This window comes from Rummeliibacillus sp. NPDC094406 (assembly GCF_044763875.1).
In the GTDB taxonomy this organism is placed as follows: domain Bacteria; phylum Bacillota; class Bacilli; order Bacillales_A; family Planococcaceae; genus Rummeliibacillus.
In genome coordinates, this window is record NZ_JBIWGZ010000003.1 from 57,487 (window position 1) to 115,157 (window position 57,671).

The window sequence follows — 57,671 nt, forward strand, 5'->3', positions numbered from 1 at the left end:
TGAAACAATTGAATGCAAAAATCGATTAATTTTGTGTTCTCCGACTGACAGATGCATTGACTACCAACTCTTTTCCATTTGGTCTGGTTGAATTTGTGGTATTGGCTGTTCAATAAACACCGATTGTGATTTTAACTCCTCTAAAGAAACAGGTTTAAATAACGGCATCTTCTTAAATTTCAACCAGCAAAAAGCATACAGACAAATGAAGAACATAAAGCCACCTGAAATATAATAAACAATTCTTTTAGTTTCTGGATTAGGATGAATGGTCAAGATCATATATAAACACACGGAAATTCCAATTATCTGAATAAAAGGAGTAAATGGGGCTTTAAACGGTCGTTTTATATGACTATAGCGCTTACGAATAATCAATAAATCTACCTGTGTTATGATATAAGAAATTAACCAAGTGACACTCGCAGACATTAACATAGTTGTCATAATATTAACATTCACCTTTAAGACCAGTAACGGTAACGCAAACATTAAATATACTAAGATAATACTAAACCAAGGCGTACGAAATGTTGGATGAATATATCCGAATATTCGTGGCAATAACCCCTGTCTCGCTAATCCATAAAACATTCGAGGGATTGCAGCTAAATTCGAATTAATTGTACTAGCTCCTGCTAACAGTGTGAGAAGAGCCATAATAATAGCACCAGTATGACCATACATAGATTTTGCCCCCAGAATTTGAGGTATATCCGCACTGGAAAGCTTGGTTAAATCGATATGACGAGTTAAAGCTATTCCAAATAACATATCTACGACAAAGATTGTCGATAATCCGAAAATCATTGCTTTTGGAATTATCTTTTCGGGATTTTTGACTTCTTCTCCTAATGGTATGACATATTCTATCCCGATAAATAACCAAAGTCCAAGAGCTAAAGATTGAAAGACCGTAGACCACCCATGTGGGTTAAATGTGGATGGTACTGACTTATTAACTGTAAATAGGTCAAATAATCCAAATAGTCCCATCCCCGCTGTCATGACCATAAGAATTACAACAAGACTTAATTGAATCGAACCAAAAATTTCTACACCGAGAAGATTAATAATTAGAAATACTGTTAAAATGCAAAAAGCAATAACTACCGGATTAAAACCTGGAAAGATATAGTGTACTGCCATACTGGTCGTCATGGTTTCCATTGGACCAACTGCAGCTGTAAGAACTAAGTATCCACCAAGTAAAGCTACAATTGCCATAAATCTCCCCATCGAAACGGCCGTATAATCTCCTACCATCCCAGATCCCGGCATAATTGAAGATAACTCTGCATATGACATTGCAATCATAATGCTTACAAGCATGGCAATGAATGCAGAAACGATAAAAGCAGGGCCAATTGTTCCAAAACTATTTCCCAATGAAACCATTGTTGACCCTGCAACTACAAGTCCAGTAGCGGTAGCATATGCTTGCCAAAAACCTAATCTTCTTTTTAATTCTGGCATTCTTACCGACTCCAATCTTTTTAGCCTAAAGTGAAATCAAGAAACTTTTATTTGAATATTCAAAGTTACCCTTGCTTTTATAAGCAAGGGTAAAAATTAATGGTTACAATGTGAATTTGATTTTGCTTTGCAACTTGATCCCTTTGATGGTCGTGGTACATCAAGAGCGGGATTACCATCAAAAAATCCTACAGGTTTTAATTGGAAATTAATATACGCTGTTGGCATAACAGGCCAATCTTCAGGACGCGTAATATGATGATGTCCCATTGTATACCATACAACTATATCTTCATCATCAATTGCACGGTTGGCTTGTACATATTTTGGTAATCCATCTCCACCTTTATGTTGGTTTGGATACTTACCAGTAGCGTACATCTCTTCTGGGTTATACTTTGTTACATATAAATGGTTTTTAATAAATCCTGCACGCTTAATAACGCTAGCACTATCATGTGCAAATGGTAGACAATTTTCACCTGGCATTATTTTATAGCCAACAGGCTGATTGACAAAATTCAGGGAGTTTTTATTAACAATTTTCCAAGTTCTTTGGGTAGGCATATCTAATATACGAACTGCTTCTTGTTCAGTTTGGAAAGTTCTTGATACAGGATAAAATGCATTAGAATGTGGATTATTTGGGCCTTCTGGTTCAGCAACGGTCTCTGTTTCAACTACAGAATTTTTCATCCCATCCAATGTTGTATCCAAACGGAAGTTAAAGAAATGTTGATGATGCACTGCGTTTAATCCAGGTGCAATTTCTGTACCATATTTAGATTTTCCAGATTCGTCAAATGTTCCAGTATTCAACATTCCAGTTAATTTCACTTCAACTTCAAGCGTTCCATCTTGATAGAAGCTCCAATAAAATCCGTAATCATAGTTTCCTACCGTACAGAAGAAAGAAATGACAAGACGTCGAGAACGACGAACTTCTACATGATTCGTACGCCAATCCGTATGTTTCCAGCCAATTCCATAATCTTCTTCGTGTAAACAAATAGCATTTTTAATTGTACGTGGTACGCCATTTGAATCTCCTAAAACAGCATCAAAATATTGAATTTCTCCTAAGCAATCGCATCCAAGTTCTAATGAGTTTGCTAATTGTCCCATACCATATTCACCTGCATCGAAGGCATTTTGGGTATTATGCGCAAATGATGCTTCCCCATATGGTACAACCATTTCAGATAATGCTGCACGGTATAAAATTGGACGAACTTTTCCTTTATCTTCATAACCAATTGTATAAAGTACAAGACCTTCACGAGGGGTGAAGCCATATCGGAAACTCCATTTTTGCCATTTTATTAAATTTCCTTCTATAGTGAAACTAGGACCTTCTGGCTGTATAATTTCAAGAGGTTTTAAATCATTACGGAAAGTAATTGCTTCATTCGTCTCTGGATAATAGTTAGCATCATGGGTAGGTATCTTACGCACACCATAATCTTCAACACGTTCTACTTCCATTTTATTCAGATCAACATACGCGACAATCCCTGTTAGAGGATACGCATATCCATTATCATTTTCGAATTTTTTCTCCCAACAGATTGCTCTTGCAATACGTTTCCCTTCATGTTCTGGTATGTTAAAGTAACCAGCCGACCATGGATCTACCATGATTAGATCCGAATTCTCTATTCCTCTTTTTTTTAGTGCTGCGATAAATTCAGGACTATTTTTAACTACTTTTTCACATGCTTCAAATTCTTCTAACATTATATTTGGCTGAACATCTGGAATTTCTTCATATCGTAGGACATTACTTTTTGTAATAGAAATAACTGCTTCATACGTTTTGATAGTTTTGGTATCCAACAAAACCATAGCTACTTCTCTATCAATTGGATCGTCTTTTTTAAAATTTAAAACGACTTCTTTTTTTTGTTCTTTTAATGTGATAGAAGCAAATCGAACACTTGGGTCTAATCCTTTTTCTTTTCGAATAATATCTACAGATAATTTTACTTCACTTTCAGTTAACGGAGATAACGGATGATCTACTACATTATTATGTTTAATAATTGATATCATTTTACCAGCCCCTCTCTTATATGGATATTATAGAAAACGCTTTCACTATTTACATTGTAAAAAACGGAATTTTCCAAATTTTCTATCGATTTTAGTTTAAATAATTTAATAGAATGTTATAATTTTTAACATAAAACGATTAACTGAATAATAGTGGAAACCTAATAATGGAGGGAATTGAAGATGAACAACCAAATTGCATTTTACCCGATTCAACCAGAATGGCAGAATGTGTTTTCATACTATCGACAGATCAATTTACCCTTTCCAGCAAGTCAGCATATTGCTTATATGTATGAATTCAAGATCAACTCTCTCTTCGATGTTTCCATTCCAGGCATTCCAGATGCTTGCACAGATCTTATTTTTTGCTCCAATGGAAAAATAGAAAGTAATCTTGTTGTGGCAAGCCCGCCTTATAGAATATTCAGAACGTTCGAATCTAACGTTATATATACAGGGATCCGATTGTTACCTCAACAAAGAATTTTCAGCTTTCAAATACCTTTAAAACATCTCTTCCAAAATTTCACCTTACCACTATTCGATGTCATCGATTTTCCATTTGATTTATATGAACAATTGATTTCAACACCAAGTCTTAAAGAAAAGGCAGAGTTATTTAGCTCTTATTTTCAAAAATGTAATGATCAACATGTTTCAAAACTTGACATTGTACAAGCATGTATGCAAAAAATCACATGTAATCAAGGGGCCATAAAATTAAAAGAGCTAGAACAATACACTGGTTTTTCCGAAAGATATTTACGTAACTTATTTAGCGAATATGTCGGTCTATCTCCTAAACAATTTTTACAACTTTATCGTTTTCAAATAACCGTACAAAAAATGGCAACTCATAATTTACTTGATATCAATCAATTTTTAATGAAAGGATTATTTTATGATGAATCTCATTTTTATAAAGAATTTAAAAGGTACGCCAAAATGACACCAAAGGAATATGCAACCCTTTTGAATAAAACAATTCTCCATAAATAATTTCTTATATGAATCAATTTCATAAATCCATTTTCTGTTATTAAATGCAGACATTTGAATACATCAACTTATTTAATATTCAGATTTGGATGTTCCGCTCCAGACGGCGCTTTCCACGGGCTTGGCTTCAATCTCCTCGGGCCAACACGATGTTGGTCACGAAGCCGTTGCCACAGGACGTGGCGTTCTTAGGCTTTGTTCCTTAAAACCGTTCCTGCGGGGCTTTCAGCTCAAGCTTTTCCCGTAGGAGTCACCGTCTTCCGCTCCACAATTAAGAAAATAGGATACAACTAAATGTTCGTATATTTTATATTAATTTTGCATAATGAAATTGATTCATATAAAACAATAATAAAGTTTATTATCCTATTTCTCCTAAAAAAGGCACAAAAAAGAGAGATTCTCATATGAAATGTAAGTTTTTAAACAAACTTTTCAAAATGAGGACTCTCTTTTGATAGACGTGACACATTTAAAGTTTTTCTCTGGGTATACAAATGATTCAATATAAAAAAGTATTTTTAAACTTGATGAATGAAAAAAGAGCACTTTTTTCTAGAGGGCACTGAATACAATTTTGGCCATGATTTTTATAGTGCAAATCTGCTATAACATGAAGTGGAATCAGCTTCGCTTTCCGCGGGTGAACCGACGAGCCTCCTCGCTTCGCTGTGGGGTCTCTCTGGCTCACTTTCCCGCAGGAGTCTTCGCTGATTCCACTTCAACAAAAATCGCATCACAAAATTTTATTATTAAAATTTATACATTTTGATTTTTCAGTGGGCACCCTTTTCTATTTAATCTTTCTTTGCCCCATAATTCCTAAAATAATTGGAATTCCAGTTGCAATAAAGATGATCGGTAATAACCACATACCAAAATCATATCCCCAACCTAATGATAAGGAAATGGATTCGAATATGATGCAGGAAAAAATGATTAGGCAAATATTTTTTATTTTATTCATTAGCTTTCGACTGTGTAAATAAAACTGTTGAGCATTTGATTCATTTAATCGACTAGGATAATTATGGGCCTCAGGATGTTTTTCTAATACCTGCATAAAAACGAGTAAAAAAATACCTATACACGGTAAGATAATAAGTTCCCATTTTGATCCATATCGATCTACTTCACCAAGAGCATTATAATGTGCGGGCACCTTTTCAGGAAGTACTGACCAATTAAAGATCAATAATAGTATTGAGCTTACGTAAATAATATAGCCAATGATATCCCAAACCCATTCACTTTTGGTTTTTGAAATAGTTATTTTTGGTCTCTTCCAATAATCTGACATTGCTCATCCCCCTTTACTCCAGTCTCTTCTAATCCATGATCACATAATATCTTCGTCAATTTTTCTTTTGCTTCGTCTGTAGTAACGATACATCTTATAGTTGAAAATTTTTCTTGCATTATCATTTCATAGCCGTCATTGACCTCTTTTGAATATCCATAATATCTATGATTTAGATTAATAGGTACAAATTGAAATGATTTTATTTTTTTCCAACGGACAAAACGACTTCCACTTAACACTCCATCATTTATTATTGCAAATAAATTCAAGAGATTATGTGAATAGTATAAAGGAAAAAGTACTAGTAAATAAAAGGAAGCATCAAATTTTTTATAAACTACATCTATTATGTACATACCTATTACGAATAATAATATAAAGACATAAAGGAAGATTTCAATTTTTTGTTTTGAAATAGTTGGTAAGCCCACAACTTTCTGGGGATATGTTCTTATTCCGATTAAGTCCGCATTCGTAATTGGAAAGATCTTATCTTTTTTCAATTTTGTTAAAAGCCGAATAAACTTACAACAGAAGTACACGATTACAATTATATACACTATATTTAAGAATACTATCAATTCTATTCCTCCAATAAGTTAGTATTCATACTCCTTCTCTAGCAAGTATGAAGCCTCTTAAGAACAGTATTCGATCCTTTAAGTCGAATACGCTTCTTGTTTCTTTCTTGAAATAAATAATTACATTAAGTACTCTATTTTGCATATTCTTGATTAAAGAAACGAAGGTTAGAAATCTTCCATTCGCCATCTTCATCTACCACATAAAAACGTACTTCATCGGTATATGATGTCTTTTTACCATCTATTATTTCATTTAATTCTACTTCGTAGGTATACTCCAAATGGTCTTCTTTTTCAGCAAAAGTCAATTGCTTTAACGACTGTAATTCATAATCAGCTTTTTTCACGATAGCAAGTTGTGGCAAAAAACTAAATATTCTATTTCTTAATAATATATCAAATTCTTTTTTTGTGAAATATGATTCAAAGGATTTCGGATAAATTTCTCCAAATTTTGGAGTATCGATCGTGATTATTGTTTCTTCACCTTTTCCCTCAAGTTGTTTGTTCAATTCTTCATACAATTTATTCATTATTTGATTACTTTCTTCGTATGAGACACTGTAATATGCAGTTAAGAATGATTCGATTTCTTCTGTACCATTTTGTTCTGAGCAGCCTACACTTATCAATAGCAAAACAATCATCAAAGAAAAAATTTTTAAATATTTCATTCATCATCCCTCCCATTATGTTTCTACGATAAAAAAGGAAAATAGTTTCAATTTTTTATTTTATTCAACTTACTTTAATCTTCTACACTATCTTCTTCATCGCAAAAAAAAGTCCCCAAAATGGGAACTAAATTTACAAATCATTTTGTAGGAATTTATTTTTCTTTTAATCTTAATAAATTGATCACAAATAACAATATACCGAGAACTACCATTAAAGATCCAATAATTGTTACGATTGTAAATGCTTCATTTCCCGACAGAATCATGATAAATAAGGCACCTTGCATGATTGGCAAACCAATATTATGGAGCCAAAAATGTGTTTTAGCTAACTTTGTTTCAGCTGCAGTTGGGAAAAGTAGATAAATAATACCAAAAATAGCCATTGAAACCCACCCAAGTAAATTTAGGTGTGCATGAACAGATGCAAATGCAAAGTTGTGGATGATTCCCATCACCAGACCAAGACAAACGGCAATGATAAAATAGACAGCTGCAATCTTTAGAAAACGCATACCCATAATTTCTTCACCACCTTCTTTATTCATCACCTCCTTAATTGGAGGGGCATATAAATATATTGCCTAGGAAATGAAGATATTCCCTTCTTTGTGCTCAACAAAAAATAAAACGGACGAAAGATAATGTATCTTAAGTCCGTTTTAAAGTTTAAATCTATTTCAATAAATATACCGATTCTTATAGAATCGATTACTTAGAGTTATTCTCTTTTGAAGGTCGTACTTTAAAACGAAAATTTCTTAACCATATTGGAAATCTTAATACGATACTTAATAAAAGTGTGATTAATACCAACAAAGCAGATGCTTTTTGAGCAATCTCCGGTGCATCCTCTACAAGTGCTTCTGATTGAACATACCATAACTGCACAGGTAGTGTTCCTCCTTGAGAGAGCGGATTCCAATCCCACATTTCACCTGAGGTTCCGGTTCCTCCTACTAACAGGATCAACGCAGATTCTCCAAACGCACGACATGTAGCTAGACTTATACCACTAATAATTCCACTCATAGCTGCAGGAATTACAGTTCTCAAAATAGTTTGAGATTTAGTCGCACCCATCGCTAAGGAAGCTTCTCTTAATTCATCATTTACAGCTCCTATTGCTTCCTCCGTAACAGAAGTAATCACTGGTAAATTGAGAAGTGACAGAGTTATTCCAGCCCCTAAAATAGTTAATCCCACATCGAATATATCTACAAATAACATGTAACCAAATAGACCAAAGACAATGGAAGGAACTGATGCTAAGCTTTCTACACAAGTTCTGATAAATTCTGTAAATCGATTGACAGGCGCATACTCAGCTAAATATATACCTGATCCAATCCCAATCGGAATTGAAATGACGAGCGAAATAAGTAATACATAAAAAGAGTTAAATAGGAATGGCCCTACCCCTCCACCTTTTTCAATTTCATCTGGTAAATCGATTAAAAAGCTAGGTGTAATCTTCGGTAATCCTTTAGATAAAATATAAAGAAGTAACCCTATAATTAGGATGAAAATTAAGGAAGCAATCGTCCATATTGCAATTGTGAATACTTTATCTTTTAATCTATTACCATTCTTATATAAATTTTCAGGTAAACTTTTATTCATTTCTTATACTCCTTTGGTACGAAGCTTTCTAATAATAATAATCAGCACATTTGAAAGGATCAGTAATAAGAATGCCATCATATATAAAGCATAATTCCAGGTAGAATCGAATTCGACATCAATAATTTGATTTACGATATTACTAGTTAGAACTGCCGTCGGTGTCAATAAATCATGTGCTAGTTGAGGGGTATTTCCAATCACCATGACAACAGCCATTGTTTCACCAATCGCACGAGCCATTCCTAGAATAATAGCAGTTAACAGACCCGAACTTGCATGTGGGATGACTACTCTAAAAATGGTTTGCATCCTACTTGCTCCAAGAGCATAACTTGCTTCCCTTAAATCAGAAGATACTGCAGAGATTGCATCATCACTTATTCTAGAAATCGTTGGTAAAACCATGATCACTAATACTATAGCTGCGGCTAATAGACCATCACCCATCATAGTTCCTGTCACTTTTCTTAAAAAAGGAATGAGTATAGTTAATCCTAAGTAGCCATATACAATAGAAGGAATGCCTACTAATAAATCTAAAATTGGACGAAGAATTCGTTTAAGCCAGTCAGGTGCTATTTCAGCGGTAAAGATTGCCACAGCAATCGATATAGGTGCGGCAATTAAAAGGGTTAAACCTGTCAGTTCTAAAGTACCTAAAATAAATGTTGCTGCTCCATATTTTTCTTCAAAAGGTTCCCATGTAGTTGAAAAGAAGAATTCTTTAAATGAAACGTCTTTAAACACTAATAATCCAGTACGACCAATAAATACAATGATTGAAAGAAGGACAAGCCCTAGAAACAAGACACTTAGCAAACAAAAAAGCTTAAACAATCGATTTTGTACATACACCTTTCTCTTTACTACGTTGTCTCTATTGATTAGAAGTTTAGGTTCTTGTAGCTCATATTCTATTTTTGCCATAATATCCTCCACTACTAACATAATGCCAGCCTTATTAAAGGCTGGCATCATTTCATATTTTAGAAAAGTAGAAATTATTTCATTTTGCTAACTGGGATGAATTTTAGTTTCTTTAAAGAACCATTTTGGAATTTGCTGCTTTGAATATATTTAATGTATTGTGCATTAGCGCCAGTAGGATTTCCTTTTGTTACAAGGTAACCATAGCTCCATACTTTGTACTTACCGTTGATTACGTTAGAAGTTGTAGCTGCTACACCATTGAAATTTACAGCTTTAATATCACCTTTTACGTATGCTAAGTCTACATAACCAATTGCATTTGGATTCGTTGCTACAGAAGTAACCATTTCTCCACTTTTACCTACTTCTTTGTAGTTACCTTTTGTCATAAAGCTTTTTCCGTTTAAGGCTTTCATTTGATAGTTAACGCGTGTACCAGAACCAAATTTACGGTTTACTACAACGATATCTGCATTTTTTCCGCCTACTTGTTTCCAGTTCGTAATTTTACCAGAGAAAATACCTTGTAGTTGTGCAGATGTTAAGTTTTTAACAGGGTTCGATTTGTTAACGATTGTTGCAAAAGGAATAACTGCAATTTTATGTGCTTTTAATCCGTTAAATGCGTTGAAACCAGGTACTGATTTTGTAGCATCCCAGTCCACTGCTCCAATTGTTGCAGAACCTTTTTGTACAGATTGTGGACCAGCAACAGAAGATGAACCTGAAACAGAGATAGATACTTTCGGATTAGAACGTTTAAATTCCTTTGCAGCTTGTTGTGTGACTGGAAGTAATGCAGTTGAGCCTGCTACAACAATCTTATTTGATGAAGCTGCTGAAGTTGATGAAATACTACCAAATGTGAATCCTACTGCCGCGACTGTAGATAAAGCTGCAATTGTTATACGTTTAAACATTTTCATAATTAATTTACCCCTTTATTTTTTATTTTGTTAGGAAATCAAAAGATCCTTTTTTCAATACAACCACTTTTTCACCATTTTTGTCTGAAGTGGTACCAGCAATTAACTTGTCATTTGAAGCACTAAATGAAGACAGCTTTAATTTCGTAGAAACTAACTTCGTTAATTTTTTTGTAGCAGTATTGACTTTATAAATTGTAGAAGAACCATTGCTTTCTGCTACCAAAATCATTAATTCACCTTTAGGTGTTACTAAAGAATAAACAATATCTTTAGTAGAACTAAGTGTAGTTATTTTGTTGTTTTCATCAATCATTTTCAACTTAGGAAGTTGATCGTCTTCTGGATCTGTGCTTAAGTACACGATGTTCCCATTTGATACAAAGCCAGGGAAAACCTTATTGTCAGTTGTAGTTGTGACTGCAACTGCAGCTGGTGTAGCTTCAGTTAGGTTTAAGGCATAGATTTGCGGTTCTGTTCCAGTAGTATCGATGTTCTCTACTTCTGGATCATCGCCATCAGTAAATGAAGTACTACCTTCTTTACCTACTGTATATAGAAGTTTATTACCATCTACTGATAGATGTAGATCTGCTTTATAATTCAAACTATCAGCAAAAATAGTGGTAACTGCTCCATCTGAAATATTGATTGAACCAATTTTTTCACTCTTATCACCTTGAATGAAATACACTTTTTCACAGTCATGTGACCATACAAATTCAGTTTTAACTGAATCATCTTCTGCATTTAGTTTCTTTGTCTGTTTAGACATTAAATCTACTAGATAAACAAAGCCATTTTCATCTGAATAAATAGCTTGTTTACCATTTGGAGAAACTACTAAGCCTGTACCATTTACTGTATGTACTACTTTTTTAGTAGTAGTATTTAGTAGAAGTGTTCTACTATCTTGAATATCCTCATTTGAAACAAGAATAGTCGAATTATTTACCCATTGTGGTTCAAATGCATCTCCACTTACTAATCCAGTAGTTGATAAAAAGTTTCCATCAAAATCTCCACCAAAAGCTTTAACTAATGCGCCAGCTTCAATATATAATTTTTTTCCAATCAATTTAGGTGCCACATTGACTTTCGTTTTCTTACCATTAATAACAGCAGTTTTAACATTAGCTTTATAAGAAACCTTTACTTGCTTTTTGTTTACTTGTTTTGATAGTTCATATGTTTTTGTTTTGCTATTGTATTTATACTTAGCAGTTATTAATTTTGAGAATTGTTCAGCTGAATAAAGTTTTTGTTTGTTTGATTTTGAAAAAGAAATTGATTTAGCTTTACCATCCACAATAATTGATCCTTTTTCTACCTTTTGCTGCTGAACAGTTTTTGCGCTTACTTCATTTAAAGCAATTGGAGTAAAAGCTGTTGTAGCTAGAACTGTTGATGCAATTAATAAACTTGAAATTTGATGTTTCATTCTACATCCTCCATATAGTCGCTATATTTTTCAGTATTGCGAAAAATCCTCCTTTCAAATGTGCATAATTTCTTATCCACAATTGTTATTATAAGGAATATTTATTAACCTAATTTACTAAATTTGTAAGCTTATTATAGATTATTTGTAAATAAGTGTGATTCTATTGTTCTAGCACATCTAATGCAAAAGTATTATTTTTCAATAAAGCAGATATGGATATAATGCCTTTTATCCGATACCAAAGAAAAAAAACCTAGATTTATAAATAATCTAGGTTTTTACTATTTAGTATTTATATTAATAGTCCATTTACATTTGATGACGCCATCATCAACTTCGATTAATAAATAGACTAGATTTGTAGCAATAAGACTGGTTGTTTTATTTTAATTATGAAACGCTGAAACGGGTATCTATATGTTTTTAGAGCTACATTTTTTTAATTATCAATCATGTAAACATTTCGACTTATATGCATATCTTATTCTTTTCATCATATACATTACAGAATGGAAAATATTTTGGAAGGAGAATGTTTTGGAGATACATATTGTTAGTAGAGGCGAAACACTTTGGCAAATTGCAAATCATTACAATGTAGACATCAATTCCATAATTCAGTTAAATCAATTGCCCAATCCAAATAACCTGGTAATTGGCCAATCACTAGTGATCCCAACGCATGGCATAACCCATACAGTCCGTCCTGGAGATACATTATGGCAAATTGCTAATCGTTATGGCACAACAGTGCAAGCAATTGTGAGTGAAAATCATCTTTCAAATGCATCCAGATTATACGTTGGTATGAATTTAGTTATTCCAAAATCAAAACCTACCATTGAAGTAAATGCATATACGTATCAATCTCCTACAGAAGGTGCACAATCTATTAAAGATGTTGGAAATCTGCTTACTTATATGAGCCCGTTCGCTTATAAAGTAAAAGAGGATGCCTCATTAGAGCCATTTCCAGATGAATTAATGATTTCTGCAGCACAATCAAAAAATGTGGTACCGCTGATGTCCATTACAAATTTCACAGCAACCCAAACGGGATCGAATTTAGCTCATACTATATTATCTAGTAAAGTTTTACAGGAAAAAGTAATCAATAACGTACTTAAAATCATGGATAATAAAGGCTATAAAGGCTTAAACATTGATTTTGAAAGTGTGCAACCTTCAGATCGCGAGAATTATAATGCATTTCTCCAACTCGCTGTTGATCGACTACATCCAAAAGGCTATTTTGTTTCAACAGCACTTGCTCCAAAAACGTCTGCTACTCAAGGTGGTCTGTTATATGAAGCTCATGATTATGAAGCTCATGGAAGAATTGCTGATTTCGTAATTTTGATGACATATGAATGGGGCTATCGCCTCGGGCCGCCACAATCTATCTCTCCAATTAACCAGATGAAAAAAGTCGTGGAATATGCCCTATCTGTTATGCCAGCAAACAAAATATTTTTAGGCTTCCAAATTTACGCAAGAGATTGGAAATTACCACATGTTAAAGGACAAGAAGCTGAGACCTTTAGCCCTCAGGAAGCCATACGACGAGCAGCAAAATATGGCACGATTATTCAATATGATACAGCTACTCAATCTCCCTTCTTCCGTTATGTAGATGAAAACGGTCAACAACACGAAGTTTGGTTTGAAGATGCAAGAAGTGCTCAAGCTAAATTTGATTTAATTAAGAGATTCAAACTTCGAGGTGTCAGTTACTGGGCATTAGGATTCCCTTTCCCACAGAATTGGGCATTACTCCTTGATAATTTTAATATAAAAAAGCTAACTTAATCTTTTTCTAACCTTAATCATTTCGAATCAATTTCTTACTTTTCTAGTTAAAAAATACGAAGATTTTATAAATAAACAACTCAATAATTCGGATAATAATTCACTTCCAGTATTTACTTAGTATGCCTCTCCAGATGGCGCTTTCCGTGGGCGAGCGTTGATCCTACTCGCTGTGCTGCGGGGTCTCACCTATCTCACTTTCCCGCAGGAGTCGCCATCTTCCGCTTCATAGACAATCTTCTAATAGATATGGCAAATAACAATGTCTCATTTATCGTTCGTGTTTTTATCCATTATGAAATTAATTCTCTTATCAAAATAAATTCAAAAAGCTGTTTCAAAGGTACATTAATAAACCTTGAAACAGCTTTTTATCTTTTCATTATTTGATCTTATTGAAAAAGGTTTAGCACAAATGCTTCCCATTATAAACTTTGTTCAATACAGTGAATTAGGTGTTTTTCAATCGATCCAGCAATTTCTTTCCCTTAGCCTCGAATTTTTCATTTATATTAAAGATCAATTGAACACCAAATTGTTCTTTTTTAAATTCTCCTTTAACCTTTCAATTGTATCTTCCATATTTCCGGAAGATACTACAGCATGATGAAACATAAGTCAGTTCGGCTCCTTAGTAATTTCAACTAGTAAAGATTGTAATTTATTCACTTGTAAGCATCATTTTAAATAAAACAATCCTCCATTAATAATTTCAATTTTTATTTTAGCACCGTACCGATCTTCTAATGCTTTCTTCTCTATTTCGTAGGATTCTGGCTTTTCCTCCACCTCTTCATAAAAATAATCTAATACCCTTTGATCCTTTTGCCATCTTTTTTTTGCCTTTTCTGCCCATGTGTGATCATCCTGTTGAATGATATTTTCAATAAAATCATCTAATCGTTTTAATGCACGAATCGGCTTAATAATATATTGCAATGGAAATGCATTATCTGGCATTTCTGAAACTAAATCAACTTCAGCTAAAATCACTTGAAAATCTTCATTAATATTACCTGTCATTAAGTTTATTCCAAGAGAATAAAGCATCTCTTTCGTTTGATCACAAAAATACGATACTTTGTAATTCACGCATAAGAAAGGAGTCAGTATGGTTTGAGATTCATGCGTATCTATGCTCTCAAACATCTGTACATATGCACCCATTTCTTTAGTAGCTTGAAACAATTGATTAAGGCGATATGAACCAAAGTGTACAATTTCACCTTTTACATTTTCATTAAGTATATTTTGATTCGTAATGAGTGTAAGTTGTGCAGGACACGGAACAACATCTGTACTTTCAATGTATTTCCAATAGAAAGGACGGTTCATGATCCTTTTGTCCATTTCAATCGTTAATTGTACGGTCATATAATGTCCTTCATCCTCAATAATTGGACAATCTGTTTGTTGAAAAAAATTACGTAAATAGCCGTGAACTTGTTGCGGGAGCATAACCATCCTCCTTATCCTTAATACAATTTTCTTACATCGTTCTTTTGATAGCCAAAATATCGTCTAATTCACCCACGACTTTTTCAAATACTTCAATTTTAGTTTGAAGCAAGTCCAGTATGTTTTGTTCGATTGTATCAGCAATAGCTAGATTGTAGATATGGACATCATGTTCTTGTCCTAATCTGTGGACACGCCCGATTCTTTGCTCTAATTTCATGGGGTTCCATGGTAGATCATAGTTGATAACATGATGACAAAACTGTAGGTTAATTCCTTCTCCTCCAGCTTCGGTTGCGATTAGTACTTGAGCTTGTTCCTGAAAAAGTTTCTTCATATAATCTCTTTTGTTTTTATTGAATTTTCCATTGAAAAGGACACTTTTAATTCCTTTCGTATGCAAATACCACTGGAGATAAATTTGACTCGCACGGTACTCAGTAAATAAAATAACTTTATCCTTTGCCTGATGTATAATTTCGTAAGCCTTTTCTGCTTTTGAATTCGTTTGAAGGGCCATCAATTTGGTAATAAGTTCCTCTATAAATTTAACCTCTTCTAGCTCATTACAATTTTGGAGTAAATTTTCTAAAGTCAAGCATGTAGCTTCCTTACTACTACACATTTCCTTTTGAAGAGTAATCATAGAGAAAGAACCAGAGAAAACTGGCGAAACATCCTTCAGTTCTAAAATCATGTCATAGACTTCTCTTTCCTCTTTTGTAAACTCTACTGGGATATTTTGTACACAACGATTTGTCCATTCTACTCCAGTGTCTTGTCTTCTATTTCTTACCATCACTTGATTTACCAATTCTTTTAAAAATTCATCATTCTCTAAATCATGTTTACTCGCTGAAAAAGCGGATTGGAATACATCAAAATTTCCTAAGTGTCCTGGTTTAAGTAAGGAAATAAGATAAAAAAGTTCAAAAACATTATTTTGAATTGGCGTTGCAGTTAACAACAAACAAAACTTTTTCTTTAAACTTTGTACAAACTCATAGATTTTGGTTTTGTGGTTTTTTAGTTTGTGAGCTTCATCAATGATGATCATGTCATAGTCTTGATCATAAATGAGCTCTTTATGAGGGCTTTTTTTTGCAGTATCCATACTCATGACGACAATATCGATATGCTCTAATGAGGATTTCTTTGTGTAAGGAATAGCGGGTATATAAAATTTATTGTTCAATTCTTCAATCCATTGATTTATGAGAGAAGCTGGAGCTAATATTAATGCTTTTTTCACAAGGCCTCTGATTAGATATTCTTTCAGGATTAGACCTGCTTCAATCGTTTTACCAAGTCCCACTTCATCTGCTAAAATTGCTTTTCCATTCATCCTTTCTATAACTTTTTCTGCGACTTCTAATTGATGGGCAAGAGGAGTTAGATTGGGTAAATTTTTAGGAGATTGAAGACCCGTAAATTCTGTAATGAGGTTAGCTTTTACAACTTCGTAACTCATATTGTAAAGCTTCCAATTATCCCATTCACTCTGATTTTCTAATCTATTTAGAAAACCTTCTTCCCAATCAGGCGACCTTTCAATAATCAAGATTATCACCTCTGCAAATTTTCTTTTACTTAAGTTGTCCCAAAATATTATTACTATGATAAATTTATCGAAATAAAATAGTGACTTTCAAAAAGTATTCTTTTAATAAGGCTTGAATCCAAGCATTAGACTCGAATTTGCGTACTATACAGGTATTCCATTCCTTTAGGAGGTGATTATTCTGAAAGAAAAAAATTGGAATCAGCATAATTCAGCTGACAAATGTTCTTCATCTAGTTCATCTTGTAGCTTCTCAAGTTCATCAGATGAATCTTCTTCATCTAGTTCATCTTGTAGCTTCTCAAGTTCATCAGACGAATGTTCTTCATCTAGTTCATCTTGTAGCTTCTCAAGTTCATCAGACGAATGTTCTTCATCTAGTTCATCTTGTAGCTTCTCAAGTTCATCCGAGGAATCTTCTTCATCTAGTTCATCTTGTAGCTTCTCAAGTTCATCCGACGAATCTTCTTCATCTAGTTCATCTTGTGGATTCTCAAGTTCATCCGACGAATCTTCTTCATCTAGTTCATCTTGTGGATTCTCAAGTTCATCCGACGAATCTTCTTCTAGTTCATCTTGTAGCTTCTCAAGTTCATCCGACGAATCTTCTTCATTTAGTTCATCTTGTAGCTGCTCGTGTTCATCCGAGGAATCTTCTTCATCTAGTTCATCTTGTAGCTTCTCAAGTTCATCCGAGGAATCTTCTTCATCTAGTTCATCTTGTGGATTCTCAAGTTCATCCGACGAATCTTCTTCTTCTAGTTCATCTTGTGGATTCTCAAGTTCATCCGACGAATCTTCTTCATTCAGTTCATCTTGTCGTTGTTTGAGTACATCCGACGAATGTTCTTCATCTAGTTCATCTTGTAGCTTCTCAAGTTCATCCGACGAATCTTCTTCATCTAGTTCATCTTGTAGCTTCTCAAGTTCATCCGACGAATCTTCTTCATCTAGTTCATCTTGTGGATTCTCAAGTTCATCCGACGAATCTTCTTCTTCTAGTTCATCTTGTGGATTCTCAAGTTCATCCGACGAATCTTCTTCATTCAGTTCATCTTGTCGTTGTTTGAGTACATCCGACGAATGTTCTTCATCTAGTTCATCTTGTAGCTTCTCAAGTTCATCCGACGAATCTTCTTCATCTAGTTCATCTTGTAGCTTCTCAAGTTCATCCGACGAATCTTCTTCATCTAGTTCATCTTGTGGATTCTCAAGTTCATCCGACGAATCTTCTTCATCTAGTTCATCTTGTAGCTTCTCAAGTTCATCCGACGAATCTTCTTCATCTAGTTCATCTTGTCGTTGTTTGAGTACATCCGACGAATGTTCTTCATCTAGTTCATCTTGTAGCTTCTCAAGTTCATCCGACGAATCTTCTTCATCTAGTTCATCTTGTAACTGCTCAAGTTCATCCGAGGAATCTTCTTCATCTAGTTCATCTTGTAGCTTCTCAAGTTCGTCCGACGAATCTTCTTCATCATCTTGTAGCTGCTCGTGTTCATCCGAGGAATCTTCTTCATCTTCAAATCATAGCTCATTTAAATAAGAGCGAAAGAGACACAATTCAATGTACTTGATCAAATTATCATACACAGCAATTTCTTTAAGTACAGAAGGAGGTGAATATGTGTCAAATAAAATACCTTCATATTTCTTAATAATTGAAGAAGAGCTCTTAAATCTACTGAGGAAAAACTTATTGAATGATCAATCTGTTCCAGCACAAGTGCAAATTGAAGATATAAACTACAAAATTCAAATCGCATATCGGGGAGCATATACTCGTAAATTCAGAAAAAGATCTTATTTAATTGATTTTGGTAACTCAAAAAATGCTTTAGGTGTTCGTAAAATTCATCTCAATGCTGAATACAAAGATCCCTCACTTTTTCGCAATAAGCTTTCCCTTGACTTTTTTCAAGATTTAGGAGTGCTTGCACCAGATTGTCAACATATTAAATTCTATAGAAATGACATATTTAAAGGTGTTTATCTACAATTAGAATCTGTAGATGATTTATTTTTGAAAAAAAGAGGACTCCCTCCTGGTCCCATTTACTATGCTACAAACAATGATGCTAACTTTTCCTTTGAGAGAGATGGCAAAAGAAAGCGGTCACTTCTATCTGGCTTTCTCCAAGCAAATGGTTCTCCATCTGATAATCACTACCTTCTTGAACTAATTACAATCATTAATACAACTCCACTTAACAAATTCGATAATGTAATAACAAATTTTATTAATATCGATAAATATTTTAGTTGGCTGGCAGGCGCAGTTTGTACGATGAATAATGATGGGTTCAACCATAATTTTTCATTATATCGAAATAGCGAAACCGGTTTATTCGAAATAATGCCCTGGGATTATGATGCTACTTGGGGAAGGAAAATCAGTGGCGGAATAATGGATCATAAATATGTTCCAATTGAAGGAAAACCCGGTAACAAGTTGAGAGAGCTACTATTGAAAATTCCAGATTTCCGTAAACTGTACAAACGGAAATTAGAGGATATTCTTGATTCGAAGTTTACAGTTGATTATATGAAAAAAAAAGTATTAACACTTCATCATAATCTTCGGCCACACTTTCTTCTTGACCCATATATTAATAATAATATCGATATATTTGATTATGAACCTGAAATGATTTTTCAATTCATTCAAGATCGTAACAATTATTTAAAAATGCAGCTAAAAAGTCTAAATTAATAATGAATGAAATAAGAGAATAAATTTTATCTTCCTTAATTCCATTGTTTATTGCTATTAAAAAAATACCGTTCTTTTAGGTATTAGACTAAACCAAAAAGATTGTTCTGCGTATTATAAAATTAATTATGCACTAAGGAGGTCCTTTAATGAAAGAGGAAAACGCTTTAAATACAACGTCTTCTAGTTCGTCTACTGGTAGTTCATCTCATGACTGCACATCTTCCGGAAGTTCGTCTTCCCATAGCTCGTCTTCTGGAAGTTCATCTTCCCATAGCTCATCTTCGGGAAGTTCATCTTCCCATAGCTCATCTTCGGGAAGTTCGTCTTCTAATAGCTCGTCTTCTGGAAGTTCGTCTTCTAGTAGCTCGTCTTCAAACAGTAGGGGCAAAAAAGGTAAAAAAGGTAAAAAAATGAGTGCTTCAAGTTCATCTTCTGGTAGCTCGTCTTCGGGAAGTTCATCTTCCCATAGCTCATCTTCAGAAAGCTCGTCTTCTCATAGATCTTCGGGAAGTTCATCTTCGGGAAGTTCATCTTCGGGAAGTTCGTCTTCTAGTAGCTCGTCTTCCAAATGCTCGTCTTTGGGAAATTCATCTTCCCATAGCTCATCTTCGGGAAGTTCGTCTTCTGGAAGTTCATCTTCCCATAGCTCATCTTCGGGAAGTCCGTCTTCTAGTAGCTCGTCTTCCAAATGCTCGTCTTTGGGAAATTCATCTTCCCATAGCTCATCTTCGGGAAGTTCGTCTTCTGGAAGTTCATCTTCCCATAGCTCATCTTCGGGAAGTTCGTCTTCTAGTAGCTCGTCTTCAAATAGCAGGGGTAAAAAAGGTAAAAAAATGATGTCTTCAAGTTCGTCTTCTGGTAGCTCGTCTTCTGATAGCTCATCTTCTAGCAGCGATTCATCTAGTCATTGTTCTATAAAGCATTGTTCTTCTAGCAGTTCATCAATTAGTCATACTTCTTCAAAACGTTGTTCTACTAGCAGTTCATCAACTTGTCCTTGTTCTTCTAGCAGTTCATCAACTAGTCACTCTTCTTCAAAACACAGTTCTACTAGCAGTTCATCAACTTGTTCTTGTTCTTCTAGCAGTTCATCAACTAGTCACTCTTCTTCAAAACACAGTTCTACTGATTGTACTACTACTGGCAAAAGACGACGTTAATAATAAGATAATTATTAACACTTATCATACTAAAAGAAATAATAAAAGCCTTTCCTTAGTCAATGAAAAGATTATGGAAGGCTTTTATCCATAAATATAAGTAACAATTGCTTAATTTCTTCATTTCTTTAGCCGACAACAAATGTCGCCCTTACATTCCCCTGCTATCATAAGGACATATTTGTTGTCGGCTATTTTAGGAATAAAAACTCTATCAAGCGAATAAAAACAAGAAGGTGAATAAATGTCGAATTCAATTCCATCTTATTTCTTAATAATTGAAGGAGATGACTTAGATACTTTAAGAGAAAATCTATTATATGATGAATCTGTTCCTGCAAAATTGAGGGTCGGGAACACTTTACACCAAATTGATATTAGTTATCGCGGTTCATATACACGAAAGTTTAGAAAAAGGTCCTATACGATTGATTTTGATGATAAAGAAAAATTCAATGGAGCTCGTAAAATTCATCTAAATGCAGAATACAGAGATCCATCCCTCATCCGTAATAAACTTTCCCTTGATTTTTTTCAAGATTTGGGTGTACTTTCACCAAATACTCAACATATCAATTTTTACCGAAACGGCGAATTAAAGGGTGTTTATTTACAATTGGAGTCGGTTGATGATCTGTTTTTGAAAAAAAGAAAGTTGCCCATTGGTCCTATTTATTATGCAGAAAACAATGATGCCAACTTTTCCTTAACAAGAGACGATAAACCTAAAAAATCAAGATTATCTGGCTATTATCAAGCGTTTGGAACACCATCTGATGATGACTTAGTTCGAGAATTTATCACAATTATTAATACTACTCCTCCAACTGAATTCACTGATGTCATCTCACAACATCTTCATCTTGACAAGTTCTTTTCTTGGCAAGCTGGAGCAGTTTGTACGATGAATAATGACGGCTTTACTCACAACTACTCTCTTTATCGTAATAGTGAAACTTGCAAGTTTGAAATACTCCCATGGGACTATGACGCTACTTGGGGAAGAAAAGTAAGTGGTGGTATCATGGATCATACTTATGTTCCAATTGGTGGAAAAGCAGGTAACAAACTCTGTTATCTTCTTTTGGAAGTACCTGAATTAAGGAAAATTTATAAAGAAAAACTAGAAGAAATTCTCGAAACAAAATTCACAGTTGATTATATGGAAGACAAAGTATTAACTTTGCATCAATCAATACGCCCCCACCTGCTCCTAGATCCTTATAAAAAAAATAAGATTGAGATATTTGATAGAGAACCGGACGTCATTTTCCAATTTATTCGATCGCGTAATGATTTTTTGAAAAATCAGTTAAAATTACTCGTCTAAGCTTTGGTTTCTTAATTAGGATTATAGAAAGGAGTTACGTTTGTGGGGCCAATTATTTTGAAGGATACAGGTAAATATGGTAGAGGGTTATTTGCTTCACGTGATATTAATAAGGATGAACTCATTGAAGTTTCTCCTGCAGTAATATCACCAAATCGTGAATGGAAATATTTGAAAAAGACTGTTCTCTTCTACTACTGTTTTTATTGGGGAGATGACGATACAGCTATTGTTCTAGGTCTTGGATCACTTTTTAATCATTCATACACACCGAATATCACCTTTTATAATAATGAAGAAAATTCATCAGTAGACTTTTATGCTTTACTAGATATTAAAGAAGGTGAGGAATTAACTATAAATTATAATGGTGAAATTGATGATAAATCGCCTCTATGGTTTAATGTCCTAGAATAAAGAATTTGATACTTATAAGCAAACTATTTTACGAAAAATTGAAAGCACATACAAATTAATTGATACTTTCCTTCAAATAATTTCTATAAAGAATATTTAAACGCAGGGTTATTATACTCTGCGTTTAAGTTTGTATTTATTTTTAGCCTAATTTCTATTAAATCCCTAGTTACTCTATTGGTTTAATGTATTTATTATGGTATACTTTCTTTAATATTTTTACTGAAAGGATGCGATCGAATGACATTAACTAAAGGATCATTAGCTTATATAGAAGAGTATAAAGGCGTTCAATATTATGAACAAACACCTGAAGAGGCTAGAGCTGAAAGAGCTACCTCCCCTATTCATCAAGTAACTGTTGAAGGAATATCAAAAATTGAAGATCGTCTTATTACTGTAACTGATGGTGAACAAATTTCTGTACGAATTTATACACCAGAAGGTAATGGTCCATTTCCAGTAATTGTTTACTTTCATGGTGGTGGATGGGTTTTCGGAAACCCTGATTATGCAGATGGAGGCTGCCGTTACTTAACTGCTTCTGCCAAATCCATCGTAGTATCTGTTGATTATCGTCTTGCTCCTGAATACCCTTTTCCGACCCCTGTTCAAGATAGCTATGATGCATTTCTATGGGTGGCAGAAAACACTACATTGTTAAACGGTGATTCTACAAAACTTTATGTTGCTGGTGATAGTGCTGGCGGAAATATTGCTGCTGTTGTCTCGCATTGGTCAGCTGAAAAAGGAGGTCCAAAAATTACTGCACAGGCACTGATTTATCCTGTATTAAATGTTAATTTTAATACAGCTTCGTACGAAAAGTTTGGAATAGGATATGGTTTGGATCGTGATGGAATGATTTGGTTTGCAAATCATTATATTAAAGATTCAAAGGAGAAAATAAACCCATCAATTTCTCCATTAATCGCACAAGATTTACACAAAACTCCTCGTACCATTTTGATTGCTGCAGAATATGATGTTTTGTTGGATGAAGGGATTGCTTATGTTACTAGACTTCACGAAGCTGACGTTGAAGCAAAACATATTATGTTGCCTGGGCTAATTCATAGTTATTTTAGTAAAATGGAATTCTTTGAACAGGATACGAAAAAGACTTCTGAACTGATTGCAGAATTCTTCGAAAAAAAAAATCCTGAGTAGGATTTTTTTTATTTCTTTGTTTGATCTAATTCTTGATACGCTTGTTGGTACTTACCTCCATCAGCTACATCTGAATGATAAAGAGCTTTTAAGGCAAAGTTTTTTTCAAGTTCCATTGATTTCATGATTTCTTTTAAGCGTTTTTGTAAATTCTTATCGTCATTTACTAGTTGTTGCATTTGTGATTTTGAATATTTCACGTTTCACAGATCCCTTCTGATATACTCTATTTCAGTATATCACTTTTTGAAAAAGAAGCTTGATTATTCAATGTAAACTTTAAAAATGAATCGATTGTTTCGTATTTTAAAATTATAGTCCGTTAGAATCTACATTTCGTGTTATTCGCACAAGCTGATTTTCTAGCCAAAGCATATGATACAATCCAAGCTCTAACAAAAATGATCCTTGGTGAAATCATTAGAGTTAAAGCTTGAGGTTGAATCCTCCTAATTTCAGACTGGTGAAAAATTTTCCTTCCTTTGCTTACGCCCCGTCTGCATAGAACTTTCATCTAGTCTGAAATCAATTATGAAATGGCATTTCCTCTACTATCTAAAACAAGCAAGGGACCTAAATTCCCTTGCTTGTTTTATTTTCCTAAAATTTTTAGCTCTCCTTGTTGCCAACTAAATTCATCAAAATCTTTCACGATAAATGTATTTGGGATTAGTTCTTTAACTTCATTCAGCATATTTTCAATATCTTGTGGGAAAAATCGAGCACTTAAATGATTGATCAATAGATTTTGGGCTCCTGATATCCGCGCTACATTTGCTGCATCAATATTCGTGGAATGTCCATAATTAGCAGCTAAATCTTCTGTGGTATGATCAAAAGTTGCTTCATGAATGACGATATCTGCATTATGGCTTAGTGTAATAGCATTCTCACAATAGCGTGTATCACCTAAAATTGCGACTGTAAATCCACTTTTCGGTGATTCTGTGACTTCTTCACTGCGGATAATTGTACCGTCATCTAATGTTACATCCATGCCATTTTTTAATTTCCCTAATAATGGACCTTTTGGAACACCAAATGCTCTAGCCTTTTCAATTTGTAAAGCGCCTGGTAATGGCTTTTGTTCAAGACGATAGCCAAAGCATGGGACAACATGTTGCAGAGGCATTGCTGTCACTTTAAAATCTTCATCTTCAAAGATGACTCCTTCTTCAACTTCAACAAATTCGATTGTATAGTTTAGATGTGTTTGTGATGTTTGTAAGGTAAGTTGAATCCATTCTTTCAATCCTTTAGGTCCATAAATTGTTAATGGCTTTTCCCCACCTAAAAATGAGCGAGAGCCTAGTAAACCCGGTAATCCGTATATATGATCCCCATGTAAATGTGTGATAAAAATTTTTTCTAATTTTCGAGGTTTGATTGTTGTATGTAAAATTTGATGTTGTGTTGCTTCTCCACAATCAAATAACCATATTGTGCCTCTCTCATCTAATAATTTTAGAGCTAATGAGCTTGTATTTCGCGATTTAGAAGGCATCCCTGCACCTGTACCTAAAAATTGAATATGCAATTGTTCTCCTCCTAACGTTTATGATCATCCAAAAAATCTTTGCTAAAACTTGTTTGTGATTCGTAAGTTTTTTTCTTCACATCTTTGATCCCTTTTGTAATAATATCTTTGCCAAATTTGTGTTGTAATTGTTCAACAATTTTCAATACTGGCTCTTCTTTTACGTATTTTTCAAAAGTAAAGATGGATAATTGCTCCGCTGTTTCTTTTTTGTCCGCAACATTGCTGACGGTTACGCCAAGTAATCGCACTGGTGAACCATTCCAATGCTTTTCGGTTAGAGTTATTGCAATTGATTCAATCTCTTCTTTTTTATAAATTGCATTTGAAATTGTTTTACTTCTACTGCTATTATGCCAATCTGCATCACGAATCATAATTGAAACAGTATGCCCTGCTAGATTTTTTGCATCCAATCGTTTTGCTACTTTTTCGCAAAGCTTTTGAATTGCACTTTCCAACTCTGAAAATTCAACCAAATCAACCGGAAAAGTCATCGAATTTCCAATCGATTTTGTATCATATATTGAGTTTGGATCAACATCCCGATGATCGATACCATTTGCACGATTTTTTAGGCGAAGTCCATTTTTTCCAAGATTCGATTTGATTACATAATCCTCTATATTTGCAAGGTTCCCAATTGTGAGAACTCCTATTCCCTCAAGTTTTTTTGCCGTACTTTCCCCTACTCCATGCATTTCAATAACCGGTAAATGCCATAGTATTTTCGAAACATCTCTTTTTCTTAGAATTGTAATACCCATTGGCTTTTTCATATCAGAAGCAGTTTTTGCAAGGAATTTATTTGGGGCAATACCTATAGAGCAAGGTAAATCTAATTCGCTTAAAATACGAGTTTGGATTGATTCTGCAAGTTCAATTGCTTCTTCTCCATGTACAATATCTGATACATCCATATAACCTTCATCGATGGAAACAGGTTCAACAAGATCCGTATATGTGCGTAATATTGCGAACATTGCCTTTGAAGCATTACGATAGCGTTCAAAATTTGGCGCCATAAGGATAAGTTCTGGACATTTACGTTTTGCTTCCCAAACAGCCATCGTTGTATAAACGCCCTTTGCCCTTGCCTCATAAGAACAAGTGACAAGAATCCCCCTGCGTTCTTTTGGATTTCCTGCAATAGCAAGTGCCTTTCCCTTCAGCTCGGGATTATGTGCCTGTTCAACTGAAGCATAAAAACAGTTCATATCAATATGAAATAAAATTCTCCCTTGAGCAGCCATATCTTCCCCTCCCCTAATCGACCAAACGTTCTCCTTTAGTATAACAAAAATATTCGTAAGACTAAATATTCAATAATTCCATAGAAATTAAAAAAGTATTGCTAACTTACAGTAATATCCATTAAAATATTAAGAATATTTCGAAAGGTGGTAAATATATATGTTAGAAGTCTCTGATGATCTTATTTTAAGACCTGTAAATCCACAAGATGCAAAGGCATTATTTTCATTAACAGAAAAGGATCGAGCATATTTAAGAGAATGGCTTCCATGGGTGGATGGCACAAAGACGGTAGAAGATACACTAAACTATATTACTTTTAGTCAAAAAGGTGAAAAAGATGGAACATTATTAAACTTGGCTATTGTTTGGAAAGGAAAGGTCGTTGGAATCACCGGTTTCAACAACATTGATCGTATAAACCGTTTCGCTGCTATAGGCTATTGGTTAGGTAGCGAATATCAAGGAAATGGGATCATGACAAAAGCCGTTCATGCTTTAACTGAATACGCTTTTAAAGAACTGTTCATGAATAAAGTTGAAATACGTGCTGCCATTGAAAATAAAAAAAGTAGAAGTATCCCTGAACGGCTAGGCTATGTTCATGAAGGTACACTTCGGAGCAATGAATGGCTTTATGACCATTATGTTGACCATGCGGTTTATGGAATATTGGCTGATGAATGGCATAAATAATGCACCTAAGTTTTGAGTAATTATGAAAATGATTCAAATACATTATCCAATAACTTTTTCATATTATTTCAATCCAATATATACCATATCATTCCATTTAAGTTATACTATATTTATCGTTCAAGTCATTTTTTTCTACTTAATGGGGGTGTTTTTATGAATCGTCACCATGCAGGGATCATTGTGGGGGCTGTTTTATTTTTAGTAGTTGCAATGGGAATTGGTCGTTTTTCGTTTACACCAATTTTACCTTTTCTACGTGAAGCTGAGGGATTGTCTGTTGAAAAAGGTGGATGGTTAGCTTCAGCAAATTATATTGGTTATTTTGTAGGTGCTTTATGGGCAGGCTTTATCGTAAAAAATCAGAAAAAAAAGCTTTACATGAATGGTTGGATTTGTGTTATTTCCATATTGGGGATGGGTATTGTAAACAACTTTTATGTATGGTTATTTTTACGATTAATTAATGGAATTACCGGAGGAATTATATTTGTATTAACTTCTAGTATGTTATTGGATTACTTGGCTCGGCATTTTCTAGCTAAATGGTCTGGTTATGTTTTTAGCGGTATTGGAGTTGGCATTGCTTTATCAGGAATCTTGGTACCATTTTTTGAAAAACACTTTTCATGGCAAGGAGCTTTTACAGGACTTAGTATTTTATCTACTGTTTTTATAATTTTAAACCACTTCTTATGGAAGAAATTAGAGGATCCATCATTAGAAAAAATGAAAGGTCCCATTCAAAAATTCTGGACTGGTTTTATGCCTTGGATTACGATTGCCTATGGATTAGAAGGACTAGGATATATTGTTACGGGGACATTTTTAGTAGATATGATTCATGAATTGCCAAGTTTACAAAAATACGCGAGTTATAGTTGGGTTATTGTGGGTATTGGTGCTATACCTTCAGCACCGATCTGGAGTATATTAATGTCAAAATATAAACCTATTATCATTATTGCTTCCGCTTATATCTTACAAATTATCGGCATTATATTACCTGTTATCTCCCCTACTATTATTGGCGTCATGATCTCTGCACTCCTATTCGGCATAACCTTTGTTGGGATTGTTGTTTTGACAACTTCCTATTGTCGAGAGCTTTATCCAACCAAAAGTGCCAGTGTTGTTTCAACTCTTACCACTTATTATGCGATTGGACAAATAATAGGCCCACTTATTGCAGGAAAACTTGTTACATATTTCGGTAGCTATAATAGTGCGCTCATTTTCGCTGGTAGTGTTATTGCCTTTGCTTTATGCTTGCTATTATTTGGTAAAAGGCATACACAAGTAAAATTAGATGCGAAAACATCTGCAGCTTAAGGTTATTTAAGCTTTATTTTTAATTAGTAAGAAAGAGGCAGGAGCTTATCTATGTTTCAATTCACATTCAGTTGATCTTCGCTGCGGACAGTGACTCCTACGGAAAAAGTGGGAAGCCACTGAAAAAGTGTAGTAATGCAAATATTTATAGTATATATCTGCTATTGAATGAAGTGGTATTAGCTCCGCTTTCCGTGGGCGAACTGACGAGCCTTCTCGCTGCGCTCCGGGGTCTCGTCTAGCTCGTTTTCCCACAGGAGTCTCCGCTAATTCCACTTCAACGAAGATAGCTTCACCAGATTTTTATCATAAATTTACATCTATTTTAACTTTTTCAGTGCCCTCAAAAGCGTGGCAGTCGCGACCCTGGTTTGAGCATCACTAAGGAAGCGGCTTATTGTATACACTTTCGATGATTCAAAATGTTTTAAAGTAACATGCATAAATTGATTGAAAACTATATCTAGTCTTCATTCGGCAGTTATTATAAATATTCGTTACTCGAAACAAGAAGCGTATTTGAAATATAAATCGAATATGCTTCTTAATTTGAATAAAATCAACAATGAAGTTAAACAGAGCCATTTAAAAAAGAAAGAGGCAGAAACAATATAAACTTCTGCCTCTTTCAGTATTATTTTATTACTTGCAATTCTTCTTCAGAAAGAGATTTCATATATGCTTTGATTTCTTTGATGCCATCTAACGTATTTACTAATACATCTGGTGACACTATTGTAATCATACGCTGTTCAAGGTTTGCAACAGCGCTGAAATATTGTGTTTTTGCATAATTTACAAGTCCGACTTGCTTTAATTGTTCTTCTTCAATATCTAAAATTTCTTTCGCTTCTACAACTAATAGTCCGAAGATAAAATCATCTGATTGTAAGACAATCATTTTAGCTTCAGATGAATTGGCAGGTTGGCGATATAAAATTTGTTCAAAATCTAGAATTGGAAGCAATTCGTTTCGAATTCGTGTTAAACCTAATACATAATCAGGTAAATGAGGAATACGATTTACTCTTTCAGCCTTTTCAATTGAAACTACTTTTTCAACAGGAATGGCATACTCCTCTTGGCCACATCGAAAAACGACAACTTTCACATTTGGCATAAACTCACTCTCTTTTCGTAGATGGGTTATTTAACTTTTGCTGCACACTTAACAATTTCCACTAATAGATCGGCTAGTTTTTCTAATTCTTCAACCGGAATACGTTCTTCTGTTGTATGAATTTTTTCGTAACCTATTGCTAAGTTTACAGTTGGAATACCGTATCCTGCGATTACGTTGGCATCACTACCGCCACCAGATTGCATAAGTTTTGGTTCGCGACCGATATTTTTAGCTGCTTCTTGAGCCACTTTAACGACTAAGTCTTCAGGACCAAATTTGAAACCTGGATACATACGTTTTACTTCAACTTCTGCTGAACCACCTAATTCTTTTGCAGCTGATTCGAAAGCTTCCTTCATGTGATTTTCTTGTTCCGCAAGTTTTGCTTCGTTTAATGAACGGCATTCAGCTAATACAGACGCTTCATCACATACAATATTTGTAGCTTTACCACCTTCGAAGCGACCGATATTTGCAGTAGTTTCAGAGTCAATACGTCCTAATTTCATTCGTGCAACAGCTTTTGCAGCGATTGTGATTGCAGATATGCCTTTTTCAGGTTCAACACCAGCATGAGCTGTTTTGCCTTTCAATGTAGCAAATAATTTTGTTTGGTAAGGTGCTGCAGTGACGATTTCTCCAACTTTACCATCAGAGTCAACGGCAAAGCCATATTTTGCATAAACTTTTTTGTGATCTAATTCTTTAGCACCTTCAAGGCCAGATTCTTCTCCAGCAGTTATGACATATTGAATGTCACCGTGTTCGATATTCTCTTCTTTTAGACGTTTTGCTAATTCCAACAAACCAGCAATTCCTGCTTTATCATCTGCGCCAAGAATTGTTGTGCCATCTGAGTAGATATAGCCATCTTCTTTGATGATTGGTTTAATCCCTACACCAGGAACGACAGTATCCATATGTGATGTAAAGTAAATTGGTTGCACATCAGATAATGTTCCTTTTAAAGTTGCAATTAGGTTACCTGATGCATGCCCATTACGGCTAGCTGCATCATCTTCGAATACTTCAAAGCCTAGAGCTTCTAATTTATTTACTAAAACTGGTGAGATTTTTTCTTCATGGTATGTTTCTGAATCGATTTGTACTAATTCTAAAAATTCTTCAACAATACGACTTGTCATCATCCAAGACTCCTTTTATATGTGGTAACTTTACCACCTTATTCCTAGTCAATTTTATCATAAAATCTGAGAAATAACTTATCGGATGTCCCAATTTATTTCCTTATGAATCAATTTCATAAATCCAATTTGGTTATTAAATACGAACATTTCAACACATTAGCTATTCACTATTCAGATTTGGATGTTCCGCTACAGACGGCGCTTTCCACGGGCTTTGCTTCAATCTCCTCGTTACTTCGTTTGAGGTATAAGGGAAAATACGGTAATTAAAATATTTATAGTATACATCTGCTATTGAATGAAGTGGAATTAGCTCCGCTTTCCGTGGGCGAACTGACGAGCCTCCTCGCTGTGCTCCGGGGTCTCGTCTAGCTCGTTTTCCCACAGGAGTCTCCGCTAATTCCACTTCAACAAAGATAGCCATACCGGATTTTTATCATAAATTTGCATCTATTTTTACATTTTCAATGCCCTCCTCGTTCCTGCGGGGCTTTCAGCTCAAGCTTTTCCCGTAGGACATTGAATTAGCTTCCTTGAATTAGCACCGCACGAAGAAAATGCAAATGCATTTTCGAGGACTCACCGTCTTTCGCTCCACAATGAACAAAATTGGGTATCTATAAATATTCGTATATCTCATATGAATATTGCATTATGAAATTGATTCTTATAAATAAGTTTTTAGAAACTATTCAAACTATATTAGAATGTGGCTCTACACGTAATTTGGTGTGCTACCCACGAATTGTTGAATTGTATCACGATTCGTGCAATTAATCTTAGAAAGCAATGCAATGATGCGGCTTTGAAAAAAATCGCTGCAACAATTCGATAAAATCAAAATATAAATGTTAACACTAACAGTTATCAAATAAACTAATTACCACTTATTGGAAAGAAGAAAAGGCTATCCCATACCGTTAATCGGTAGAGATAGCCTTTGTCAGTTTTTAAATAGTATTATGAATATTAAGATAGTAGATTATAGACTTTATTGACTATGAAATTGGCATTTCCTTTTTTACAATGGAATATTACCATGTTTTTTGTATGGTCTTGATTCTTTCTTCGTGCGAAGCATTTCTAGTGATTGCATTAGTTTAATACGAGTTTCACGAGGATCGATTACATCGTCTACTAAGCCGTGAGATGCTGCAACATATGGGTTTGCGAATTTTTCTTTGTATTCTTCAATTTTTTGCTCACGAGTAGCTTCTGGATCTTCAGATTTTGCGATTTCGCCTGCGTGGATGATATTCGCTGCACCTGATGCACCCATAACTGCAATTTCAGCATTTGGCCATGCATAAACCATGTCTGCACCTATTGATTTTGAGTTAAGTGCAACATATGCACCACCGTATGCTTTACGAAGAATAACTGTGATTTTCGGAACAGTTGCTTCTGAATAAGCAAATAGAATTTTTGCTCCGTGACGAATGATTCCACCATGTTCTTGTTTAACACCTGGGAAGAAACCAGAAACGTCTTCAAATGTAATGATTGGTACATTGAACGAGTCACAAGTACGGACAAAGCGTGCTAGTTTATCAGATGAATTGATATCTAGGCCACCTGCAAGTACTTTTGGTTGGTTACATACAAGACCAACTGATTCACCATCGATACGAGCGAAACCAACGACAATGTTTTTCGCAAATTCTTTTTGAACTTCCATAAATGAATCAGCATCTACAATGTGTTCAATCACTTTACGAACGTCGTAAGCTTTTGTTTGATCAACTGGAACAAGATCAAGTAGTTCTGAACGATAATTGTCATCTTCAGAATCTTTTTCTACTTCAACAATTGGTGCTTTTTCTGTGTTGTTTTGTGGTAAGTAGCTAAGTAATTGTTTGATTTGTTCAATTGCAGTTTCTTCATCTTCTGCACGGAAGTGTGCATTACCGCTTACAGAGTTATGAACTTTCGCACCACCTAAACCTTCAGATGAAATTTGTTCACCTGTTACTGTTTCGATAACTTTTGGTCCAGTGATAAACATTTGAGATGTCTTATCAACCATTAAGATGAAATCAGTGATTGCTGGTGAATATACAGCACCCCCTGCACAAGGCCCCATAATCACTGAGATTTGTGGAATTACACCAGAATAAATGGAGTTTCTATAGAAAATGTGACCATATCCATCTAGTGATAATACACCTTCTTGGATACGCGCACCGCCTGAATCGTTAATACCGATGAATGGTGCACCGTTTTTCGCAGCTAAATCCATAACATTCGCAATTTTCTTTGCATGCATTTCTCCAAGAGCACCACCGAAAACTGTGAAATCTTGTGAGAATAGGTAAACTGGGCGACCATTAACTTTACCGTAACCCGTTACAACACCATCACCAGGGCCTTCTTTTTTCGCCATACCAAAGTCTACTGTGCGATGTTTAACGAAAGGATTAATCTCTACGAATGTTCCTTCATCAAGTAATAATTCGATACGTTCGCGAGCAGTCAATTTACCTTTTTCATGCTGTTTGTCGATTCGTGCTTCACCGCCACCAAGTTCGATTTCACGTTTTCTATCATATAATTCATTGATTTTATCGTACATATCCATATGCTAATTACTCCTTTACTTGACTTCTGTCTACTAATTCGTAAAGCACACCATAAGATGATTTAGGGTGTATGAAAACCACTTTAGCTCCACCTGCGCCAATTTTCGGTTGCTCAGATAATAGACGAGCACCTTCTGCTTGCATTTTCACCATTTCTTGTTCTATACCAGTAACAGCTAACGCGATATGATGAATCCCCTCACCGCGTTTTTCCAAATATTTATAGATAGCGCTTTCTTTTGTGAGTGGTTCTAAGAGTTCAATGTGTGTATTTCCTGCATCGATAAACGCAACACGGACTTGCTCAGACTCTACTTCTTCAACATTGATAAGTTTCATTCCTAATACATTTGTATAATATGTAACGCGCTCATCTAAATCATTGACCGCAATACCGATATGATCAACATTCTCCATGCATCCCCCAACTCCTTCTTTGTTGTATAACACAATTGTACATAAATTTTTCTGAAAACTCTAGTACTTGTTAAATAAATAATATCTGATAAAATTATTTTTAAGGAAAAAAAGGAGAGAACGAGAAATGAGTAATAAGAAGATACAGAAAATTGTCGTAATATTAATGGCCCTCATTATGGTAATGTCTATGTTAACATTCGGACTTTCAATGCTTAAATAACAAAACAGCAGATCTATTATGTCACTAATAGGTCTGCTGTTACACTTATTGTTTTCTGATAAATCTTTTATTATAAGCTTTATAAGTCTAGTAATTACTTTTTGTATAAATAATACATCTTTCTTTATCTATTATTGATGGGAAAGGTGTTTTTTTAATTCTTGGCTCTGTTATATGAAATTGTTGATTTTTTTAATGCATCTTACTTGAGCGGAATGCATCCACGATGAAAGCGAAACTGATGAAATATCAACAGTTTTGTTAAACAAAACATAATTCTTTAACTTCGCTCTTTTTTGTATATCTAACTACATAATAGGTCATAATTACCTAAAAAAGTTGTGAATACTTATGGGAGAGTTGCATTTTGAAAATTTTATTAGTTATTTTTAGCATTGTGATTCCTATTCTTATGTTCTATCTCCAAATTAAAATGAAAAGTTTCCGAATCATCTTTAATGTGATAGCTGTTATAACAACAGTTATTTTTGGTGGTATTGCTTCTACTTCTATTTATCAAATCATTATTGATCATGCTGTATTTATGACTACTATTCACGGTATTTTTCTTAATCCATTTTTCTTGATTTCTGGTTCGTATCTTGGTGTGTTTATTCTTTACAGATTAATAATTCTTACTATAGAGGAAAGTTAGCGTTGTCTTTGAAACATTCTAGATGTTCATTATCTGAAAGAATCCATTTATCATTTTCTTTCTTGTTTGTGAAGTTTAACAGAATAAAATAACCAAACTATCCAAACAATTATATATATACACATTGCCACTAGTGCTGGTATCAACACAAGCCACCATGACCATGAAATAACTCCTACTAATTTTAATACGATTAAAATTATGGTTAAAGATTCAGCAAACCCCAATATTATTCTCCTTTCGATCCAAGAATCACTAGATTAACTACTGCATTTTCTATTAGTTTTCTTTGTCAGCTTTTCCAATCTTCTTATTTTCTATGTACTTTACATACTTTTTCTTAAATATCAGTTGTTTCGCAAAATAAAAGCACCTCATTAGAGATGCTTAAATGATGCATTATTTTGTTAATCTTAATTCGTCCACTGTTTCTTTTACTACCCTTAAAATTTCTGTATAGAACCCCTTTTGATTTTCACAATTACGAACATTTTCATTGAGGTGAGCAATTTCTTGATCGATTTCGTTAATCATATCCGTAATTATGAGTTGTGTCATTCCGCTACTAGTTTTCGCGTAAGCATTAATTAATAGTTGCCTTCTTTGTGCTAAATTCCTCTGCTTATCAAAAGATTGAACGGATTCCTCAGCAAATTGCTGGATGCTAGATTCAATCTCTTCAATTAATAAAGTTGCTGTGTCTTTTGTTATTCCATTAACGTCTACCATGAACACCCCTCCTATCATAAAAAATATCTAGTATTAGATTATTTATTTGATAGACAATTTATTCGCGAAACGCTTAATAAATATTTTCTGACATGATATCTATTAATCTTTAAGTGTATTAGTACAGGCAATTTACTTGGATTTAAAAAAAATTTGTCGTATAGTATAGTCTCAACATGATATTTCAAGGAGAGAGAACATTGACAATGACACAAAGTACATTAAATAAAGTAATGCACGAACGTAAATCTGTACGCAAATACGATCCACAATTTAAAATCCCTCAATCACAATTAGAGGAATTATTATTAGAAGCAACATCTGCTCCATCATCAAGCAATTTACAACCTTGGCGTTTTCTTGTAATTCAAGATGAAGCCATCAAAAAAGAATTGCTCCCAATTGCATTTAATCAAGAACAAGTAGAAACTTCTTCAGCGATCATTGCTGTTTTAGGTGATATCGAAATGTATAAAAATGTCGAAGAAGTTTATAATCAAAACTTTGAACTTGGCTATATGGATGAAGCCACAAAAAATATGATGATTGAAAACTCGTTAAATCTATATTCAAATCTTCCAGAAGAAGTATTAACAAATATCGCTACTTTTGATGCCGGCTTAATTTCAATGCAATTAATGTTGTTAGCAAAAGACATGGGATACGATACAGTCCCAATGGGTGGATTCGATAAAAATGCATTTGCTAAACGATTTGAATTACCAGAACATATTAAACCAATTTTACTTATTGCAATTGGTAAAGCAGCAGTACCTGCACACAACTCTTCACGCTTACCATTAGAAAAAATTGCGAAATTTATTTAAACATTTCATTTAGCATAGAGCTATTTATAAATGAAGAGTGTCAATTATTTTCTTTATAGTTGACTAAACAAAAGGCGGTCATAAAAGAGGTATAAATACTCTTTTTGACCGCCAATTCTTTACCTATTCTAAATTTTGTCGAGCTACTTCATTTGCTTTCTTTTTATTTTTCTTAAATAATTTCTGAATTATATTAATTTTTGAGCCAGCACTGTTTTTTCCCTGTTTTGTAATATCCATCCCCATTTCCTCATGTCCAAACCTACCATGAGATTTCGGTGAATTTTTATTTGACATTTTCTTCCCTCCTTCTTCATTATTAAATTACGGTATTAGTTTGCTTTTCTTTTTTCACTTTATTCGTCATTTAGAATGAACTCACGTTATTTATTCTTTTTTAATTCATGTAACTGATTAAGTAAATTTGTAAAGGATTGTCCATTAACAGTTTGAACGAGTCTAAATTTTAAAAAAGGATTACCATGTGTCTTTATTCGGTCTTCAACAGCTGGAATCGTAAACAAATCTGGTTTTAAAGAGGCATTCACTTCATCCCAACTTAAAGGTGTCGCAACTAATCCCTTCTCATTTCCTCTTGTTGAATACGGAGCAATGATTGTTTTCCCCTCACGATATTGGACGTAATCTAAATACAATTTATTGTGACGATTCTTTTTTAATCTCTCTATAGTGAACCATTTTGGATTTTGTTCGATTAAAAAAACGCATACAAATTTAGTAAACAAACCTGTTTCTTCGTAGGAAAATGATTCCTTTGGTAATGGGATATATATTTGCATCCCTTTTCCACCCGATGTTTTGATAAATGATTTCAACTCAAACTGGTCAAATATCACTTTCATTTGCAGTGCCGCTTCAACTGCTAGAGAAAATTCTTCAACTGAAGGTGGGTCTAAATCAAAAACAATTTCTGTCGGCTTATCTGTCTGAATCGGTTGAAATGGTATGTGAAATTCGATTGCTAATTGATTTCCAAGCCATAGTAGTGTTTCAACATTGTTGCAAACGATAAAGTGCGTATCTTCTATCTTTGTCGTAGTAACAAAATCAGGTACATTTTCCGGACTGCTCTTTTGGTAAAAACTTTCGCCAGGTACCCCATGAGGATAACGAATAAGCGTTAATGGCCGGTTGCGAAGGAAAGGCAACATCAATGGTGCTATGCTTTGTAAATAGTATAGATAATCATTTTTTCGTATATCGATTGAAGGGAATACTAATTTCTCAGGGTGCGTAATTTGAACAGATTCAGGTATCGGTAGAAGTTGATGTACCATTTGTCGCCAATTACATTCTTCTGGTTCTTTATCTAGCTTAAACGCATGGAATCTAGGTTCTCTCAACATACCTCCAAGGAAATCGATACAGGCAATCTCAACACAGATAGATGGCTGCAAGCTCCAAAGCTCGCCCTTTAACTTTGTTCCATTCGATTCAAACAATATGGTCAGCGTTTTGAATTCTTCTTCTTTAAGACCATGCCGAAAAGAAACCACGTCTATCAGTATATTGTCTCGATAAACTGCCCCATCAAAATAACCGTTATTTTTATCAAATTTGGTTAAAATAACATTCACATATCTCCAATTTTTAATTTTCAGCCAGCTCGTAGTTCTTGTATCGCTAATCCAGTTGCTATGCTTTCTTTTTGCTATTAACCCTTCTCCATTATCAGATACCATTTTATTCCACAATTCCATCGAATCATAAAAAACATCAATCATTTGTAATCGATTTATATCATCATAATTTATGGAAGTTGGGAGATTGGCCGTTTTAAATACTTTTTGTAACCTATCTTTTCGCTCAGTTAATTGTAAGTTTGTTTGGTTCTTCCCTTTAAGTTGCAACAGATCAAATACAACTAGGTGACATGGGAACTCCTGAGCATGTTTTTCAATCGAATCCTGACTACGCATTCTACCTCGAGTTTGAACAACAGAAAAATTACTTCTGAAATTATTTGTTAAAAAAACTAATTCGCAATCAAGCTGTAAAGGTAAGAAGACACTTATCTTTTCTTTTATTTCATCAAGGTAATCGATAATATCAGGAAAGTTTGGATTAAGAACTTTCCCATTTCTACTTATTAATACGGGTTCTTCTTCCCACTCTAATAAACAGCGAAATCCATCATATTTCGTTTCATACAGCCATTCTTCTCCTTGTGGTATTTCCATTGCAGGAGTTAAAAGCATGGGTTTCATACAATCCTACTTTCTCATTTTTGTTTATCTTTTGATTTATGTTTGTTACTAATACATAAAAACAGACAAAGTTTGAATAATAAAAAGAAAAAGAAGGTGATCGTTCATGCACACAGTCTGGAAAGGAAGTATTAGCTTCGGTTTAGTAAATATTCCAATTAAGCTACACGCTGCCACTGAAAATAAAGATGTAAAACTTAGACAACTTCACAAAGAATGCAATACACCGATTAGTTATAAAAAAGTTTGTGAAAACTGCAGTAAAGAAGTTACTGAAGATGATATTGTAAAAGCATATGAATATGCGAAAAATAAGTTTGTTGTATTGGATGCGGAAGATCTAGAGAATTTAAGAAAAGAAAATGAGGATAAAGCAGTTGAAATTGTTGATTTTGTAAAATTAGAGGAAATCGATCCGATTTACTTTGAGAAAAGCTATTATATGTCTCCTGACACTACTGGCAACAAAGCATATACACTTTTAAGAAAAACGCTAGAAGAATCAGGGAAAATAGGTATTGCCAAAATTATTATCCGTTCTAAAGAACAACTTGCCGTCGTGCGTGTATATAAAGACACATTGGTGATGGAGACCATTCACTATCCTGACGAAGTAAGAAGCATTAACGATGTTCCGAATATCCCTGCAGAACAAATAGTAGTACAAAAAGAACTTGATACTGCCTTAATGTTAGTTGAACAATTAACAACTGCTTTTGACCCGGACAAATATACAGATGATTACAGAACTGCGTTAATGGAATTAATTGAAGAGAAAAAATCAGAGCATACTGTAACTACGAATAATGTGGAAAGAGAACTTCCAGATAACGTAACCGATTTAATGTCTGCGTTACAAGCATCGTTAAATAAGACGAAGAAACCAACAACTAAAAAACGGACGAAAACGTTAAAAGAAAAGACTTCTTAAATGCAAGAAGTCTTTCCCAAAAGTAAAAAAGTGCAAATCAATGTAATTGAATTTTGCACTTTTTGGCATGTTTGAATATGTTGATTTCCGTTCCACGCGGACGCTTTCCATGAGCGTGACTTGAGCCTCCCCCTTCGTGAGGGGTCTCAAGGCTCACGCATTTGAGGCCACTGAAAAAGTGTAGTAATACAAAAAATTATAGTATATATATGCTATTGGATGAAGTGGAATTAGCTCTGCTTTCCGTGGGCGAACTGACGAGCCTCCTCGTGCGCTTCGCTTCCTGCGGGTCTCGTCTAGTCCGTTTTCCCACAGGAGTCTACGCTATTTCCACTTCAACTAAGATTTCAATACAAGATATTTTTACTTTTTCAGTGGCATCATGCATTTCCCGCAGGAGTTGCCGCCTTCTACTCCAATCAACAGAGTGAATTATACTAAAAATTTTGCCCCATCAAAGGATGATCAGATTTTTGTTATTAAATTAGAACACTATTTTGAAAAGAAGCTTTTTTCAGACAGCCACTTGAATGAAATTAATACTTTACATATGGTTCATAGACATAGCCTATATATTTCTTATTGTTTTTTATATATTGTACATTTACCCATTTTTCTTTAATAGGGCTTTCTACGCTATTACTTTTATAATAAACTTCAACCAATGTTCCCATAGGTATCGTTGTGAGTATCTTCGATTTTACAGAATTACTTTCTCTTAAATTAACTCCTGTTTGAGGAGCAATAATTACATAATCCAGCGAATAATAATTTGCTCTAATATTATCACTTTTAATGTATTTGATTTGAGTTGATTTTCCAGATTTTTTATTTGAAAATTTCACTTTAATCCATTTTTCATTTGTATACTGAATGATTTTCACAGGATTTAAAACGATGTGCTCATTACCTTCAGAATCTTTTTCAGAAAAGCTCTTCTTTATTTCGTCTTGTTTTTTCCCATTAGGTTTATCATAATAGGATGCATTTTGAGCTAACCTTACATAATAGTTTTTGTTAGGGCTATCCTTCATTTTCGCAGAAGCAAATGCAGAACCAACAAATGCACTTAAAAACAGACTGAGAATAATAACAATCGTTGCAAATTTAATTTTCAAACAAAAACTCCTTTTTTGTATTTTGGAACAGCCACTAAAATTTACCACAACAGAAAGATTAATTCAACGATGATTTAATCCTACACATGGAGGATACTGTTCAAAAAGGAAGTTGGATGACGGAAAACCGTTTTCTAACACTAACTCAATTGCAATTTTAATAAGCGTTATTTATTATTACTTCTGAATGATTCTTAAATATTAAAAAGAACCGTTTGCTTATTATGCAAACAGTCCTTTGAAAAATAATAGGATAGCTATTTCTATTTTAATGAAACACCCAAAATTTCAGCTACTTTATTAAGGTTATCTCGGTTTACTTTTATTAATTTTGTAATATTTGTGTTGTTATTACTTGTAATGGCATCTTGTAAAGCATCATATTTCCCATGAATTTCTTCTGCATAGGCCTCACCTTTTTTCGCTTTCAATGGAGGCAGAATGGCAGCATGAAATTCATCATGAAGTTTACCTGCAATAGTGTTCGCAGATTTATAGTCTCCTTTTTTTATATCTTGTTCAATTGTTGTAAAACCATCAAGTTCATCTTTGAATGCCTTTTCCAAAGCTTGGTTATTCTCCATGTCCATACCCTTCATTGAGTCATCTTTTGTGGATTTTGAAGTATTATTACTTTGGGTCTGCGTATTGCTTTGTGATTGATTATTATCTTGAGTTGTTCCACAACCTGCAAGACTAAATGCTAGGCTTGAACCAATAATTATCGCATATATTTTTTTATTCATTTTTTCTTCTTCTTCCTTTTTTTTATTATTAATTTCACCCACATCCATACCCCCGAAATACTTAGAACAATCATACAAATTGCTCCTAAATCGGTAAGAAATATGATGGATGTATTTCCAACGTGTCCTGAGTGTAAAGCAAAAATAAACTCTTGTAACTTCATTTCCCTATTTGAAGAATAACCAATAAGAGAACGATGATTTAGTAAAATTCCTGTTATGGCCATAAGTAACACTAAGATAGATCCTATTAAGCCAGCAGTATGATGGATAATTTTTAGAATTTTGTACATAGATAGAACTCATCACTCACAATTTATTTCATTATAAAGTTGACTACTTACTTTACCACTTTACCCAATAAATAATACCACCTAAAAAGATAAACTTTAAGGACATTTTGAACTATCATATACCCTATGTTTAACAAGTAAATTAAAGTTTATGCAGCGTATGCTCCATATGAAAAATTAAATTCCATTACTAACTGAATCAATTTCATGAATCCGTTTTCGGTTTATAAATACGAACATTTCAACACATTAACTTTTCCATATTCAGATTTGGATGTTCCGCTACAGACGGCGCTTTCCACGGGCTTGACTTCAATCTCCTCGGGCCAACACGATGTTGGTCACGAAGCCGTTGCCACAGGACGTGGCGTTCTTAGGCTTTGTTCCTTAAAATCGTTCCTGCGGGGCTTTCAGCTCAAGCTTTTCCCGTAGGAGTCGCCGTCTTTCGCTCCACGATGTACAAAATTGGATATCACTAAATGCTCGTATTTCGTATAAATTTTGCATTATGAAATTGATTCAACTAAGTTCTTTTATTAAAATCTATAAATACTTTTAACCCTTTACTGTATTAGGTAAGATTTCATTTGTCTAATTAATGTTAAAATAATTTATCAATTTAGAGGGGAAACAAGAAGCTTTACAAAAGCGCTTTATAAAGCACAAAAAATAAACCGTAGTCTAAACAGTATTTTGTTTAGCTACGGTTTTTAATTATATTATTATTAGATTATAAATTACGAAATGCACTGTAATAATGGTTAATATTCGCTTTTCTCCACTCGACACACGGTTCATTTATTATAATCATTAAAAAGTTGGAATCGTTATTTTTTTTGACTCACTACATCTAAGCACCAAGAAAAATTATCCCAAGCAGAGTACCAGCCGTTAAAAAGTTCGGATGAATCATCCCAACGGACATCGAATTTCTTCTGACCGTTTACATCCACTAAATATAAAGCAAGTGTCTCATCCGCCTTAGAAACAGCTAACTGCATACCACTTTGAAGTTCTTCTTCAGTAAATGGAACGTCCGAAACTGAACGTAGCTGTGCTTGTTCAAATACTTGTTTGTTCATGATTTTATAATTCATAATAAACCTCCAATAAAACTTTCTGTTATGTTAAGCTCCTACTTCATCTGTAAATCATAGGACTATAAAAGTATATCCTATTTTCGTTCAGTATTGTAAACAATAAAAAATAAGCTTTATTTCTTTTCAAGTGAACCTAGCATTAAGATAGGTGTATTTCTAAAAATCGTCACAAAAAGAACTCATTCATCCATCAGGAATTGTTCTTAAAATGAAAGTGTTGATACTAAAGGTTTATTAGTGTAAAATTTTAAAAATCCATCAATTACCATAAAATGAAAATTTAATAGCCATTTCATAACGACAAAGGAGAATAATATGAATATTGACATAGTTTTTGGAGACTTCCCTGAATTAGCGTCTGAAAATTTATTGTTTTAAAAAATAGAAGAGCCCCATTTACAAGAAGTATTTATGATCTATGACAATAAAAATGTATTTGAATACTGTGGAATTATTCCAAAACATAACATACATACAGTACGGAAAATGATTGGTCATTTTGAAAGGGATTTTCATAAAAAAAGTAGGATCAAGTGGGGAATATTTGTAAAAAACGAGAGCAATAAATTGGTGGGAATAATTGAATGTATGGATTTCAATAAAAAAGTAAACATGGTATCTATTGGATACTTTTTAGCAGAGGCATATTGGGGAAAAGGTATTGCATCAGAATCAGTTCGTACAGTAATAAAATTTTTATTTGAAGAAGTTAGTATTAACCGTATTCAAGCAGAAGTTATGCCTGCAAACGAGATTTCCAAAAAAGTCCTTCTAAAAAATGGTTTTACAAAAGAAGGATTGATAAGACAAGCTACATTATGGTCCGGAAAAGGGATAGTAGATTTAGAAATGTATAGCATACTAAGTGAGGACTACATGGAGAATTAAATACGGACAACTTTAATCAGGAGCTTTTAAGTATTGGTCCAATTGCAACATAAAAATACCCCGTAAATGTTAGTTTCATGTCTAACATTTACGGGGCAGTTCATTCCTACAGTTGACTTTTTCCTTTTTATTAAAATAAAACGTCGATTAGTTGTATATTCATATCATTTTTTTATGCTTTTTATATGCTTTGTAACATTCCCTAAACAACAACTACCTTGAGGATTATTTACCTCACAACCACATCTGTTTTCCTTTATGTTTAATCGGATATGTTCAAGTGGATTAGGGGAAAGTTCTTGTTTTATATATTCCCCAATTTTCTCTTTTGTCCAATCAAAGCAATAACAAATAGAAGTAGTTGTAGAGGTATCTTTTTGATGTACTGCTACTTTTATGTCAGATACAAGGTACTTTTCGTTATTGGCATCAAAGTAAACTACCTCACAATCTTCAGTTGAACAAAAATAGTGATCAATTTTCACATTTAATGTTTCTAATGAGGTTGGTTTAAGTAATGATTTTAGTGTAATTAACTTTACATTTTTAGCTTTATTTTTACAAGATGGACATATACCATCATTTTCAGTTTCTATTTCTTTGAGGTTGCTACTACAACAATCCATCGTTCTCCCACCTTTACTTATCATTCATTAAAGTTTCAATAATAGGACACTCATGTAGTGACTTTTCGTCAGGACAACATTCTTTTAAATTTATAAGCATGTGTTCGATTCGTTTTAAATCTCTAATTTTATTTTGTACTTCATCAATTTTTTGAATTACAAAGTCATACATATCCCTACATCGTTCATTATCTTTATCAACAACTCCAAGCAATTTATTAATTTCAGCTAAAGAAAACCCTAATTCTTTCATTTGTTTGATAAAATGTATACGATCAACAGTATCTTCTGAATAAACCCTATACCCTGCATTTGTACGAGATGGTTCAGAAAGTAACCCTATCCTTTCGTAATATCTGATTGTTTCTTTATTAACACTACATTTCTCAGCTAGTTCACTAATACGATATCCCAACTAATCACCCCGTATAAATTATAGACCCTGTACCATAGTACAGAGTAAAGAGTATTTTATATTTGTTATTTTCAACTAATCTGCTCTGATAGTACAATAAGTTCAGCAAAAAGAGCGTTAAATCCTTGTTTTGGATCAACGCCCTCGTTAATTAAAAAATATTTTATTGTTCGCCAATTCCCATTGCTAATAATAATAGAAAAGCACTGGTCAAAACAAAGGCATTTCCTAATTAACCGATAATTAAAGGAATACGTCGTTTAGACATTACCCAAGAGAGTATAGCGAGAAAAAAACCAATAACTGATAAAGAACTAAAAAGGGTGATACCAAAATAAACATCAGCATTTGGTCCTCTTAGTGCATAGAAAACAATAAAACTTATTATTCAGGTAATATTGATGTAACACCTAAAATGTTTCCTACTTTTCTCTTATCCAAATTTATAAACGCCCCCCACTTTTATTTACGTATATAAATTTTACCATATTTATTCATATATATATAATTCCTTCTATTAATTACTTTTAATTGGATTATCCTGTCCCCTTTGTTGAAGAACATTCTTTCACTTATAAAATTTGCATTGCCCACCGTTACTTAATCAAGCACTTCTCTCCATTTTCATTAAACGGGTGCTTAAAATCAAACGCATAAGGAGTAGGTCCATGCTGAATATAGTAGTTATATCTCTTGAATGCCTCCTTCCATGAGACATCCGTCTGCTTCTCTGTCCACCAGACTACATATGATAGGTGTTTCTCTTGATAAGGCTCCATCCATTTACTCCTATCTCTCAATGCTTGCCTATGCTGCCCTGAATAAGTAAAACGATATAAGGATTGAAGACTTTTCCATATCGTTAGTGTAAGAGTAGGGAAACCCTCCAGCTTTTTGATTTCTTCATTAAAATGGGCCCCTTTTGGTGCAATCAATTCTATAAGTTGGCCAGATTTAGCTGCTTGACGTACTATTTCATCACCCACTTCAAAAAATTCACGAGATGCAGGGTGGTCATAGGGTTTATCTAGTTTACCAACAGTATAAATTGATACAAATGCCATAAACAGACCTCCATCTAAAGTTTCTACCTATTATATTCAAGTAAGATGGAATTTCATAACAAAATCTTTGTCATACAAATAGTTAAAAAAAGTTCTATTAGTGAACTACTTGTTCCTAATACAAATTAAAAAAAGCCAGCTGAGCTGACTTTTTCTTTACTTAATTTTACTTTATAAAAAATGCAACAATCCATATTATAATACATAGAATTCCGCCCAAAAATTGCCCTAACCCTGAAGCTTCTCCCATTAGCAATAAATTGAAGATGTTTTTTCTTTTTTGAGTTTTCCCAAATAAGGCATCGTCTGTTCTCATACGATAAAGCCCCCAAACTATTAAAACTATCCCAAAAATTAATAATAAATGATGCATTTTATTCCTCCGTTGTTCTTTTAATAGGTCCATCTTTTGAAATGTGTTATTTATCATCCTCATCAAAAATAAAAGTTTCTTCAATTGATAAATTAAAAACTGAAGCTATTTTATACGCAAGTAGGATAGATGGATTATATTTTTGTTTTTCTAATGAGATGATTGTTCTTGAAGATACACTTACTCTCTCTGCTAATTCTTGTTGTGTTATTCCATGTTCTATTCGCAATTCTTTTACTCTATTTTTCATTAATTCACACCCAATTAAAGAATATGATTATAATATTTTCTAGATAAGATTTCACAAATTATTAAAGATATTAAAACAATAATTAAAGAAGTATTTGCTGAAATTACCACAAAATTTAATAGAAACAAAATAATTAAAATTTCAAACACCAAAATTTGCAAAGAAAAGTAGGCAACTTTTCCATCAATTAAAGCATCTCTTTCGTCATACTCCTTCGATAATTCCTTTTCTAGTGATTTGTTCTTTCTTGATTTAATGTAAGAAATCATTGAATACAACAAAATTATTCCACCTGAGAATAACATGAGATAACCATAATTAATTCCTGCTGATGTATCAAGAATTATTTGAATGCTTCCAAATATTATCAACAAGGTTGATACTAGCATTCGCTGTATGAATAGATTTTTCAAATATACCTCTCCTAACCAAAATACTCTATGAAGTTTATTTCACGTGAAACAAACTTCATGTGAAGTTAACTTCACTATAATGTATCTTAATACAAAAATCAAGTGATATTTTCTTTTAAAGTAACTGGATATTTCATTTTTTAAAATCATTCTAGTTTTAACTCAACTCTATTCAATTAACGTTCTAGTTGAAGAAGAATGACCATTATGTTTAAAAGAAAATGCTTACTCTACCGAAGAAAATAAAAATGTATCACAGGAAGTATTCTAGATCCTTCCGTGTGATACATTTTCATTTTTGGTTCAATTTGTTTTGTGTAGCATGATTTATCATCTCTAGTGTACTCATTAATATCACCTCCCACTCGACTATATTAAATAGCGAATAGGAAGTATATTACATATCCCTTAGTGTTTGTTATTGCATTTCTTTTGAACTTTCACTTTCGGAGACTTCATTTCCCTGAATGTTCCGGCATCTATTGTAATACCGTTACTTCTAACATTCACTTGGAAACCACCTTTTAATAAGGTTAAGAACAAAAAATCGCTTTCTATGCATTATCTTTGTAACAAAAAATCCCTAAAATAATAAAAATCACAATAATTATAGTCCATACATACCAATTTTCAATAAGTATATTAATCATTACTCTTCATCCTTTTTTATTCATCATTAATATGTTCCGGTAGTTTATTATTTGTTTTAATAATGATTAACATACTTTTTGGTTTATCTACGTAAGGCCTAGGAAATTTGTTTGTATAGCAGTAACTCTACGATATTTGGGTGATAGTTCAGAAACGATATTAAAAGGTATACGGACTGCATGTGAAGCAATTAAAAATGTATCACTTGAAGTATTCAAAAAAGCACTTCAATTGTGATACATTTTTTATTTTTGATTCAATTTGGGGAACTTTTTGGGGGACCATCCTGTTTTTCAACTTTGGATTTTTTCGCCAAACGTCTATATGATGGGGTTATCCCCTTGAAATCCTGCTTTATCGCAAGGTATCTATCCATTTCTTCGATGAATTGATAAAGTGATGCCATTGCTAAAAATTTCTCATGTGTTGATGGTAGTGGTAATATTGCAAAGTCTGTCTTTACGTCTTCTAATTTACTGCGGTATTTTTTTGCAGTATTTCCTGAATGGACATTTTCAGATAACTCTTCCATAAAATCTGCAACAAGTTCAGATTGTTCTACAATTACGGGTAAGGTTGTAATCTTCGGTAATACCCTTTCAATAATTTCTAACTGTCGTTCACGAATATCAAAATATTGATAGTAGAGATTTTCATGTCGAGTGAGATGATTTTCAACATCTTGATATGCAAGTGCCTTTGCTTTATTAATCACATTATTCGCTTCAACAAGTTCTTTCCCATCCCAGCTCGTATCCCCATTACGCAAATATTTAGCAATTTCTTTAAAAATCGAACTATATTGTACCTCTATTTTCAAACGATATTCATCTAATTTATGTCGTATATCCGGCATATACATATTCACTGCTAAGGCTGTACCAAAACCAATTAGCATTAAAGATAATTCGTTAGATACTAAACTCCATGTGAAATTTGCAGTAGAAAATATATGTAAAATAATAACGACAGAAGATACGAATCCAGGTGTTACTTTAATCATAACGAGAATCGGTAAGAAGAATAAGATCATTAACCCTAAAACCCATGAATGATACCCAAATAATTCAAAGAAGGAAACAGACATGATTATACCGATTAAAGTTGCCATAACCCTTGTATATACTGCATGAACAGATTTTCGTTTCGTAGATTGTACGCAAAGTATCGTTAAGATCGCTGCGGATGAAAAGAACTCCAATTGAAAATATTGGGCAATTCCAATTGATATCGCTGCACCTAGCGCAGTTTTTAAAATTCGAGAGCCAATATGATACCTCTTCACTATTATCACCCCTAAAAAAAGAGCACTATAGTAAAATAGCGCTCTCTTTATTAAAATGGCTAAACTTCTTTACAATACTCTTCGAAGTAAGCTTGAATCGAAGTAATAACTGACATTGGATCATGTCCTTCAATTTCATGACGACCGATTTCTGCAACAAGTTGGCCATCTTTTAATAATACGAATGATGGTGATGACGGAATGTGATCTTCACCAAAGTGCATACGTGCTTGCGCAGTAGCTTCTTTATCTTGACCTGCAAATACAGTTACTAAATGATCTGGACGTTTGTCGTAGTTTATCGCATGAGCAGCTGCTGGACGTGCAATACCACCTGCACAACCACATACAGAGTTAACCATAACAAAAGTAACACCTTTTCTTTTGATTGCTTCGTCAACTTCTTCTGCTGTTTTTAATTCTTCATAGCCATTCGCAGTCATTTCACCGCGTGCTTGACGTAACATATCTTGCATAAATAAATCATAATCCATATTCATAGAAAATCGCTCCTTTCAGCTTCAATTAATACTATAACAGGTGTAACAAAGGTTTTCAAAGTAGTTGTTTTAAAATCACATCAATTTAATCGGAATATGTTCGTAAACTAATCATCATGCGGATCTAACTTTCCAGTTCCCTTTAAATAAAAATAGGTACCAAGAATAAATAAACCCGTGCAAATAAACATCATAAAACCATTCCATTTACTATGAAACAGCGTTACATTTGTTAGAACTACGAATTGCATTAGAACAATGACAATATATAGTAATCTCTGATTCAAAGAATTTCCCCCTAGTTACTGAATGAGAGTACTGATAAATTAATACAAATATTAATAATATATATCTAATATTGCATGAAGTGGAATTAGCTCCGCTTTCCGTGGGCGAACTGACGAGCCTCCTCGCTGCGCTGTGGGGTCTCGTCTAGCTCTTTTTCCCACAGGAGTCTCCGCTAATTCCACTTCAATAAAGCTCAATACAAGATTTTATTAAAAAATTCATTTACTATTACTTTTAAGTGACCTCTGAAAATAATCTTATGTATTTATATTCGACGTCAGAACTTGAAATTCATTGTCTAGAAGGAATAATTTTAACAAATTCTAATTTTAGATATTATTTAAAGGTACTTCAAATAAACCCGTTTAGGTGGTGGGACTTTGCGAAAATATATGTTTTTAGGCTTAATTTTGAGTTTATTCTTCTTAATAGCTTGTAGTGCTAAAACACAGTCTCTCAAAGCGTTTTATGCAGATGAACAAATTAAAAACGTAGATAAGATCATCTTAACTGATGGAAGCACTGGCTCCTCTAAAACAATAACAAAACCACAACAAATCAATGAATTGCTTGGGCTTATTCGTGATATTGAATTTTCTCCTCAAGACAATCAAGAAAAGCGGGAAGGTTGGAGATATAGTATTGCTCTTTATGATGGGGATAAAGAATTTAAATTCACATTAGATAAAATTGGTAAAACGTATTATGACACCGAACCTGAAATATATCCAATCATAGAAGATTATTATAAAAAATTAGAAATAAAAGATTAAATCAACGTCAATATTTAACAGAGTCATAAAATAAAATTCTAAAACTCCCAAAAAAGAAATCAGATCATTTCAGCCTCAGATTTAGGGGCTAAAATGATCTTACTTCTTGGAGTTCATCACAATTCCTCCGCCATCGCTTCTACAATTTCATCAATAGCAGGAACCGTACCTTTTTGATTTTGCACTAAAATACTAAATGAATATGGCATACCACTGCTTCCAATTAAATATCCACTTAAAGTATTGACACCTTCGATTGCGCCTGTTTTCGCAAAGACTCTACCTTCAGTGAATGGTGTTTTCAATCTATTTCGAAGCGAGCCACCAATCATTCTATCTGAGTTTGCAGCAACCGGTAAACTATTGAAAAAAGTACCGTACCACTGTTTTTCTCCTTGGACAATGAATAATAGCTGTGTTAAATCAATACTAGAAACGCTATTATTATTCGACATACCTGAACCGTCTACAAAAAACCAATCATCAATGTTTAGCTGTCTGGATGTTGCATATTGTTTCAAAACCCTTAACCCTGCTTTTGTACTCCCCTGATCCAGCATTACTTTCCCCATTGTCTTTACTAAAATATCTGCGATACCGTTATTGCTTAATTTCATATAAGGTACCATTAATTGAGCGAGTGGAATGGATTGTTTTTGTACAATTAGTGTTGCGTCTGTTGGTGTTTTTCCATGATAAAATTTATCCTGTGAATATTGAATATTTTGTTTTTCAAGTGCGTGTTTAAATAACAAAAGTGTATGCATTGTAGGATTGGGAACCGTAATCCATTCTTTCCAACTCTTATTGATAGGTAAATTTCCGCTAACCACCACTTTATTTTTCCTATATTCACGTTCAATTTTCAACGTAGTATATTGATTTGCAGCAACTGTTTTTGCATGATTTTCAATGACTAATTCGCCCAACTCAGGTGTAATAGTAAGGCTTGGTTTCTCTCCAATTGTCTTACCCAGTGCTTCAACAATAACTGTACCAGAATCGTAATCGCTATCTGGTGAAAGTGTTAATGCCGTAATCGGCGCTGCATAATAATAAGACTCATCATCCTTTTTAATGTCTGGTGTGAGTAAATCTTGATCAAACCAGAAATCATCACCAATAATTCGACCATCTATTTTCTTGATTCCTTGATCAGCAAAAAAAGAAGCAAATTGATCAAGATCTTCAACAGTTAATGTAGGGTCACCAGTACCTTGTATATAAAGATCACCATGCAATATTCCATTTTTCACATTACCAGTAGTATAAATATTCGTCCTAAATCGATAATTTCCACCTAATTCAGTTAATGCAGCAGCACTCGTTAACAACTTCATATTAGAAGCTGGCTTTTGCTGCCTATTCCCATTGAAATCATAAATGACTTTTCCAAAATCATCTCGAATTGCAATACTTACTTCAGCATTAGCCATTTTTTCGTTTACAATTTTCTTGACTGATTGATCGAGTCTTTGAATTGTTGAAGTATTGGCTTCAGCTAATGTATGTACACTTATCAAACAAAAAACGAGCATACACGAAACTAGAAGCATGCTTATCTTTTTTTGCATTTGATCTCTCCTCGATGGTAGAATATCCTAACTTTTAAGGTGATATTTCAATTGTGGATTTGGAAGTTAGGAATTAACACGACTATTTTGCCCATTTTAAAGAACAAAATTACATCGGAAGAAAAATTATCATTTTTTATTTACTTCATAACATTCGATCCATTTTTCCATAGACATTCGAGCTACTAACTCTCCTATCAAATCGTAAGGAATATTTTTGGTACTTGTAAATCGAATACAGCTTTTCCCCATATTTAATTTTGTCGGCACTCTTTTACTATATTCGTCTTGGAACCATTGTAGTAATTTTGCATTTCCGTAGATCCCCATATGATAAAGTGCAATATGTCTTTTTTGTACACCTAAACTGATAAATGGCAATGGTGTATTCGGCGTTACATGATAACCACTCGGATAAGTCGTTAATGGCACAACATAAGAAATCATGTTATATTGCATTACTTTTTCAAAGCCCTCTGGAATATTGTTATCAACTTCATTCATAAGTCGAATATATGCATCTTTCCATTTATCATCAATTGAATTAATATACTCTTCAAACATAATATATCCCCCTTTTAATTTAAAAAGATTGTTTTAATTGAAATATTTTATAATTATAGGTTCTCTCTACTATAACCATAACAAAAACATCCGAACTCAATCAATGAAATCGAACGTTTTTTGTTTGTTGATTGACAATAAAGTTGTTAATATCCAAATAAAGGTATTTAAAAATACCCATTGTTCTTCAACAATCTGTTTAGATTGTTGAAGAACGTTTTAAAGCAAACGTAGATTTAAGTTGAAATATTTCTTTGGAATTTTGTGAGCTTTCCTTAAACTAAGGAATAGGGATTTATTGAATTTATAATTGCTAGTGGGAGGGAATTCAGAGTGCTTACTGTTGAGATTAAAAGGCCAAGAATTGAGAACATTAAAGAGTTAAATCATTTCTTTAGGCTGGTGATTACAGACACGTTTACTAAAGAAGGTATCGGAGAAAAGTTGGATGACATTGAAGATGAAATCGAAGCTAAGGAAAAATACTTAGAAAGTGATTTTGAAAGTAATGGGGAAAATCGATATTTTTTGATTGCTTTATATGATGATAAAATTATTGGTTCGATCGAATATGGTCCAGCAAGCGAGTTGATATGTAATTGTACAAAAAATGCTTTAAAAAATCTAATTGAAATTGGTACAGTATTTGTTCATCCTGACTATCAGAGTAATGGGGTAGGTAATTTACTCTTGAATTCAATGTATATTACTTTACAACAAAGGGGCATCGAAGAATTTTGTTTAGATAGTGGATATATTCGTGCACAAAATATCTGGAAAAAGAAATTTGGATATCCTGATTATTTGTTGAAGGATTATTGGGACGATGGATATGATCATATGATTTGGAGAATCAAGGTCGAAAATTTATTAAAATAGATTTTTTCCCGTTTTGAGTTACCTTTCCATTTAGAAAATGCAAAAGGAAGATGAATGAGATATCATCTTCCTTTTACGAATTATAATTGCCCGGCCATGACTTCTACAATTGCATCAATTGCAGGAATTGTGCCCGATTTATTTTGCACTAAAATACTAAACGTATAAGGTTTCCCACTATTTCCAATCAGATAACCACTCAATGTATTTACACCACTCAATGATCCTGTTTTTGCAATAACTTTTTCAGCTGTAAGTGGTGATTTTAGACGATTGCGTAGTGTACCTCCTACCATTCTTTCTGGATTTGCAGCAACTGGTAGACTGTTAAAATATGTGTTAAACCATTTCTCCTTTTGAACAGTGAACAAAAGTTGAGTTAAATTGATACTTGATACTCTGTTACTATGTGACATACCTGAGCCATCTTCAAACGACCATTCATCTATATTCAAATGGCGGGATTTTGCATACTCCCTTAATACTTTTAAGCCCGCTTTTGTACTACCTTGATGCATTTTTTCTTTCCCCATCGTTTTTACTAAAATATCAGCAATTCCATTATTACTTAATTTCATATAAGGAATCATCAATTGAGAGAGTGGCATTGATTGTTTTTGGGCAATCAGTTTTGCATTATTAGGAGTTTTTGCACGATACAGCTTGTCCTTTGAATATTGGACATTCTTTTGATCTAGTAAATGTTTAAACATTGTTATCGTGTGAGTTGTTGGATTTTGTACCGTTACCCATTCTTTTAAGCTTTTATTGATCGGCACATTTCCACTTACAACTATTTTATTTGTTCTAAATTGACGTTCAATTGTAATTGTATTTGGCTGATTAGATTCAACAGTTTTTGAATTATTTTCAATAACCAAATCTCCTAATTCAGGCGTAATTGTGAGAGTAGGCTTATCACCAACCTTCTCACCTTTCGCTTCTACTATAATCGTACCAGAATCATAATCATTATTTGGTGAAGTAGTCAATGCCGTTATCGGAGCTGCATAATAGTAAGATTCATCGTCTTCATCAATACCCGGCGTTAACAAATCTTGGTCAAACCAAAAGTCATCTGCCACAATACGACCATCGATTTGTTTAATTCCTAGAGCTGAAATGCTTCCAACAAACTGTTCTAGATCTTCTTTATTTAAAGTTGGATCACCTGTACCTTGAAGATATATGTCCCCCTTTAAGACACCATTTTTTATCTTCCCAGTATAAAAAGCATTTGTTTTAAAACGATAGTTTTCTCCTAAAATCTCTAAAGCCGCTGCACTTGTTAGCAACTTCATATTAGATGCAGGTTTTTGCTTCTGATTTCCATTTAAATCATAGATGACATTGCCTTTCTCATCTCTAATCGCAATACTGACATCAGCATCAGCCATTTTCTCGCTAACAATTTTCTGGACGGATTGATCAAGCGTTTGAATTTGGGATGTACTAGCTTCTGCTGATGTATGTACACCAAACAATCCGAAAGCAACAATACAAGAAGTTAGAAACATACTGACTTTTTTCTTCATACGATTTCCCCTTTGCAATAGAATATTCTAGCTCTTCATAAGAATTCAATATTCTTATTTCCATTTCCTATTAATATAAGAAAATCAGTTCTATCGATAGAGTTTTTCGCATTTTGTAAGGTACTTCTAATCACTTGTAATGAAGATTATTATTATTAAATCTCACAATTGAATTCAAATTAGTACTTTTACTCTTCATATTTTATTTTCTTCGTCATGCCATCATTAATTGTAATATTTTGTCCAGCGATAAAATCATTCGATGGAAGTGTTATAAATAGATCTGCTTGTGCCATCTGGCCATCCTACAAGACTGGCTAGATGTTGCGCATGATAATGTTCTGTTAATTCATCATAGTCTCCTTTCTAATTCGATTGCCACAAAAAAAAGAGTCCCTTATACTCTGTAATATAAGATACAAAATAGCCTTGTTAAATTATTTTTAACAAGGCTAACTTAACTTTCTTGTTCAACTAAAGCACCCTTTAGTTTAAGTACATCTTTTCACAACCCCTAAATAAAATTAACATGATTATCCAAATAAAATAATTCTACTTTATTATTCATTTATTAAAAAGAACTCAATTTTCTATTTTTCGAGCTATACAGTTATTTATGAGATAAAAGTAAAAGCCACTCCAAAAGTTTGGAGCGGCTTATTTATTTCATGTTATCCTTTTACCATGGTTTTTGAAAGCTTTGTCTTAATTCATCTGCAACACGAACTAATTTATCCCTTAATCCAACAAACCAAGATGGCGTTTCATTTATTTCACCATAATCCAACGACTTTAATATTTTGGAGAACTTATATAAGTTTGCATATCTTTGAAACTGCGGAAATTGAGCCACAACATCATTTTCTAAATCCATTTTAGAATGATATCCGTTCAAGAAAGATTGAATCAGTAATTTTGAATGAGGACTGTCATCGTCAATAAAATCATCAAGTGCTGTTACAATATCAAGTGCATACCAGTGATATATTGCATCATCAAAGTCGATTATATTGAAACTATGGTCCTTATCCTCTTCAAAAAAGATATTATCCAATTGAAAATCATAGTGTATCAATCCGAACACATCTTTGTTAGTAGGTAACGATTGAAGCCAATTCGTTACCCTACTTAGCTCTTGAAGGGCTATTTGTTCTCCTTGATGCTTTTTAAATACACTTTCCATGAATTGTACTGTGTCCAGCCAACTCTTTCTTCTTTCAGACACTGGCTCAAAAGTTTTTGACAAAAAATGAAGTGAGGCAAGTGATCCTCCCCATTTCTCCATCTGTTTTGCAGTAATTGTATCGGCATCCAAATTGATTCCGTTAGCTGCACTAAAGACAACGGCAATATACGTTCCTTCTGGTGTTTTTAGTGTTTCAATTAGTTCTCCACTTATTGATTGAATTGGAGTTACCGATGGAAATCCATTTAATTGTAAATATTGCATAAACTCTAACTCAGCTTTTATTTGTTCAATAGATTTATCCTGCTCAAAACTAAATCTCAAAAAATATTGAACTTGATTACCTTCAAAAGCATACACAAAGTTTGAACTTGCACGCCACAACTCCAAAGTTCCCTCGTCATATTCCCAGAATTGAACGAGACTCTGAGCTACTGCATCAGAAGCTAATCCTCTTACCATGTTTCCTAAATTCATCATCTTTTATTTTTCCTCCCATTACCTTTGAGAGGATTAAACCTTAGTTAAGAAGTTATCCCTCTCATTAGCATGCTATTTTGAAATTCTATCATTTTCAATATGTCACCCCTTCCTTAAGTTTCGGCTATAAAAACTGAATAGCCCTATATATATACTAATTCTACATAAAATTACAAATGCCTCTTTTGTAATTTCTGCCTCTATTTATTAATTCATTAAAAATTATAGCTTTCTAATGCTTCTTTAATTTCCTCAATTTGCCCTAAATGGCGTTGTTCATGATAGCCTATGAAAGACACCCATTGATTGATGGATAGCGGACCGAACGCTGGATGAGGTAACGATTTTTGATATAAGTCTTCTTCACTTACTTCTTGAATACTCTTGACTAAAGCCTCTCTAGAAATTTTTAATTTTTGTTTCAGATTTTCTAATGTTTGATATTCGTTCGATGGAACCCATCCTTCTATTGCTTTCACCTTATGAGTACGATCAACTGCTAAATGAACTGGCTTTGATTTTGTTGGATTATATTCGTTTTTTAATAGAGTTTCCTGTATAACACGACTAGCGTCTACTTCTAATAAATAAAGATGCTCTAATACTTGCGCAATCGTCCACTTTCCTTCTTCCACTTCTTTATTTAATTGTTCATCCGATAAACCACTTACGCTTTTCAGAAGAGCTTCCCTTGCTTTAATATTATTTTCCATTAAATGTTCCCTCCCCTATTGTTAATAGTATTTCTCTACAACTTTCCTCAAACCCTTCTACACATGATTTCATAAAGTAAAATTCCCGGGATATTTGGTGTAATATCCGCGGTTTTTGGGTTACTATCAGCGGGTTTCACTCTAATATCCACGTATTTTTGAATTGTATCTGCGTTCTTTGCATTTTATGTCTTTATAACCTTGGTTTCTCAACTCATTCGTAGCAAAAATTTAATCATTTTCTTTGTTATCTTCCGCGGATAAAGGTTTTGAGTCGAATACATTTTGGCATCCTCTCAAAACAAAAAAAGACTGAGTAAAAATCACTCAGTCTCTTTGGGAAACAACTTCTCTACACCTTGTGCGACAGTTATTTGTCCATGTAATATTTGTTGTTCTAATGTTTGTACCTGATTCTTTCTTTCGGGATTTCCGTAGAAGGAATCGATTAGATAATCGTGAATCATGGATTGGAACCAGTCTGTTGTTTGTTTGCTTCGGCGACTGTCCCAGCCCCCATTTTCAAGTCCCTGTTTTTGGAATTCTAAAATGGTTTCGAGAACTTTATCGAGTCCTTTATTTTCATAAGATGATGCTGATAAAGAACGCGTTGTCCAGCCTGGTGTTGCTGGTTGTA

60 protein-coding genes (2 of these 60 only partly in view) are annotated in these 57,671 nt (G+C 33.7%); 16 read left to right on the top strand and 44 right to left on the bottom strand.

Features of this window, described 5'->3' with window-relative positions; all coding sequences use genetic code 11:
- The 3 genes from ACIQ4I_RS08655 to ACIQ4I_RS08665 all read right to left on the bottom strand — a co-directional run.
- A protein-coding gene (locus tag ACIQ4I_RS08655; RefSeq protein ID WP_403095274.1) for a DUF3156 family protein crosses the window boundary here: on the bottom strand, nucleotides 1-57 show its beginning. Its footprint begins 492 nt before the window's first position; only the first 57 of its 549 coding nucleotides appear in the window; its start codon is at nucleotides 55-57; the stop codon falls past the left edge of the window.
- A 3-nt stretch (nucleotides 58-60) separates the two neighbouring features.
- Nucleotides 61-1,476, bottom strand: a complete 1,416-nt coding sequence (locus ACIQ4I_RS08660) for an APC family permease (RefSeq protein WP_403095277.1) — start codon at nucleotides 1,474-1,476, stop codon at nucleotides 61-63.
- Between the two features lie 96 nt (nucleotides 1,477-1,572).
- Nucleotides 1,573-3,528, bottom strand: a complete 1,956-nt coding sequence (locus ACIQ4I_RS08665) for a primary-amine oxidase (protein WP_403095279.1) — start codon at nucleotides 3,526-3,528, stop codon at nucleotides 1,573-1,575.
- A 183-nt stretch (nucleotides 3,529-3,711) separates the two neighbouring features.
- Here ACIQ4I_RS08665 and ACIQ4I_RS08670 point away from each other — a divergent pair, with 183 nt between their 5' ends.
- Complete coding sequence (locus ACIQ4I_RS08670; protein ID WP_403095282.1) at nucleotides 3,712-4,530, top strand: AraC family transcriptional regulator; 819 nt, start codon at nucleotides 3,712-3,714, stop codon at nucleotides 4,528-4,530.
- A gap of 793 nt (nucleotides 4,531-5,323) precedes the next feature.
- Here ACIQ4I_RS08670 and ACIQ4I_RS08675 read toward each other — a convergent pair.
- From ACIQ4I_RS08675 to ACIQ4I_RS08710, 8 genes are all read right to left on the bottom strand, one after another.
- Nucleotides 5,324-5,830 (bottom strand): DUF1648 domain-containing protein, encoded by a 507-nt coding sequence (locus tag ACIQ4I_RS08675; protein ID WP_403095284.1) that lies wholly within the window; start codon nucleotides 5,828-5,830, stop codon nucleotides 5,324-5,326.
- Complete coding sequence (locus tag ACIQ4I_RS08680) at nucleotides 5,800-6,414, bottom strand: hypothetical protein (RefSeq protein WP_403095287.1); 615 nt, start codon at nucleotides 6,412-6,414, stop codon at nucleotides 5,800-5,802. The genes ACIQ4I_RS08675 and ACIQ4I_RS08680 overlap by 31 nt, the downstream gene beginning before the upstream one ends.
- Nucleotides 6,415-6,548: 134 nt before the next feature.
- Nucleotides 6,549-7,091, bottom strand: coding sequence for a hypothetical protein (locus ACIQ4I_RS08685; RefSeq protein ID WP_403095290.1), 543 nt, complete (start codon nucleotides 7,089-7,091; stop codon nucleotides 6,549-6,551).
- A gap of 155 nt (nucleotides 7,092-7,246) precedes the next feature.
- Nucleotides 7,247-7,615: a cytochrome-c oxidase gene (locus tag ACIQ4I_RS08690; protein WP_403096117.1), complete on the bottom strand. Its 369-nt coding sequence runs from the start codon at nucleotides 7,613-7,615 to the stop codon at nucleotides 7,247-7,249.
- Nucleotides 7,616-7,805: 190 nt separating this feature from the next.
- Nucleotides 7,806-8,717 (bottom strand): phosphate ABC transporter permease PstA, encoded by a 912-nt coding sequence (gene pstA / locus ACIQ4I_RS08695; protein ID WP_403095293.1) that lies wholly within the window; start codon nucleotides 8,715-8,717, stop codon nucleotides 7,806-7,808.
- Between the two features lie 3 nt (nucleotides 8,718-8,720).
- On the bottom strand, nucleotides 8,721-9,647 hold the full coding sequence (gene pstC, locus ACIQ4I_RS08700; RefSeq protein ID WP_403095295.1) for a phosphate ABC transporter permease subunit PstC: 927 nt from the start codon (nucleotides 9,645-9,647) through the stop codon (nucleotides 8,721-8,723).
- A 74-nt stretch (nucleotides 9,648-9,721) separates the two neighbouring features.
- Nucleotides 9,722-10,576, bottom strand: a complete 855-nt coding sequence (locus tag ACIQ4I_RS08705) for a phosphate ABC transporter substrate-binding protein (protein WP_403095298.1) — start codon at nucleotides 10,574-10,576, stop codon at nucleotides 9,722-9,724.
- A 22-nt stretch (nucleotides 10,577-10,598) separates the two neighbouring features.
- Entirely contained in the window at nucleotides 10,599-12,017 is a 1,419-nt protein-coding gene (locus ACIQ4I_RS08710; RefSeq protein WP_403095301.1) for a stalk domain-containing protein, read from the bottom strand.
- Nucleotides 12,018-12,557: 540 nt separating this feature from the next.
- Here ACIQ4I_RS08710 and ACIQ4I_RS08715 point away from each other — a divergent pair.
- A complete protein-coding gene (locus ACIQ4I_RS08715; protein ID WP_403095304.1) occupies nucleotides 12,558-13,829 on the top strand; it encodes a glycoside hydrolase family 18 protein in 1,272 nt (423 codons plus the stop codon).
- Nucleotides 13,830-14,507: 678 nt separating this feature from the next.
- On the opposite strand, the gene ACIQ4I_RS08720 is transcribed toward ACIQ4I_RS08715, so the two are convergent.
- Both ACIQ4I_RS08720 and ACIQ4I_RS08725 read right to left on the bottom strand, forming a co-directional pair.
- On the bottom strand, nucleotides 14,508-15,287 hold the full coding sequence (locus ACIQ4I_RS08720) for a YqhG family protein (RefSeq protein WP_403095307.1): 780 nt from the start codon (nucleotides 15,285-15,287) through the stop codon (nucleotides 14,508-14,510).
- A gap of 31 nt (nucleotides 15,288-15,318) precedes the next feature.
- The gene (locus ACIQ4I_RS08725; protein WP_403095310.1) at nucleotides 15,319-16,848 is read right to left on the bottom strand and encodes a DEAD/DEAH box helicase; all 1,530 of its coding nucleotides are present in this window, start codon (nucleotides 16,846-16,848) and stop codon (nucleotides 15,319-15,321) included.
- A gap of 266 nt (nucleotides 16,849-17,114) precedes the next feature.
- Between ACIQ4I_RS08725 and ACIQ4I_RS08730 the strand changes: the two genes are divergently transcribed.
- Nucleotides 17,115-17,678 (top strand): hypothetical protein, encoded by a 564-nt coding sequence (locus ACIQ4I_RS08730; protein WP_403095312.1) that lies wholly within the window; start codon nucleotides 17,115-17,117, stop codon nucleotides 17,676-17,678.
- Nucleotides 17,679-18,475: 797 nt separating this feature from the next.
- Complete coding sequence (locus ACIQ4I_RS08735; RefSeq protein WP_403095315.1) at nucleotides 18,476-19,561, top strand: CotH kinase family protein; 1,086 nt, start codon at nucleotides 18,476-18,478, stop codon at nucleotides 19,559-19,561.
- A 208-nt stretch (nucleotides 19,562-19,769) separates the two neighbouring features.
- Here the strand turns inward: ACIQ4I_RS08735 and ACIQ4I_RS08740 are convergent, their stop codons facing one another.
- Together ACIQ4I_RS08740 and ACIQ4I_RS08745 are read right to left on the bottom strand one after the other, a co-directional pair.
- On the bottom strand, nucleotides 19,770-19,952 hold the full coding sequence (locus tag ACIQ4I_RS08740) for a hypothetical protein (protein WP_403095318.1): 183 nt from the start codon (nucleotides 19,950-19,952) through the stop codon (nucleotides 19,770-19,772).
- A gap of 105 nt (nucleotides 19,953-20,057) precedes the next feature.
- Nucleotides 20,058-20,252 (bottom strand): hypothetical protein, encoded by a 195-nt coding sequence (locus ACIQ4I_RS08745; protein ID WP_403095321.1) that lies wholly within the window; start codon nucleotides 20,250-20,252, stop codon nucleotides 20,058-20,060.
- Between the two features lie 716 nt (nucleotides 20,253-20,968).
- Between ACIQ4I_RS08745 and ACIQ4I_RS08750 the strand changes: the two genes are divergently transcribed.
- From ACIQ4I_RS08750 to ACIQ4I_RS08760, 3 genes are all read left to right on the top strand, one after another.
- Nucleotides 20,969-22,054: a CotH kinase family protein gene (locus ACIQ4I_RS08750; RefSeq protein WP_403095324.1), complete on the top strand. Its 1,086-nt coding sequence runs from the start codon at nucleotides 20,969-20,971 to the stop codon at nucleotides 22,052-22,054.
- A gap of 42 nt (nucleotides 22,055-22,096) precedes the next feature.
- Nucleotides 22,097-22,471 (top strand): SET domain-containing protein, encoded by a 375-nt coding sequence (locus ACIQ4I_RS08755; protein ID WP_403095326.1) that lies wholly within the window; start codon nucleotides 22,097-22,099, stop codon nucleotides 22,469-22,471.
- A 240-nt stretch (nucleotides 22,472-22,711) separates the two neighbouring features.
- Complete coding sequence (locus ACIQ4I_RS08760; RefSeq protein ID WP_403095329.1) at nucleotides 22,712-23,641, top strand: alpha/beta hydrolase; 930 nt, start codon at nucleotides 22,712-22,714, stop codon at nucleotides 23,639-23,641.
- 8 nt (nucleotides 23,642-23,649) lie between these two features.
- Here ACIQ4I_RS08760 and ACIQ4I_RS08765 read toward each other — a convergent pair whose 3' ends face one another.
- From ACIQ4I_RS08765 to ACIQ4I_RS08775, 3 genes are all read right to left on the bottom strand, one after another.
- On the bottom strand, nucleotides 23,650-23,841 hold the full coding sequence (locus ACIQ4I_RS08765) for a hypothetical protein (protein WP_403095332.1): 192 nt from the start codon (nucleotides 23,839-23,841) through the stop codon (nucleotides 23,650-23,652).
- A gap of 392 nt (nucleotides 23,842-24,233) precedes the next feature.
- The gene (gene rnz, locus ACIQ4I_RS08770; protein WP_403095335.1) at nucleotides 24,234-25,178 is read right to left on the bottom strand and encodes a ribonuclease Z; all 945 of its coding nucleotides are present in this window, start codon (nucleotides 25,176-25,178) and stop codon (nucleotides 24,234-24,236) included.
- An 11-nt stretch (nucleotides 25,179-25,189) separates the two neighbouring features.
- The gene (locus tag ACIQ4I_RS08775; protein ID WP_403095338.1) at nucleotides 25,190-26,431 is read right to left on the bottom strand and encodes a DNA polymerase IV; all 1,242 of its coding nucleotides are present in this window, start codon (nucleotides 26,429-26,431) and stop codon (nucleotides 25,190-25,192) included.
- A 160-nt stretch (nucleotides 26,432-26,591) separates the two neighbouring features.
- Here ACIQ4I_RS08775 and ACIQ4I_RS08780 point away from each other — a divergent pair, with 160 nt between their 5' ends.
- Nucleotides 26,592-27,128, top strand: a complete 537-nt coding sequence (locus tag ACIQ4I_RS08780; RefSeq protein WP_403095340.1) for a GNAT family N-acetyltransferase — start codon at nucleotides 26,592-26,594, stop codon at nucleotides 27,126-27,128.
- Between the two features lie 156 nt (nucleotides 27,129-27,284).
- Complete coding sequence (locus ACIQ4I_RS08785; protein ID WP_403095343.1) at nucleotides 27,285-28,460, top strand: YbfB/YjiJ family MFS transporter; 1,176 nt, start codon at nucleotides 27,285-27,287, stop codon at nucleotides 28,458-28,460.
- A gap of 634 nt (nucleotides 28,461-29,094) precedes the next feature.
- On the opposite strand, the gene ACIQ4I_RS08790 is transcribed toward ACIQ4I_RS08785, so the two are convergent.
- From ACIQ4I_RS08790 to mce, 4 genes are all read right to left on the bottom strand, one after another.
- On the bottom strand, nucleotides 29,095-29,580 hold the full coding sequence (locus ACIQ4I_RS08790) for a chemotaxis protein CheW (RefSeq protein WP_403095345.1): 486 nt from the start codon (nucleotides 29,578-29,580) through the stop codon (nucleotides 29,095-29,097).
- Between the two features lie 26 nt (nucleotides 29,581-29,606).
- The gene (locus ACIQ4I_RS08795) at nucleotides 29,607-30,728 is read right to left on the bottom strand and encodes a M20/M25/M40 family metallo-hydrolase (protein WP_403095348.1); all 1,122 of its coding nucleotides are present in this window, start codon (nucleotides 30,726-30,728) and stop codon (nucleotides 29,607-29,609) included.
- Between the two features lie 1,024 nt (nucleotides 30,729-31,752).
- Entirely contained in the window at nucleotides 31,753-33,309 is a 1,557-nt protein-coding gene (locus ACIQ4I_RS08800) for an acyl-CoA carboxylase subunit beta (protein ID WP_397539176.1), read from the bottom strand.
- Nucleotides 33,310-33,316: 7 nt separating this feature from the next.
- Entirely contained in the window at nucleotides 33,317-33,727 is a 411-nt protein-coding gene (mce, locus tag ACIQ4I_RS08805; protein WP_403095351.1) for a methylmalonyl-CoA epimerase, read from the bottom strand.
- 127 nt (nucleotides 33,728-33,854) lie between these two features.
- On the opposite strand from mce, the gene prli42 reads away from it, so the two are divergent.
- The gene (gene prli42 / locus ACIQ4I_RS08810) at nucleotides 33,855-33,950 is read left to right on the top strand and encodes a stressosome-associated protein Prli42 (RefSeq protein ID WP_403095354.1); all 96 of its coding nucleotides are present in this window, start codon (nucleotides 33,855-33,857) and stop codon (nucleotides 33,948-33,950) included.
- Nucleotides 33,951-34,317: 367 nt separating this feature from the next.
- The gene (locus ACIQ4I_RS08815; RefSeq protein ID WP_397539179.1) at nucleotides 34,318-34,605 is read left to right on the top strand and encodes a transposase; all 288 of its coding nucleotides are present in this window, start codon (nucleotides 34,318-34,320) and stop codon (nucleotides 34,603-34,605) included.
- Between the two features lie 399 nt (nucleotides 34,606-35,004).
- On the opposite strand, the gene ACIQ4I_RS08820 is transcribed toward ACIQ4I_RS08815, so the two are convergent.
- Nucleotides 35,005-35,334, bottom strand: a complete 330-nt coding sequence (locus ACIQ4I_RS08820) for a hypothetical protein (protein WP_397539181.1) — start codon at nucleotides 35,332-35,334, stop codon at nucleotides 35,005-35,007.
- Between the two features lie 200 nt (nucleotides 35,335-35,534).
- Between ACIQ4I_RS08820 and ACIQ4I_RS08825 the strand changes: the two genes are divergently transcribed.
- Nucleotides 35,535-36,161, top strand: coding sequence for a nitroreductase family protein (locus ACIQ4I_RS08825; protein WP_403095358.1), 627 nt, complete (start codon nucleotides 35,535-35,537; stop codon nucleotides 36,159-36,161).
- 123 nt (nucleotides 36,162-36,284) lie between these two features.
- Here the strand turns inward: ACIQ4I_RS08825 and ACIQ4I_RS08830 are convergent, their stop codons facing one another.
- The gene (locus ACIQ4I_RS08830; RefSeq protein ID WP_403095361.1) at nucleotides 36,285-36,458 is read right to left on the bottom strand and encodes a hypothetical protein; all 174 of its coding nucleotides are present in this window, start codon (nucleotides 36,456-36,458) and stop codon (nucleotides 36,285-36,287) included.
- 86 nt (nucleotides 36,459-36,544) lie between these two features.
- Entirely contained in the window at nucleotides 36,545-38,389 is a 1,845-nt protein-coding gene (locus ACIQ4I_RS08835) for a DNA ligase D (protein WP_403095364.1), read from the bottom strand.
- Nucleotides 38,390-38,495: 106 nt separating this feature from the next.
- Between ACIQ4I_RS08835 and ku the strand changes: the two genes are divergently transcribed.
- Nucleotides 38,496-39,320 (top strand): non-homologous end joining protein Ku, encoded by an 825-nt coding sequence (gene ku / locus ACIQ4I_RS08840; protein WP_403095367.1) that lies wholly within the window; start codon nucleotides 38,496-38,498, stop codon nucleotides 39,318-39,320.
- A 536-nt stretch (nucleotides 39,321-39,856) separates the two neighbouring features.
- Here ku and ACIQ4I_RS08845 read toward each other — a convergent pair.
- The 4 genes from ACIQ4I_RS08845 to ACIQ4I_RS08860 form a co-directional block, all read right to left on the bottom strand.
- Nucleotides 39,857-40,438, bottom strand: coding sequence for an SH3 domain-containing protein (locus ACIQ4I_RS08845; RefSeq protein WP_403095369.1), 582 nt, complete (start codon nucleotides 40,436-40,438; stop codon nucleotides 39,857-39,859).
- 263 nt (nucleotides 40,439-40,701) lie between these two features.
- Nucleotides 40,702-41,226, bottom strand: a complete 525-nt coding sequence (locus ACIQ4I_RS08850) for a hypothetical protein (protein ID WP_403095371.1) — start codon at nucleotides 41,224-41,226, stop codon at nucleotides 40,702-40,704.
- Nucleotides 41,181-41,477 (bottom strand): hypothetical protein, encoded by a 297-nt coding sequence (locus ACIQ4I_RS08855; protein WP_403095373.1) that lies wholly within the window; start codon nucleotides 41,475-41,477, stop codon nucleotides 41,181-41,183. The genes ACIQ4I_RS08850 and ACIQ4I_RS08855 overlap by 46 nt, the downstream gene beginning before the upstream one ends.
- A gap of 827 nt (nucleotides 41,478-42,304) precedes the next feature.
- The gene (locus ACIQ4I_RS08860; protein WP_403095376.1) at nucleotides 42,305-42,574 is read right to left on the bottom strand and encodes a hypothetical protein; all 270 of its coding nucleotides are present in this window, start codon (nucleotides 42,572-42,574) and stop codon (nucleotides 42,305-42,307) included.
- Nucleotides 42,575-42,958: 384 nt separating this feature from the next.
- Between ACIQ4I_RS08860 and ACIQ4I_RS08865 the strand changes: the two genes are divergently transcribed.
- On the top strand, nucleotides 42,959-43,465 hold the full coding sequence (locus ACIQ4I_RS08865) for a GNAT family N-acetyltransferase (protein ID WP_403096118.1): 507 nt from the start codon (nucleotides 42,959-42,961) through the stop codon (nucleotides 43,463-43,465).
- A 164-nt stretch (nucleotides 43,466-43,629) separates the two neighbouring features.
- Here the strand turns inward: ACIQ4I_RS08865 and ACIQ4I_RS08870 are convergent, their stop codons facing one another.
- From ACIQ4I_RS08870 to ACIQ4I_RS08910, 9 genes are all read right to left on the bottom strand, one after another.
- The gene (locus ACIQ4I_RS08870) at nucleotides 43,630-44,091 is read right to left on the bottom strand and encodes a putative iron-sulfur cluster-binding metallochaperone (protein ID WP_403095378.1); all 462 of its coding nucleotides are present in this window, start codon (nucleotides 44,089-44,091) and stop codon (nucleotides 43,630-43,632) included.
- A 13-nt stretch (nucleotides 44,092-44,104) separates the two neighbouring features.
- Nucleotides 44,105-44,506 carry a mercury resistance transcriptional regulator MerR gene (gene merR / locus ACIQ4I_RS08875; protein ID WP_403095380.1) on the bottom strand — a complete coding sequence of 134 codons (402 nt, stop codon included), beginning with the start codon at nucleotides 44,504-44,506 and terminating at the stop codon, nucleotides 44,105-44,107.
- Between the two features lie 596 nt (nucleotides 44,507-45,102).
- A complete protein-coding gene (locus tag ACIQ4I_RS08880) occupies nucleotides 45,103-45,570 on the bottom strand; it encodes a DUF3291 domain-containing protein (protein ID WP_403095382.1) in 468 nt (155 codons plus the stop codon).
- A gap of 166 nt (nucleotides 45,571-45,736) precedes the next feature.
- Nucleotides 45,737-45,943 carry a hypothetical protein gene (locus ACIQ4I_RS08885; RefSeq protein WP_403095385.1) on the bottom strand — a complete coding sequence of 69 codons (207 nt, stop codon included), beginning with the start codon at nucleotides 45,941-45,943 and terminating at the stop codon, nucleotides 45,737-45,739.
- 46 nt (nucleotides 45,944-45,989) lie between these two features.
- Nucleotides 45,990-46,193, bottom strand: a complete 204-nt coding sequence (locus ACIQ4I_RS08890) for a helix-turn-helix transcriptional regulator (RefSeq protein WP_403095388.1) — start codon at nucleotides 46,191-46,193, stop codon at nucleotides 45,990-45,992.
- 14 nt (nucleotides 46,194-46,207) lie between these two features.
- A complete protein-coding gene (locus tag ACIQ4I_RS08895; RefSeq protein WP_403095391.1) occupies nucleotides 46,208-46,606 on the bottom strand; it encodes a hypothetical protein in 399 nt (132 codons plus the stop codon).
- Between the two features lie 907 nt (nucleotides 46,607-47,513).
- Nucleotides 47,514-48,542, bottom strand: a complete 1,029-nt coding sequence (locus ACIQ4I_RS08900) for an aromatic acid exporter family protein (RefSeq protein WP_403095394.1) — start codon at nucleotides 48,540-48,542, stop codon at nucleotides 47,514-47,516.
- 59 nt (nucleotides 48,543-48,601) lie between these two features.
- Nucleotides 48,602-49,042, bottom strand: a complete 441-nt coding sequence (locus tag ACIQ4I_RS08905) for a BrxA/BrxB family bacilliredoxin (RefSeq protein WP_403095396.1) — start codon at nucleotides 49,040-49,042, stop codon at nucleotides 48,602-48,604.
- 107 nt (nucleotides 49,043-49,149) lie between these two features.
- A complete protein-coding gene (locus tag ACIQ4I_RS08910) occupies nucleotides 49,150-49,329 on the bottom strand; it encodes a hypothetical protein (protein WP_403095399.1) in 180 nt (59 codons plus the stop codon).
- 381 nt (nucleotides 49,330-49,710) lie between these two features.
- On the opposite strand from ACIQ4I_RS08910, the gene ACIQ4I_RS08915 reads away from it, so the two are divergent.
- Complete coding sequence (locus ACIQ4I_RS08915; RefSeq protein WP_403095402.1) at nucleotides 49,711-50,103, top strand: hypothetical protein; 393 nt, start codon at nucleotides 49,711-49,713, stop codon at nucleotides 50,101-50,103.
- Between the two features lie 116 nt (nucleotides 50,104-50,219).
- Here the strand turns inward: ACIQ4I_RS08915 and dacB (ACIQ4I_RS08920) are convergent, their stop codons facing one another.
- Both dacB (ACIQ4I_RS08920) and ACIQ4I_RS08925 read right to left on the bottom strand, forming a co-directional pair.
- Complete coding sequence (gene dacB, locus ACIQ4I_RS08920) at nucleotides 50,220-51,677, bottom strand: D-alanyl-D-alanine carboxypeptidase/D-alanyl-D-alanine endopeptidase (RefSeq protein ID WP_403095405.1); 1,458 nt, start codon at nucleotides 51,675-51,677, stop codon at nucleotides 50,220-50,222.
- A gap of 129 nt (nucleotides 51,678-51,806) precedes the next feature.
- Nucleotides 51,807-52,241 (bottom strand): DUF1801 domain-containing protein, encoded by a 435-nt coding sequence (locus tag ACIQ4I_RS08925; RefSeq protein ID WP_403095408.1) that lies wholly within the window; start codon nucleotides 52,239-52,241, stop codon nucleotides 51,807-51,809.
- Nucleotides 52,242-52,574: 333 nt separating this feature from the next.
- Here ACIQ4I_RS08925 and ACIQ4I_RS08930 point away from each other — a divergent pair, with 333 nt between their 5' ends.
- On the top strand, nucleotides 52,575-53,120 hold the full coding sequence (locus tag ACIQ4I_RS08930) for a GNAT family N-acetyltransferase (protein WP_403095411.1): 546 nt from the start codon (nucleotides 52,575-52,577) through the stop codon (nucleotides 53,118-53,120).
- An 80-nt stretch (nucleotides 53,121-53,200) separates the two neighbouring features.
- Here ACIQ4I_RS08930 and dacB (ACIQ4I_RS08935) read toward each other — a convergent pair whose 3' ends face one another.
- From dacB (ACIQ4I_RS08935) to meaB, 4 genes are all read right to left on the bottom strand, one after another.
- The gene (dacB, locus tag ACIQ4I_RS08935; protein WP_403095414.1) at nucleotides 53,201-54,655 is read right to left on the bottom strand and encodes a D-alanyl-D-alanine carboxypeptidase/D-alanyl-D-alanine endopeptidase; all 1,455 of its coding nucleotides are present in this window, start codon (nucleotides 54,653-54,655) and stop codon (nucleotides 53,201-53,203) included.
- A 679-nt stretch (nucleotides 54,656-55,334) separates the two neighbouring features.
- Nucleotides 55,335-56,321, bottom strand: coding sequence for a phosphotransferase enzyme family protein (locus ACIQ4I_RS08940; RefSeq protein ID WP_403095417.1), 987 nt, complete (start codon nucleotides 56,319-56,321; stop codon nucleotides 55,335-55,337).
- 215 nt (nucleotides 56,322-56,536) lie between these two features.
- A complete protein-coding gene (locus ACIQ4I_RS08945; RefSeq protein ID WP_403095419.1) occupies nucleotides 56,537-57,034 on the bottom strand; it encodes a DinB family protein in 498 nt (165 codons plus the stop codon).
- A 323-nt stretch (nucleotides 57,035-57,357) separates the two neighbouring features.
- Nucleotides 57,358-57,671 carry the 3' portion of a methylmalonyl Co-A mutase-associated GTPase MeaB gene (meaB, locus tag ACIQ4I_RS08950; protein ID WP_403095421.1) on the bottom strand. The gene runs 766 nt beyond the window's last position, so 314 of the gene's 1,080 nt are visible here — the last part of the coding sequence; its start codon lies off the right edge, out of view — the gene reads right to left on this strand; it ends in the stop codon at nucleotides 57,358-57,360.

Coding starts and splice junctions, on each gene's coding strand:
- ACIQ4I_RS08760 (WP_403095329.1), top strand. CDS start 22,712: ATGACATTAACTAAAGGATCATTAGCTTATATAGAAGAGTATAAAGGC.
- ACIQ4I_RS08925 (WP_403095408.1), bottom strand. CDS start 52,241: ATGTTTGAAGAGTATATTAATTCAATTGATGATAAATGGAAAGATGCA.
- ACIQ4I_RS08855 (WP_403095373.1), bottom strand. CDS start 41,477: ATGTACAAAATTCTAAAAATTATCCATCATACTGCTGGCTTAATAGGA.
- mce (WP_403095351.1), bottom strand. CDS start 33,727: ATGGAGAATGTTGATCATATCGGTATTGCGGTCAATGATTTAGATGAG.
- ACIQ4I_RS08705 (WP_403095298.1), bottom strand. CDS start 10,576: ATGAAAATGTTTAAACGTATAACAATTGCAGCTTTATCTACAGTCGCG.
- ACIQ4I_RS08775 (WP_403095338.1), bottom strand. CDS start 26,431: ATGGCTGCTCAAGGGAGAATTTTATTTCATATTGATATGAACTGTTTT.
- ACIQ4I_RS08880 (WP_403095382.1), bottom strand. CDS start 45,570: ATGGCATTTGTATCAATTTATACTGTTGGTAAACTAGATAAACCCTAT.
- ACIQ4I_RS08940 (WP_403095417.1), bottom strand. CDS start 56,321: ATGATGAATTTAGGAAACATGGTAAGAGGATTAGCTTCTGATGCAGTA.
- ACIQ4I_RS08945 (WP_403095419.1), bottom strand. CDS start 57,034: ATGGAAAATAATATTAAAGCAAGGGAAGCTCTTCTGAAAAGCGTAAGT.
- dacB (WP_403095414.1), bottom strand. CDS start 54,655: ATGAAGAAAAAAGTCAGTATGTTTCTAACTTCTTGTATTGTTGCTTTC.
- ACIQ4I_RS08660 (WP_403095277.1), bottom strand. CDS start 1,476: ATGCCAGAATTAAAAAGAAGATTAGGTTTTTGGCAAGCATATGCTACC.
- ACIQ4I_RS08690 (WP_403096117.1), bottom strand. CDS start 7,615: ATGGGTATGCGTTTTCTAAAGATTGCAGCTGTCTATTTTATCATTGCC.
- ACIQ4I_RS08675 (WP_403095284.1), bottom strand. CDS start 5,830: ATGTCAGATTATTGGAAGAGACCAAAAATAACTATTTCAAAAACCAAA.
- ACIQ4I_RS08785 (WP_403095343.1), top strand. CDS start 27,285: ATGAATCGTCACCATGCAGGGATCATTGTGGGGGCTGTTTTATTTTTA.
- ACIQ4I_RS08720 (WP_403095307.1), bottom strand. CDS start 15,287: ATGCTCCCGCAACAAGTTCACGGCTATTTACGTAATTTTTTTCAACAA.
- ku (WP_403095367.1), top strand. CDS start 38,496: ATGCACACAGTCTGGAAAGGAAGTATTAGCTTCGGTTTAGTAAATATT.
- ACIQ4I_RS08905 (WP_403095396.1), bottom strand. CDS start 49,042: ATGAATATGGATTATGATTTATTTATGCAAGATATGTTACGTCAAGCA.
- ACIQ4I_RS08870 (WP_403095378.1), bottom strand. CDS start 44,091: ATGGATTGTTGTAGTAGCAACCTCAAAGAAATAGAAACTGAAAATGAT.
- ACIQ4I_RS08685 (WP_403095290.1), bottom strand. CDS start 7,091: ATGAAATATTTAAAAATTTTTTCTTTGATGATTGTTTTGCTATTGATA.
- ACIQ4I_RS08860 (WP_403095376.1), bottom strand. CDS start 42,574: ATGAATTATAAAATCATGAACAAACAAGTATTTGAACAAGCACAGCTA.
- ACIQ4I_RS08800 (WP_397539176.1), bottom strand. CDS start 33,309: ATGGATATGTACGATAAAATCAATGAATTATATGATAGAAAACGTGAA.
- ACIQ4I_RS08710 (WP_403095301.1), bottom strand. CDS start 12,017: ATGAAACATCAAATTTCAAGTTTATTAATTGCATCAACAGTTCTAGCT.
- pstC (WP_403095295.1), bottom strand. CDS start 9,647: ATGGCAAAAATAGAATATGAGCTACAAGAACCTAAACTTCTAATCAAT.
- ACIQ4I_RS08665 (WP_403095279.1), bottom strand. CDS start 3,528: ATGATATCAATTATTAAACATAATAATGTAGTAGATCATCCGTTATCT.
- ACIQ4I_RS08885 (WP_403095385.1), bottom strand. CDS start 45,943: ATGCATCATTTATTATTAATTTTTGGGATAGTTTTAATAGTTTGGGGG.
- pstA (WP_403095293.1), bottom strand. CDS start 8,717: ATGAATAAAAGTTTACCTGAAAATTTATATAAGAATGGTAATAGATTA.
- ACIQ4I_RS08670 (WP_403095282.1), top strand. CDS start 3,712: ATGAACAACCAAATTGCATTTTACCCGATTCAACCAGAATGGCAGAAT.
- ACIQ4I_RS08835 (WP_403095364.1), bottom strand. CDS start 38,389: ATGAAACCCATGCTTTTAACTCCTGCAATGGAAATACCACAAGGAGAA.
- dacB (WP_403095405.1), bottom strand. CDS start 51,677: ATGCAAAAAAAGATAAGCATGCTTCTAGTTTCGTGTATGCTCGTTTTT.
- prli42 (WP_403095354.1), top strand. CDS start 33,855: ATGAGTAATAAGAAGATACAGAAAATTGTCGTAATATTAATGGCCCTC.
- ACIQ4I_RS08750 (WP_403095324.1), top strand. CDS start 20,969: ATGTCGAATTCAATTCCATCTTATTTCTTAATAATTGAAGGAGATGAC.
- ACIQ4I_RS08780 (WP_403095340.1), top strand. CDS start 26,592: ATGTTAGAAGTCTCTGATGATCTTATTTTAAGACCTGTAAATCCACAA.
- ACIQ4I_RS08890 (WP_403095388.1), bottom strand. CDS start 46,193: ATGAAAAATAGAGTAAAAGAATTGCGAATAGAACATGGAATAACACAA.
- ACIQ4I_RS08730 (WP_403095312.1), top strand. CDS start 17,115: ATGAATCTTCTTCATCTAGTTCATCTTGTAGCTTCTCAAGTTCATCAG.
- ACIQ4I_RS08830 (WP_403095361.1), bottom strand. CDS start 36,458: ATGTCAAATAAAAATTCACCGAAATCTCATGGTAGGTTTGGACATGAG.
- ACIQ4I_RS08790 (WP_403095345.1), bottom strand. CDS start 29,580: ATGCCAAATGTGAAAGTTGTCGTTTTTCGATGTGGCCAAGAGGAGTAT.
- ACIQ4I_RS08795 (WP_403095348.1), bottom strand. CDS start 30,728: ATGACAAGTCGTATTGTTGAAGAATTTTTAGAATTAGTACAAATCGAT.
- ACIQ4I_RS08820 (WP_397539181.1), bottom strand. CDS start 35,334: ATGGTAGACGTTAATGGAATAACAAAAGACACAGCAACTTTATTAATT.